This window comes from Streptomyces sp. NPDC094032, assembly GCF_040303965.1.
Lineage (GTDB): Bacteria > Actinomycetota > Actinomycetes > Streptomycetales > Streptomycetaceae > Streptomyces.
In genome coordinates this window covers 1-55,450 of record NZ_JBEOUE010000024.1, presented here as the reverse complement: position 1 = coordinate 55,450, position 55,450 = coordinate 1, and the positions used below count along the sequence as shown (strand labels likewise).

Below are 55,450 nucleotides of genomic sequence, written 5' to 3'. Positions count from 1 at the left end.
GGTGCGGCGGCGTCCGCGGCTACCGCCGTCCCCCCGCCCCGCTCCGCCCTCGGCGGCGCACTCACCTGCGACACCGTCACGACGGCGCTCGTGGCCCGGGACAAGTCGGCCGCGCTGCGCGAACTCGCTGACCTCCTGGGGCGTTCCGGGCGCGTCACCGACCCCCGGGCCCTGGTCCGTGCCGCCGAGCAACGCGAGGAGCTGAGCACCACGGCGCTCGGCGACGGCATCGCGATCCCGCACGCCAAGACCGACGCCGTAGCACGGCCCGTCGTGGGCTACGCCCGCAGCGAGACGGGCATCGACTGGGGCGCGCCCGACGACGTACCCGTCCGCGACCTGTTCATGATCGCCGTGCCGGAGCGGATGGCCGGGGACGAGCACCTGCGGCTGCTCGCCGCCCTCGCTCGCAAGCTGGCCGATCCCGGCTTCCGGTCCCGGCTGAGCGCCGCCACGACGGCCGACCGGACCCTGACCGTCCTGGAGGACGTGGCATGACCCCCTCCCCGTACCGCCCCACCACCACCACCGACAGCCCCCTCCCGACCACCCCCGCCCGGAGCGTCCCCATGACCAGCAACACCCCCGAGCTCACCTACGACCGCGAGCCCCGCTACCGTCCCGTGGGCGGCACGGTCGGCACCGGATGGGACGGCCTCGTCGCGTCGCTGCCGACCCGCGGTGTGACGGTCGCCGTCGACGGTCCCGCGGTCCTCGACTGGGACCTGCTCGCCAAGGAGGTCCTGCGGGCCCTCTCCGTACGGGGAGCGGCCGTCCGCGCGGTCGACGTACGCCGTCTGTACGCGCCGTGGGAGAAGATCGTGGAGCGCACCGCGTCCGGGCCCCTGGCCGACGACCCGTTCTACCTGCCCCTGGCCCGTAACCCGCTGTCCGACCTCTTCGACAGCGCCCTGGCCGTCGAGGGCGGCGGCGACTGCGTCACGCTCGTGTTCGGGCCCGGCGCCGCCGAGGCCCGGCACGACGTGCTCTGGTACGCCGACCTGCCCAAGCGCTACTCCGAGCGCGCCCACACCGAGCACCGGGGTGCGCTGCTCGGCCGGGCGGACGGGGTGGTGGGCCGCGACCTGAGGCGCCTGTTCTACGTCGACTGGCCGATGATCGACCGGCACCGGGACGCCCTCGCCCCGCGCGTGGACCGGTGGATCGACACGCAGTCGCCCGACGGCCCCGCCTGGCTGGACGGCGCCGTGCTCCGGCAGACCCTCCGGGACCTGGCCGGCGGTCCTGTGCGCACCCGCCCGTACTTCAACTCCACGCCGTGGGGCGGCACATGGGCCGAGCGCGAGCTGGGCTTCACGCCGCCCGCCGGCAACACGGCGCTCGGTTACGAGCTGATGGCGCCCGAGAGCGGAGTCCTCGTCGGCGAGGACGCCTCCGCCCAGGTCGAACTCCCCTTCCAGCTCCTGGCCGTGCTGCACCCCGAGCGGCTCCTCGGCGCCGACGTGCACCGCTGGTTCGGCACCTCCTTCCCCATCCGCTTCGACTACCTGGACACCGCGGACGGCGGGAACCTCTCCCTGCACTGCCACCCCAGGGACGCGTACATGCGGGAGCACTTCGGCTACCCGTACACCCAGCACGAGACCTACTACATGACCGCGGTGAGCGGCACGTCGCAGGTCTACCTCGGGCTGCGGGAGGACGCGGACCCCGCCGCGTTCCGCGCGGAGGTGGAGGCGTCCGCGCGGGGCGCGGAGATGGACGTGACCGCGCACGTCAACGCGTTCACCGCCGAGCGGGGCCAGCTCTTCATGATCCCGGCCGGGACGCCCCACGCGAGCGGCGCCGGCAACGTCGTCCTGGAGGTCAGCGCCACCCCGTACCTCTACTCCCTGCGCTTCTACGACTGGCAGCGCATGGACGCGGAGGGCAACCCCCGCCCCCTGGCCTACGAGCACGCGCTCGCCAACCTGGACACCGCCCGCACCGGCGCCGCGGTCGCCCGCGACCTGGTGCAGCGGCCGGCCGAGCTGCGTACCGGCGAGGGATGGCGCGAGGTGGTCGTGGGCGCGCTCCCGGAGATGTTCTACGAGGTGCGGCGGATGGAGCTCGACGCGGGCGCCGTCGCCGAGGACGACACGGCGGACACCTTCCACATCCTCAACGTGGTCGAGGGCGACGGCGTCCTCGTCGAGACCGCGCACGGCTCCCACCCGCTGGCCCGGTTCGAGACCCTGACCGTTCCGGCCGCGACCGGCGCCTACCGGCTGCGCGCCGTCGGCGACCAGCCGGTCAAGGTCGTCAAGTCGCTCGTCGTACGGGCTCCCGAGAGCCACCGCTGAGGGTGAGTGGCGGGGTGTGGGGCTCCGGGGAACGTTCCGGAGCCCCACACACGTATGCCAGGGGCAGTCCCTCAGCTACACGATCCGCGCGATGAGGTACGCCAAGGCCGCCGCGGCGCCGAGGCAGCCGAGGAGGAACAGGGCGCGCCACGGCAGGGCCCCTGAGCCCGCGCCCGCCGGAGCCGAGGCGTCCGGGAACGGCGGGGGCGGCACCGCATCCAGGGGTCCGGTCGGCGGACCGGTCGGCCGCCGGGTCTCCGAGTGGCGCGCGACGGGCCCTTCGTCGGTGTCCCCGCCCACCGACTCCTGCCCGGACCCCCGATACGGCTCGACGAGCGGGGCGATGGGCGGGCCCCAGTGCGGCGGGGCGCCTTCCGGGGACAGCCGCTCGTGGAGTCTCCCCTCGGCGGTGCGCCGCCAGACGCGGCCCGCGACATCGGTGAACTCCACGGCCAGCCTCGCGGGATCCAGGTCGACGCCGTCCGAGCCGGGGGCGAAGGCCGCGACCGCGCCGGAGACCAGCAGGCGGACACCGCCCGGTCGCAGCGGTTCGTCCTCCGCCAGAACGCGGACGTCGCCGACGGGCTGGCTGCTGCTGTTGCGCACGGTGACCCGGCGGCCGTCGCCTTCGACGGAGACCGAGATCCAGCTAGCCTGCCGGATCCGCTCGGCCCGCTCCTCCTGTTCCTCGCGCCGCCTGCGGTCCTGCTCCTCGCGCTCGTCGCGCTCCTGCTCCGCCCTCTCGGCGCGGTGGCCGTGCCGGTAGGCGACGAATCCGGTGGTCACCGACACGAGCAGGCCCAGCAGGGCGATCACGGTCCCGATCATGCGTCCACGATGCGGCCGACGGCTCCGCCGAACCGGGCGGCGGCACCGAACGTCCACCGGATTTCGGCGCCCCTGCATCCAACTGGAGCAGGTGCGCGGTGCGACCGGTGGAGAGGGACGGACATGGCGGGGGCGCCGTTGATGTTGGCGACGACCAGGGGGAAGGCGATGAAGGGCGCGCTGGCGCGTGCCGTACGCCAGGGGTCCTCCTCCGCCGACGTTATTTCGCCCAAGGGGAGCGGCGGTTGGGCGAGGGCCAGGGTGAGCCACACGTCGTACCGGGCGAGGAAACGGGCGACGGTACGAGCGAAGGACTGGAGAGTGGTGACGGCCGGCAGGTAGTCGCCGCCGGTGACACGTCGGCCGCGTTCCCAGGAGGCCCGGGTGTACGGCTCCAGTTCCTCGGGCCGTGGTGCGCGGCCGAGTTCACGGGTCCAGTAGGCGACGATCCACGCCACGGCCGCGCCGTACACCGTGCCGATGGCCGTACCGACCTCTTGGGTGAGGCCGGGCAGGTTTTCCTCGACGAGGTCGTGGCCGAGGTCTGCGCAGAGGCCGACGGAGTCGTGCAGGGCGGTCACGCAGGCGGGGTGGACGGGGTGGCCACCGCTGGTGCGCAGGCTGCTGGCGATTCGCAGGCGGCCGGGGTCCCGGTCGGTCTCGCCGAGGAAGGGGCCCGGCACGGGCGGGGCAGGGCGGGGCATGGGCGGAGCGGCACGCACGGGCGGGGCGGGGTACGGGCGGGGCGGGGTACGGGCGGGGCGGGGTACGGGTCGCCGGGCTCCGGGCTCCGGGCCCGAGACGGCGTCCAGCAGGGCGGCCGAGTCCCTGACCGTACGGGTGAGCGGAGCGCCACGTAGCGGCACAGGGGGCCTTCGGACTCCAGGGCGGTGTCGCCCGCCCGCGCTGCCGCCGCCATCTCGTCGGCCAGGGCGAGCCGCAGGGGTGCGGTGCCCGGCGCCCATTGGACGTCGTGCCGCGCGAACAGCGCCGTCGCTACGACGCGGGGGTCGTCGGTCGCTTCCTGGGCGAGTGCCAGGGCGCGGCGGACGTCCTGCTCCGGGCCGTCCGCCGGCTCCCGGGCGAGCGCGGCGAGCACCTCGGCCCGCAGGGCACGCCCCAGACCGGCGCGCGCTCCAGCCGCTCGACGACCTCGCGCCCGGAGTCGCCGGTGCCGACGCCGGCCCGGTGCGGTCCCAGGGCCGCGGCAGCCAGGAGGTCCGGCGCGTCCTAGGCCTCGTCGGCGACCTCGGCGAACCCTCGCGCGGCCGGTTCCCGCAGCCCGGCGCACAGCTCGGCCCCGGCCGGCGCGGCGCGCAGCCGCAGCCGCCCGGGGCCGTTCGGGTCGCCGAGCCGTACCGCCTGCCGCCAGCACCGTACGGCCTCCTCATAGGCCAGTCGCCCCCTCGCCTCCTCGGCCGCCCGCACCGCGTACTCGACCGCCGGCCTCCTCGGGCCGAAGGGCAGCGCCTGCGCGTGGTGCCGGGCCAGTTCGGCGGGGTGGGCGGTGGCCTCCAGGGCCTGGGCGACCGCGAGATGGGTGCGGGCGCGGCGGGCCGGGTCGAGGCCGGCGACCAGTTCCTCGCGGAAGAGGTGTGCGCGAACCGGTAGGCGTCCGGCCCGTCGCGGGCTCCAGCAGGCCCGAGACCTTGATGACGGGCACGTCCGCGACGCCGCCGAGCGCGGCCGTCGCGAAGCTACGGCCGAGCACCGCAGCGGTGCGCAGCAGGTGGGCCGTGGGGTCGGGCAGCCGCGCCAGCCGCCGGGACACCGTCTGACCGACCGCGACCGGAACGGCCCCGCTGTCGCCACCGGCGGCGCGCAGCCGGGCGATCTGCTGGACGAAGAAGGGGTTGCCTCCGCTGGGGGCCGCCTCGAAGCGGTGCAGGAGTTCGGCCACGTCGTCCGGGGTCAGGCCGCCCAGGACGAACGTCTCGGCGTCCCGCAGCGTGCGCAGAGGGTGCGCGTTGGCCAGATCGACGTCACGGTACGTGCTCACCAGCAGGGGCTCGTACGCGGCGGCCGAGGTGGCCGAGCAGGAGCACCGAGGCGGCATCCGCCCACTGGAGGTCGTCCAGCACGGCGACCAGTGGCCGACCTCCCCGCAGCAGCGCGTCCGCGACCTGATCGAACAGGGCGAGGCGGGTGTCCTCCCCGTCGCGCGCGGCGCCCGCCGCCTCCGGCCACGTGCCGCCCGTGCCGCCCTCGCCGCCCTCGCCGAGCGGCTCCGCGCTCCCGGTCACGCCCGGACGACCTGCTGCCAGGGCCACAGGCCGGGCGCGATGGCCCCCGCCCTCGCAACCCACGCAGCCGAAACGCCGTGGCTCCGCGCGTACCGTACGACCTCGGCGGAGAGCCCGGCCTTCCCGATGCCGGGCTCTCCGGCGAGCAGCACCTTGCCACCGCGCCCGGCTACGACCGCGTCGACCGCGCGGCCCTGCCGACGAACGACGACCCGACGGGCGAACCCACAAGGGCATGGTCCTCCCAGCGGGTACGCGAGGTACGTCGGGCGGGCGGGGACCGTGACGCCTAGCCGACGTCCTACGCGAGGCGCGGCCAGGCCGCCTCCCGCAGCAGGCGCAGGCCGTTGAGGCCCACGAGGACGGTGGAGCCTTCGTGTCCGGCGACGCCGAGGGGCAGGGGGAGGGTGCCGATCAGGTCCCAGGCGACGAGGACGGTGAGGAAGGTCCCGGCGATGGCGAGGTTCTGGATCACCAGGCGGCGGGCGGTACGGGAGAGCTGGACGACGGCGGGGATGGTGGCGAGTTCGTCGCGGACGACGATGGCGTCGGCGGTCTGGAGTGCGAGGTCGGAGCCCGCCTTGCCGAGGGCGATGCCGCAGTGGGCGGCGGCGAGCGCGGGGGCGTCGTTGACGCCGTCGCCGACGACCAGCACGCGCAGGCCTGCCGCCTCCCACTCCTTGACGGCGGCGACCTTGTCCTGGGGCAGGAGCCCGGCGCGTACGTCGGTGATGCCAACCTCGGCGGCCAGGTGCCGTGCGGCGCGTTCGTTGTCGCCGGTCAGGAGGACGGGGGTGCGGCCGGTCAGCCCGGTGAGCGCGGCGACCATCGCCCGCGCGTCGGGCCGGAGCCGGTCGGCGATCCCCAGCACACCCACGAAGGCGCCGTCCCGCAGGACGGCCACGGCGGTGCGTCCGGCGTCCTCAAGTTCGGCGACCACGGCGTGGTGCGGCCCATGCGCGGAGGCGGAGGCGGCGGCGGCCGGCAGCCTGGCGGGAGAGCCGATCTGGACGATGCGGCCGTCGACGGTGGCGGTGACGCCTTCGCCGGGGACCGAGGAGAAGTCCACGGCGTCCGACAGGCGCAGGCCGCGCTCGCGGGCGGCGGCGACGACCGCGCGGGCCAGGGGGTGTTCGCTGGGGTGCTCGGCGGAGGCGGCCAGGACGAGGAGGGCAGCTTCGTCCAGGGCGGCGCCGGGCAGAGGGCGGATGTCGGTGACGCGCGGGGTGCCTTCCGTCAAGGTGCCGGTCTTGTCCAGGGCGACGGCGTCGATCTGGCCGAGGCGTTCCATGACGACGGCGGACTTGGCCAGGACGCCGCGCCGGCCGGCGTTGGCGATGGCGGACAGCAGGGGCGGCATGGTGGAGAGCACCACCGCGCACGGCGACGCGACGATCATGAACGTCATCGCGCGAAGCAGCGCCGACCGCAGGTCGTCGCCGAACGCGAGCGGGATGCCGAAAACGGCGAGGGTCGCGAGGACCATGCCGATGGAGTACCGCTGCTCGATCTTCTCGATGAAGAGCTGTGTGGGCGCCTTGGTCCCGGAGGCCTCCTCGACCATCCTCACGATCCGCGCGATCACGGAGTCCGCCGGGTCCCGCTCCACTCGTACGCGCAAGGCGCCGGTGCCGTTCAGGGTGCCGGCGAACACCTCGTCGCCCGACCGCTTGGCCACGGGCAGGGGTTCGCCGGTGATGGTGGCCTGGTCGACATCGCTGGTGCCACCGGTCACCCGTCCGTCGGCGCCCACCCGCTCTCCGGGGCGTACCAGGACGGTGTCTCCGACGGCGAGGGTCCGGGCGTCGACCGTCTCCTCCGTACCGTCGGGGAGGAGCCGGGTCGCGGTGGCCGGTGCGAGGTCGAGAAGTCCCCGTACGGAATCGGCGGTACGGGCGGTGGCGAGCGCTTCGAGGGCGCCGGAGGTGGCGAAGATGACGATCAGCAGCGCGCCGTCGAGGACCTGACCGATCGCGGCGGCGCCGAGCGCCGCGACGACCATGAGCAGGTCCACGTCCAAGGTCCGGTCCTTGAGCGCCTTCAGGCCCTCCCATCCCGGTTCCCAGCCGCCGGTGACGTACGTGGCGGCGAACAGCGGCCCCCAGAGCCACGCCGGCGCACCGAGCAGGTGGAGGGGCAGGGCAAGGACGAACAGCACCAGGGCGGCGAGCGCCCAGCGCGCTTCCGGGACCGCCAGCAGCCGCGTCCGCCGCCGGGACGCGGCCGGCCGGGACTCGGATCCGGACAGGGCGGCGTCCAGGGGCGGCGCGGACCGCTGACCCAACAAAGAAGACACGACAAATCAACCCTTCAAGGGCGGCTGGAGCGACGCCGTCACCATACAGGAACACATGAAGAGCTCTTCATATGTCATCCGTATGATGGGGCCATGGGCCACAGAACGGACAACCGCAGCAACGCCACCACCCGCGAACGCCTCGACTCCGTGGGCGCCTCCGACGTCGCCGCCACCCTCCAAGCCCTGGCGACCCCCTCGCGACTGCACATCCTGGCCCGCCTCCAGGAAGGCCCCTGCTCCGTCGGCGACCTGGCCGAAGCCGTCGGCATGGAAGCCTCCGCCTGCTCCCACCAGCTCCGCCTGCTCCGCAACCTCGGCCTGGTCACCGGCGAACGACGCGGCCGCTCGATCATCTACGCCCTCTACGACAACCACGTAGCCGAACTACTCGACCAGGCCCTCTACCACGTCGAACACCTACGCCTAGGCGTCCGCGACACCCCCACGGAACACCTGACCACCGCCACCACCGCCTGAAACCAAGCCGACGAGAGCCCTCGTCCGGGCAAAGTCAGCCCCGCCACGCCCGGACCTCTCGCAGCCATCTTGCTCCGGACGCGCCTTGGAAAGGCCGAGGACGGCCGCTCGCCAGGAAAACCCTGACTCAAGGCCCGGACGAGGCGCCGACTGCCCTCACCCGGCAGTCCGGGCACCTTCCAGACCTCTTCGCAACGAACAGACGCCGATAGACCGTCACCTCGCGCCGAGAGATGCCACAGAGCGTCGCCTCATCCGCCAGGGCGTGCTCCAAGGCTGAGCCGCCTGCTTCCAGGCATGCCGCGAAGTTCGTCGGAGCAAGTCCGAACGCGATTCTGAAGGACCGAGGGCGGTGACCAAGCTGCGGCATGGCCACCACCCTCGCACGTGACCCGATGCAGTTCGAGCGGCTGCTGAAGGTGGAGCGGGAACAGGGCGGCAACGGTCCCGGTGGCGGCCGGCCGTGGTGTGCTCGCCGGCGACGGTCTGCCGGGTGATCCAGCGGCTCCAGCCGCTGCTGGCGATCGAGCCGGCAGCACGTCCGGCGGACGCGGTGGAGCGGTTGTGGATCGTGGACGGAACCCTGATCCCGGTCCGCGACCGGAAGATCGAAGTGTCCTCACGTAACTACCGCTTCTCGGCGAACGTGCAGGTCATCATCGACGCCGACACCAAACTGGTGATCGCCGCGGCCCGACCGGTGCCCGGCAACACCGCCGACGCGAAAGCCTGGCGCGACTCCGGCCTGGCCACCGCATGCGAGGGCGTGACCGTGCGGGCCGACCCGGCCGAGCCCTCCTACCAGGCCAGGAAGAGGACAACGCCGAACACCGCCGCGTCAGAGCCCGCGTCGAGCACGCCTACGCCCGCATGAAGCACTACAAGACCCTCCGCGACTGCCGCCAGCGCGGCACCGGCCCTCGCCGTCCGGCTCCGCACGTGACGGCCAGGATCAGTCGTCGCTCGATGCGGAGCATCTGCGCGGCAGTACTCCCGGATGCGGGCATCGGGTGCGGCGGGCTCCTCGTCCCTGTCGGAGGCTCACTCCGCCGGTGCCACGTCCGCCCACAGTGCGACGGCGTCCGGCGAGAGCGGTTGTGCCATCGGCGCCTCTGCTGGTGCGGTGCCGTCCCACCACACGCCCTCGCCGGGAGACAGTACGCGTCCCTCGGTGCCCGTGCGCCAGCGTCCTTGTTGTACGTAGAGGAGGCCGGAGTGCCCGGTGCGGGGTACGACCGGGGCGGAGGCTCGGGCCACTCGGGCCGTCCAACGGTCCCTGCGCGTCATGATGTTGAGCACCCAGCAAGGGCCGCCGGGCAGCTCGGCGGTCAGGTTCAGGTCGCCCGAGAACGCGAACGGCTCCCCCACTCGTGTCAGCAGGCGGTCGAACTGCCCGGGGCAGGTCAGGCGTACGCCGTCGCCCGTCAGGAGCGTGAGGGTGCGGTCGACGCCCGGGAACGGTGAGAAGGGACCGTCCGCGTCGATGTCGGCGACGCTCGCGCGCCAGCGGAACTCCTCGGTGGCCGACGGCCGCGCCACGATCTCCCTCGTCGCACCGCCGCCGTTGCGCCATCGGCCTGGCCTCAGGGCTTCGACATCGAAGTGGACGGGGTCACTGTGGTCCATCGGCCGGCTCCTGAGTGGGCTGCGGTACGGGTGCGGATCGATCGCCCGTGCAGTTTAGGCGGGGTCCTTCAGGGCTCCCGCAGGCCCTTGGTCGTCCCGTCCGTCTCGGCGCCCGTCAGTCGCGCTCCGGACAGCCGCGCGCCGCGCAGGTCCGCGCCCCGCAGATCCGCGTCGCTGAAGTCGACGCCGCGCAGGTCGGCGTCGCGCAGATCCGCGCCACGGAACGAGGTCCCGGTCAGTTTGACGTCCGCGTCGGCGAAATCGGAGCCGACTCTGCTGAGAATCGCGCCGCTCAGGTCCGCGCCGGCGAGATCGGCTCGCGTGAGGTCGGCGCCGGCCAGGTAGGCCCCGTGCAGCCTCACACCGCGCACGTCGGCGCCCGTCAGCCTCGCGTCCCACAGAATCGCGTCGGTGAGGTCGGCGTTCTTCGTGCTCCCCGTGCTGCCGTCGGCCGAGCTGAGGGTCGCGTCCGTCAGGTCGGCGCCGGTCAGGCTGGCCGCCCTGAGCTCCGCGCCGACGAAGACCGTACGTGTCAGCTTCGCGTGGTTCAGGACCGATTCGGTCAGGTCCGACTCGATCACCTGCGCGTCGGTCAGATTCGCCTCCTCCAGGAACGCGCCGTGGAAATCGCTCCCGGACAGGTTCCCGTCCGACAGGTCGGAGCCCGACAGGTTCACGCGGCGGAAGTTGCGCCTGGCCGCGGGGCTTTCCGCGAAGACCGGTACGGCGTCGTACTCAAGACCCCGGAGGCCCACCTCCTTCAGATCCGCGGGGAAGGGCGCGGGCTCGGTCGGGCGGTTGGCCAGCACGGTCAGGGCGGCGGCGACATCGGCCGGCGGGACGGGCGCCTTGGCCAAGGGCACCGGATTCCGCGTACGAAGGGGCGCCTTGTCCTGGATGTACGCGGACAGGACGGAGGTGACCGCAGGATCGTCACGCGGCGAGTCCTGCACGATGCGGCCGAGGGCATAGATGCCGCCGAGACGGACGTGCAGCGACGGCGACCCCAGATTGTCGACCGCCGTGTTGAACCGGTCGGTGATCTGCCCGGTCTGCGCGATGGTCAGCTCCTTCGACGCCTGGCCCACCTCCATCCACGTGAACAGCACCGCCGCCAGCGCCGCCATGCCCGGCAGCGCCGAGGCGGCCAGGGCCCACCCCTGATAGCCGTTCCCGCGCTTGCCCGCACCGGCGACACCATGACCCGCCGTACCCGCGCCCGCGCCCGTACCCGTACCCGTACCCGCGTCCTCCCCCGCCTCCGCCTCCGCCCGCGGCTCCGCGCCTTTGTCCGAGGCCGCCCGACGCCGTCGCGCGAGGGTACGCAGGCGGCCCAGATCCCATTTCCTCTGCACGTAGACATGCCACACCACGCCATGCCACCCCGCGCGCGGTGCTCCGGCACTCGGCCGAACTCTGCCGGAGTGTGACGTCCCGGGTCACCCGTCCAGGCCACTCCCCGTCGGGCGGTGGGACCGGTTTCGGCAGGTCCGAGATTGTCCGGCCGGCCTGTTTCACCGGTTCGGGCAATTCCCTAGCGTCGTCCCGGCCTTGGCACGGACGAACGGGGGATGTCATGGGGCGTCGGGAGCGACCACTCGATCCGACCGCGGGGGCCGCAGCGCGATTCGCCTACGCTTTACGGAAGTTACGGCAAGAGGCCGGCGGCCTCACCTACCGGGCCATGGCGGCCCGGGCCCACTACTCGACAGCCACCCTCGCCCAGGCCGCCGCCGGAGACCGGCTGCCCTCGCTGTCGGTGGTGACGGCGTACGTGCTGGCGTGCGGCGGGGACCCCGAGGAGTGGGAGCGGCGCTGGCACGAGGCACTCCGCGAGACGCGGGAGGAGGCCAGGGCCGACGACGCGGACGCCGAGCCGCCGTATCTCGGCCTCGCCCGGTTCGGTACGGGAGACGAGGAGCGGTTCTTCGGACGTGACCGGCTCGTGGCCCGGCTGGCGGAGCTCGTACGGGAACGACGGCTGGTGGTCCTGACCGGGCCGTCCGGGAGTGGGAAGTCGTCCCTGCTACGGGCGGGGCTCATCCCACGGCTGCGGCGGAGGGCGGCGGGGCCGACCGCATCGGCAGGAGCGGCGGGGGTAGCGGGGCCGACCCCGTCGGCCACGACGGCCGCGACCCCCGCCACAGCCGGACCGGTCGCCCCGCAAGCCACCGTCCGGATCCTCACCCCCGGCCCGCGCCCCGCCGACACCCACGGACACATCCGCGACGCCGGCCCCGGGACGGTGGTCGTGGTCGACCAGTTCGAGGAGGTCTTCACCCTCTGCTCCGATCCGGCCGCCCGGAACCGGTTCATCGATCTGCTCCTGGACGCCGCCGAACCCGTCCGGGGCGTACGGGTCGTCCTCGCCGTCCGTGCCGACTTCTACGGCCATCTCGCCCGGCACCGGCGCCTCTCGGAGGCCGTACGGGAGGCCACCCTGCTGGTCTCCCCCATGGACGAGGCCGAACTGCGCGAGGCGGTCGTCCGGCCCGCCGCGCTCGACGGGCTGGTCGTGGAGCGGACGCTCACCGCCCGGATCGTGCGCGAGGTCGCGGAGGAGCCGGGCGGTCTGCCGCTGCTGTCCCACGCGCTCCTGGAGACCTGGCGCAGGCGCCGGGGCCGGGTGCTGACCGAGGCCGCGTACGACGCGGCCGGCGGCATCCACGGGGCGGTCGCCCACACCGCGGAGGAGGTGTTCGCGCGCCTCACCCCCGCGCAGGCGGCGACCGCCCGCCGCATCCTGCTGCGCCTTGTCACCCCGGGCGAGGGCGCCCCGGACACCCGTCGGCCGACGACGCGGGCCGAGATCACGTCCTCGTCCGCCGACGGCGGCGACCGCGACGGCGACGGCGACGAGACGGCGCTCGTCCTCGAACGGCTCGCCCGGGCCCGCCTGATCACGCTCGACGACGACACCGTGGATCTGGCCCACGAGGCCGTCCTGGCCGCCTGGCCCCGCCTCCGCGGCTGGCTCGACGAGGACCGCGAACGGCTTCGCACGCTGCGCCGGCTCACCGAGGCGGCCGACGCCTGGGAGGCGCTCGGGCGGGACCCGGGCGCCCTGTACCGGGGCGTACGGCTGGCCGACGCCGAGCAGCAGCTGGGCGGCGGCGCCGGTCTGACCCCGTCGGAGGGCGCCTTCCTCACCGTGTCGGCGGCCGCGCGCCGCCGCGATCGACGGGCGCGGCGCGCCCGGGCGGGCGTCGGGTCGGTGCTGCTCGTCCTGAGCCTCATCGCCTCGCTCATCGCCTGGCAGCAGAACCGCGCGGCGGACCGCCGCCATGTCGAGGCCGAGGCCCGGCGCATCGCGGGCGTCGCGTCCAGCCTCCGGGCGAGCGATCCTCGGCAGGCGATGCGGGTCGGTCTCGCCGCCTGGCGGGTCGCCGACCTGCCCGAGACACGTTCGGCCCTGTTGGGCGCCATGGTGCAGCGGGAGCAGGACGTCTTCACCGACCCCGACGGCGACGCCGGGACCATGCGCCGTCTCAGCGGCGACGGGCGCACCCTGATCAGCGTCGGCGCCGAGCAGGTCACCTGGTGGGACGTCGCGGGCCGCCGCTGCACGGGCGGCGCGCCGGGCCTGGGAAGGGCGGCAGGCGACGTGGCCTTCCCGCAGGCGGGCGCGCGCTGGTTGCCCGAGTTCGGCGCCGACGGCCGGGTCGGGGTCCGGGACCTGGACAGCGGAAGCCTCCTGAGCACACCCATCGTGGCGGGGGCGGGCGTGGAGATGGGGGCCGGCGGGCGGAGCCTGCTCGCGTACGACACCACCCTCGACGGCTTTCGCGTAAGGCTGTGGGATCTGAAGGCGCTGCGGCCTCTGCTGGAGCTGACGGTCGGGGAGAGCACGGGACGCGGCCCGTCACGCGTCCCATCCAGCGCCCCCTCGCACGCCCCGTCGACCGACCGCACGAGCACCCCACCCTCCGCTCCCCCGAACACTCCTCCGAGCACCCCACCGGCCAACCCTCCGACCAACCCGCCAGCCAACCCGCCGACCAACCCTCCGAACGACGCGGCACCTTCCGAAACCCTCCAGTGGCAGCACCTCACCGCGCTGCGCAACCAGCAAGCGAAGGACCGCCGCCAGTCCTCCCTCTCCGCCGGCACCGCGCTCGCCGACGCCGTCGTCAGCCCGGACGACCGTCATGTGGCCCTCTGTGTGCCCGGCGAGCGGCTTCAGCTGTGGGACGTGGGGCGGCGGCGCCGGGTCTCCGCGCCGTGGCTGCCGGAGGTCACGCTTCGGCAGTGTTTCCAGGAGCGTGTCGCGTTCTCGGCCGACGGCCGCTATCTGGGCCTGATCGGGGACACGGGTCACCGCGCCTGGGAGCTGGCCTCCGGCAGGGAGCTGCCGCGAGTCGAGCACCCGGGTCTGGAGACCGCCGAACTCGCCCCGGGCGGTGCCTTCCTGGCCGCCTCGGACGGGCGGGATCTCCTGGTGTGGCGGCTGGGTGCTCCGCTGCCCGTCTTCCGGCACCGGCTGGTCGGCGAGGTCGTCAAGGACCTGCGGCTCGACACGCGCGCCGGTGTGGTCCGCTACCTCGGCGGCCCCGAGGGCTCATGGGGTCCCACGGTCCACACGCTCGCCCTGGGCGAGGCGCTCGCAGGCCGGTGGGAGGACGCCACGGCCGTCGCGGCGGCGTTCACGGCGGACGGCGGCGCGCTCGCCACCGCGCGGGGAGAGGGGGACCAGGTCCGCTTCCGCCTCCTCGACCCGCGCACCGGGAAGCCGCTGGCGGAGCCCGGCACCGTCGCCTGCCGGCTGCCCGAGGTCTGGCCGATGGCGGAGGAGTGCGGCGTCACCTTGGCCTTCGACGCGACGGGGCGGCGTCTCGCGTACGGGGCGGGGCTGGCGCAGCCGCCGCGGCTCAGCGTCTACGACGTACGGCAGCGTCGGGTCCGCTCGCTGCTCGGTGGGCGCGAACTGGGCCCCGAGCCCTGGGCGTACGTCGCGTTCGGCGCCGACGGCGAGTCCCTGCTCGTGTCCAGCCCGCCGGGCCCGGACGCCGCCCCCGCCCGCGTACGGGATCCGCGGCGCGGGTGGACGAGGACCACTCTGACCGACGGCTTCGGGCGGGTGGCGCTGCACCCGGACGGCAGTGTGCTGGTGACGGCGCGGGGGCAGGCCTACCGCATGCCCGGGGGCACGCTCCTGCCGAGCACCCGGAGCCCGGGCAAGGCCACCGCGCTGGCCTTCAGTCCGGACGGCGCGCTCCTGGCCGTGGGGGACGCCTCCGGGCGGGTCGCCCTCTGGGACGGGCGGCTCGGCCGACGCCTGGGTGTGCTGCCGGGCGAGGAGAGGAATCCGTACGAGTTCGTCTCCGCCCTCGCCTTCTCCGCCGACGGCCGCGTGCTCGCCGTGGCGGGGGACGAGGGGACGCTCCAGCTCTGGGACACCTCGTCCCACCAGCGGATCGGCGCGCCCCTGCCCACGCCCGGGGACAGGATCCTGGCGTTGGCCTTCGATCCCGACGGCGCCGTGCTGCGCACGGCGGGCGACCGTACGCCGCCCCAGGCACATCCCCTCGCCCCGGAGCGGATGGCCGAGGCCGTCTGCCGCCGGGTCGGCGGGGCGGGGCTTTCGCGCGCGGAGTGGCGGGCGTTGCTGCCCGGCGTTCCGTACGTCGACTCATGCGGGGCCGGGTCTCCGGCTTCGGCTTCGGATCCGGCTTCGGATCCGGCTCCGGCTCCGGCTCCCGCTCCGGTCACGCGTCCCAGGTGACCGGGAGGCTCTTCACTCCGTAGATGTCCGCCGTCTCCGGGCGCAGGGCGACCTCTTCGGCCGGTACGGCGAGGCGCAGGGTGGGGAAGCGGCGCAGCAGCGCGGAGAACGCGACGCGCATCTCGACGCGGGCCAGTTGGGCGCCCAGGCACAGGTGGACGCCGTGGCCGAAGGCCAGGTGGCCGCCGGAGTTCCTGCGCAGGTCGAGGACGTGGGGGTCGGCGTAGCGCTCGGGGTCGCGGTTGGCGGTGTGGTAGGAGAGGACGACCGTGGTCCCGGCCTCGATGGTCTGGCCGCCCAGCTCGACGTCGACCAGCGCCGTACGCATGAACGTCTTGGCGACGCTCAGGTACCGCAGCAGTTCCTCCACGGCGCCGTCGACGAGCGACGGGTCGGCGCGCAGGGCGGCGAGTTGGGCCGGGTTCTCCAGGAGGGCGAAGGTGCCGAGGGAGAGCATGTTCGCCGTGGTGTCGAACCCGGCGGCCAGCAGGATCAGGCTGATCCCCTTCAGCTCCTCGTCGCTGAGGTCGCTGTCGGTGAGCTCGCTGAGGACGTCGTCGGTGGGCTGTGCGCGCTTGGCGGCCACGAGTGCGGCCAGGTACTCCTGGGTCGCGGTGTAGGCGGCGATCAGTTCCTCGTCGCTCGTCCCTCCGCTCATGAACGTGTCGATCTGCTCCTGGAAGGAGGCGCGGTCCTCGTAGGGCACGCCCAGCAGCTCGCAGATGATGATGGTGGGGATGGGCTTGGCGAACGCGGTCACCAGGTCGGCCGGCGGGCCGGTGCGCTCCATGGCGTCGAGGCAGTCGGTGGTGATCTGCTCGATGCGCTCGGTGAGCAGCCGCATCCGCCGTGCGGTGAACCTGCCGACCAGGGGCTTGCGGTAGCGGCTGTGCTGCGGGTCGTCCATGAGGAGGAACTCGCCGGGCGGCGCCGGGGGAAGCTGGAAGTCGATCACGTTCATGAGCTCCTTGCGGGCGCTGAAGCGCGGGTCCGCGAGGACCGACCTGACCAGGTCGTGTCCGGTGATCATCCAGCCGGGCTTGCCGCCGGGGTGGGTGTAGCGGCTGATGGGGCCGTGCCGGCGGGCCTCGGTGAGCTCCGCGGGCGGGTCGAACGGACAGCCGGCCGGACGCTCCGTAGGGAGCGATGCGACGGTGTGGAGGGACTCGCTCATGACCATTCCTCATCTCACGACATCACGATCACGTGTTTGACACTTCTCGAACGCTACGTTGCGTTCAGAAATCGGTCAATCGACTGAGGAAGTAATCACAGGTCAATGGCGCCAAATTGATGCAATGACGCTGCGTTCGAATGCAACACAGCGTTGCAATGAGGAGCCGCGAAGGCAATACTGAGCGGATGCCAGGAGGACGGTTGACCCAGCAGGAACGTCATCGGATCGCGGCCGGGCTGGCCGGCGGGCTCTCGTACGCCGAGATCGCCAGGAGGCTCGGCCGGCCGACGTCGACGATCAGCCGGGAGGTCACGCGCAACGGGGGCCCGGGCGGCTACCGGCCGCAGCAGGCCCACGAGGTGACGACGCAACGGGCACGGCGCAGCACGCCGGCGCTCCCGTACGCGGGCGGTGCGGAGGGAGCCGCCGACACGGCCCTCGACCCTCACAAGGAGATCCACGAGGAGATCCACGAGGAGATCATCGAACTGGCCGTCAGGTCGGGGATGCCGAGGATGACGGCCCGCGTCCACGTGGACCTGCTGATGTCCGACGACGGCAGACGCACGGCGGCCGAGCTCACCCGCAGACTGCGGGTCAGCCCGGCCTCCGTATCCGTCGCCGTCAACTTCCTCGTCCAGCACGGATACGCGCGCCGCGAGCGCGATCCGCGACAACGGCACGACGTGTACGTGATCGACGACGACGCCTGGTACCACTCGATCCTGATCAGCTCACGGCAGACGCTCGAAGTGGCGCAGGCCGCGATCACGGCGGCGGAGACCCTCGGGCACGACCGGCCGGCGGGGCAGCGGCTGGCCCGCGGGGGCACCTTCCTCCAGCAGGTCGTCCGGGACATGATGGAGTCGGCCGACCGCTGGCGCGCCCTGCTCTCCTGACCGTGCGGGGCCCCCGCCGCGTCAGCCCTGGTCCACCCGGGACAGCGCGTCGGCGATCAGGCGGGTGGCGAACTCCCGGTCGTCGGCGATGCGGTTGATGTGCTCCGCGAGGAGGAAGGCGGTGGCCTCCAGCGGGTTCATCTCGTCGCTGGTCCACTCCCCGTACTGCTTGCGCCAGAGGCTGGGGCTCAGGCCGGTGCCGGCCGCGACGACGAGTCCGGCCATGGTCGGGATCGCCTCGGCGCGCACGCTCTTGGGCATCGAGCGCATCGCGGTCACGACGCCGGGCACCACGTACTCGATGACGTCCTTGCCGTGCTCCTCGTGCGCCTGCCGCAGCCACTTCATGAACATGAAGATGACCGTGCAGGTGCCGTCCAACAGCTCGTGCACCTCGGTCGGCCCCAACGACGCGGTGAACTGCTGGATCAGCCGCCGCTGTTCGGGATCAGGTTGAGTCCTCTCCGCATAGACCGACTTGAGCCGGGAGTCGATCACCATCAGCGCCCCGCCCACATCACCGGCGGGAGCGTACTTGGGGTCGCAGGGCGATGACACAGGATCCTCCTCCGTGACCGCGATCGGCAGCGCGGCCTTGAGCGCACCGTAGAGCGACGAGCGGGCGCCGACCCGCCGATTCCTCGAAGACCACCCGTAAGGGGACCCTCGCCCTTCACCAGGCCCCTGCCCCCTACACCCACCGGTAGTTGTCGTCCGTGACGGCCGGGAGGGCGGCGTCGGTGACGGGGGTACGGGGGCCGAGCCGGGCCAGGTGGGGGCCCAGGGGCGGAAAGATCGGCAGGTCGCGGGTGTCCTGGTGGGCGATCCACTCGATGTGACCGGTCTCGTGGCTGCCGTCGGGCTGTTCGTCGCGCTCCTCGGTGGCCAGGGTGGAACGGACTTCCGGGGTGACACGAAGCCGGTGGATGAGGTGCAGCTTGCGCGGGGGTGGGGTCGGACCGGGGCGGCTGACCCGCTGGTCGACCATCCAGAGCAGTTCGCCGCCGTCGGCATGGGAGATGTCCAGTCCGAGTTCCTCCCACAACTCGCGGGCGAGAGCGGCCCTGAGGTCCTCGCCGGGTTCGACGTTGCCGCCGATGGGCGTGTAGTGCACGGAGTCGGGGCGGTCACGGCGCAGGAGGGCGACGTCGTCGCCGCAGTAGACCAGGGCCGCCACACGGATCTTCAGCGTGCTGAAGGGCTGGGATTGCCACGGGGTGTTCGTCATGGGGCGAGTATCCCCAGGCGGCCCTCACCCCCTAATTCGATTGCCGCCGTCCGGCTCGGTCCGATAGGAATCGGGCATGCTTCGAGGGGACAGAATCGGGCTGCGGGCCCGGCACGAGGAAGACATTCCGATCCTGCGGACCGAGCTCTTCGACGACGTCGTCAATGCCTCGCGGACCGAGATCGGGCCGTGGCGGCCGCTGGCGCCGGACACGAAGGACCCGCGGCTCGTCGTGGACGACACGCACGAGCGGACCGTCGCGTTCTCCGTGGTGGAGCTGGACGGCGGCACGCTCGTCGGGAGCGCGGAGCTCTGGGGCATCGACACCCACAACCGGAACGCGCACCTCGGCGTCGCGTTGCGCCCCTCGTACCGCGGCAAGGGGTACGGGTCCGACGTGGTCGACGTGCTCTGCCATTACGGGTTCGTCGTGCGGGGTCTGCGGCGGCTGCAGATCGAGACGCTGGCGGACAACGCCCCGATGCTCCGCGTCGCCGAGCGCGGCGGCTTCGTCCGTGAGGGCGTGCTGCGCTCCTCGGCCTGGGTGATGGGCGAGTTCCTGGACGAGGTGCTGCTCGGGCTGCTCGTCCAGGAGTGGCGGCAGGGCCCGACGGCGCTCAGCCGCTGAACGACCCGTGCCGTCCCGCCCCCGACGCGAAGCGGGCGGCGCCCGAGAGGGTCTCGCCCGCCGACAGGGGCACCATGCCGTGCCGCAGCTCCGCCGCCAGTGCCTCCGGCTCGGGCAGCCCGTGCTGTTCCCGTACCGAGAGCCGGTCGTGGCGGAGGCAGAGCTGGGGGAACCCGGCGATCTCCAGGGCGAGTTCCTCCGCCGCCGCGCGGGACCGGCCCGGGGGTACGAGGCGGTTGGCGAGCCCGATCTCGTACGCCTCCGAGGCCCGTACCGGCCGGCCGGTCAGGATCAGGTCCATGGCGCGGCTCTCGCCGATCAGCCTCGGCAGCCGGACCGTGCCGCCGTCGATGAGCGGGACCCCCCATCGGCGGCAGAAGACGCCGAGGACCGCGTCCTCCTCGACCACCCGGAGGTCGCACCAGAGGGCGAGTTCGAGCCCGCCGGCCACGGCGTGGCCCGCGACGGCCGCGATGACGGGCTTGGACAGCTCCATCCGGGTCGGGCCCATCGGGCCGTCGCCGTCGGGCGCCACCCGGTTCCCCCGGTCCGTGCCGATGGCCTTGAGGTCGGCGCCCGCGCAGAACGTTCCGTCCTCGCCCCACAGCACGGCCACCGAGGCCTCGTCGTCCGCTTCGAACGCGCGGAAGGCGTCGGCGAGTTGGCGGGCGGTGGGTCCGTCCACGGCGTTGCGGGCGGCGGGCCGGGACAGCACGACGGTCGTCACCGGGCCGTTCCGCTCGACCCGTACGGCAGGGGCGGAAGAGGCGTCCGGGGCGGTGGCGTTCGGGTCTGCGGGTGTCGCCGGGGTATCGGTCATGGCGGCATTCTCACGTGGCGGCCGGGCGTCGGCCAGTTCCGGCGCCGGAACCCTGTCCGCCGCACGCCTCTCCTGCCATCCTGTGCGACGTCCAGCGGCGCAGAACCCTCTGCGCACTACCGGGGAGGGCTCATGAACAGACGAAGGACGACGGCATTCGCGGTGGCGGCCACCGCCGCCGCCGGGCTCCTGCTCGCTCCCGCGCCCACGGCGTCCGCTCAGGCCACGTCCTGCTACGGAAGCGCCAGGGCCATCAACAGCACCGACGACAACGGGCATTGGCCCGGCGGCAGCTACACGTACACCACGTCCAACTGCAACGACATCAACGTCAAGCTGACCACGGAGGACGGCGTCAGGACCTGCTTCGCCCCGTCCAGCGGCGGCTACTACTGCAACGAATGGCGTCCGGTGCCCGCCAACACCTGGACGGTGGCCGCCTCCGACGTCAAGGACGGCACCAAGTTCTGGCTGCTGTTCGACAGCACCGGCGTCCGCGGGCTCGCCGCCTACTGACACGGGTCCGCGCAGGGCCGGTCGCGCCGCCGCGCGGCCGGCCCTGCGCGGGATCAGGCGGGCGTCGCGGCCGGTGCCGCGTGGTCCGGCATGTCGAGGACGGTGTCCGCCGCGGCGGTGACGACCGGGTCGTGGGTGGCGACGACGGTGACGCAGCCGTACTGACGGGTGGTGCGGGCGATCAGGGTGGTGAGGTCCTCCGCGCGGGTGCGGTCGACGGCGGCGGTGGGTTCGTCGACGAGGAGGAGCTCCGGTTCGAGCAGGAGGGCGCGGGCGAGGGCGACGCGCTGGCGCTCGCCGCCGGAGAGCTGGTCGGGGCGGTGCGCCAGGCGGTGCGCGAGGCCCACTTCGGTGAGGAGTTCGCGGGTTCTGGCGCGGAGCGTGCGGGGCGGGAGGCCCGCGAGGGAGGCCGCGGCGAGGAGCTGCTCCTCGGCGGTGAGTCCGGCGAGCAGGTTGCCGCTCTGGAACATGTAGCCGACGCGTTCGCGGCGGGCCCGCGCGCGTTCCCGGTCGGTGAGGGCGGCGAGGTCGGTGCCGTTCAGGAGGACCTGGCCGCGGTCCGGGCGCAGCAGGGCGCCCGCGACGGCGAGGAGGGTGGACTTGCCGGAGCCGGAGGGCCCGACGAGCGCGGTGAGGACGCCGGGCCCGAAGGACGTGGTGACGCCGCTCAGGGCGGTGGTGCGGGAGTCGCCCCGGCCCAGGGTGACGGTGATGTCGTGGAGGTGGAGACTCATCGGGCGGCTCCCAGCATGGTCATCGGGTCGACGGTGGTCACGCGTCGCAGGGTGAGGGCGGAGCCCGCGAGGCCGACCAGGGCCACGGCGGCCATGGTGGTGGCGAGGGTGCTCGCGGGGAGGCTGAAGGGCACCTGTTCGCCGACGAGCAGGCCGACGGCGGAGGCGAGGACCGCGCCGGCCGCGGTGCCGGTGGCGACGACCACGGCGGCCTGGCCGAGGGTGTGGCCGAGCAGGCGGCGCCGGGAGGCGCCCATGGCCCGCAGCAGGGCGAGTTCGGGGGTGCGCTGGACGGTCCACACGGCGAAGAAGGCGCCGACGACGAGCGGGGCGATGAGGAAGAGGAAGGTCTGGATCGAGGTCATGGTCAGGCGTTCGCCCTCGTAGCCGGGGGCCGCCGCGAAGGCCTTCTCCAGCGGGACGGTCGCGGTGTCGTGGCGGCGGTCGGCCGCGGCGAGCGTCGTGCCGTCCGCGTCCTCGGAGAGCCGGAGGGCCATCGCGCTGTACTGGCGCGGGAGGTCGGCGGGGGCCGCCTGTGCGCCGGGGGCCGTGAAGCGGATCCGGCGCCAGGTGTCCGTCGTGACGTACGCGACGGGGACGTGCCCGTACGAGGAGCGGCCCGTCGCGCCGACCACGGTCAGGCGGATCCCGAGGCGGTCGACGACGAGGGTGTCGCCGATCCGTACGCCTTCGGTGACGAGCTGGCGGGAGACGACGACGCCGAGGGGTTCGGCCGGGTCCAGGGGTGTGCCGTCGTCGGCGCCCGGGTCGGTGAAGGCGCCGGGTTCGACGCCGAACGCGGCGAGGTCGACCTCGGCGCCCCGGTTCGTGGTGCCCCGGGTGATCGAGACGCCGAGCGGGGTGGCCTCGGCGGCCTTCTCCTTCCGCCAGCCGTCGGCGGCGGGGGCGTCGATCAGCCCGCGGGCGAACTGGTCGGAGTCCGAGCCGGCCGCGAAGGCGATGTGGGTGGCGGGGAGTCTGCGCAGGGCCGAGACGGTGTCGTCGCCCAGGCCGGTGGTGAAGCCGGACACGATGCCGACGAGCGCGGCGACGAGTACGACCACGCTGCCCATGAGCAGGAAGCGGCCCCGGGCCGCTTTCAGTTCCAACAGGGCGAGGAACACGGGTTCCCTCCAGAAGTCCGGGATGAAGATAGGGACAAGGCGTCCCTAAGATAGATGATGGCGACGGTGCGTCCCTAAGGTGGGGGGTGAGCGAGCGAGGAGCGAGGGCGGCCGGACACATAGCCTCGGCCGTAAATCGGTTGATCTTCCCGCCGGGCGACGGTGCACTGTGCCGGGGCACCGCGGTCCGTGGCGCCCAGGGCCTGCCCCGCAGGCGTCCCGGAGAGGCAGCAGCAGCGATGCGCATCCGTCCCACGACCGCCCAGGACCACGAGGTCTTCGTCGACACCCTCCACGCCGCGTTCGGGCGCTTCCCGGAAACCCCGGCCGAGGACGGCGGCGGGGTCTGGTGGGCCGCGCTGGACATGGACCGGTGCCTGCTCGCCCTGGCGGCGGACGGACGCCCGGTCGGCACCGCCGGCACGTACGCCTTCGAACTCACGCTGCCCGGCGGGGCCCTCGCCCCCGCCGCCGGGGTGACCGCCGTCGGCGTGCTTCCCTCGCATCGGCGCCGGGGCGTGCTCAGCGCGATGATGCGGCATCAGCTCACCGAGCTGCGCGCCCGAGGGGAGTTCCTCTCCGTGCTGCTGGCCTCGGAGGCCACGATCTACGGCCGGTTCGGCTACGGCCCCGCGACGTACACACGACGGCTGACGGTGGCGCGCCACCGGGCGGCCTTCGCCCCGCGGCGGGCGGGCGTGGCGGCGGAGGACACCGGCTCGGTCGAGGTCCTGCGCCGTGCCGAGTGCGGGGACGTCCTTGAGGCCGTCTACGACCGCTACCGGCGCGCGCAGCCCGGCGCGCTGTCCCGTCCGCCCCGCTGGTGGGCCCTGGGCGCGGGGCAGCCGCCGATCTCCCGGACGCCGCGTTACGTCGCCGTCCACCGGGACGCGGCCGGTGTCCCCGACGGGTACGCGAGCTACTCGATCGGCGAGGCGAACACCCTGACGGTCGACGAGACCATCGCCGACGACGACGCCGTCTTCACGGCGCTGGCCCGGTTCGTGCTCGGCCACGACCTGGTCGACCAGGTCGTCTTCAAGCACCTCCCGGACGAGCACCCGCTGCGATGGCGGCTCGCGGACTTCCGCGCGGGCCGGCTCAGCGAGGAGACCGACTGGCTGTGGGTCCGGCTCCTGGACGTCCCCCGCGCGCTGACCGCGCGCGGCTGGTCCGCCGACGGCGAGCTCGTCCTCGACGTCACCGACCCGTTCCTCGGCGAGCACGGCCGCCACCTGCTGACCGTGCGCGACGGCAGGGCCGACTGCGTCCCGACGGACCGCGAGCCCGACCTGTCCCTGGACGTGGACGACCTGGGCGCGATCTACCTCGGCGGCACCACCCCGAGCACCCTCGTCCGCGCCGGACGCATCCGGTCCCACCACGCGGACGCACCCGCCCGCGCCGACACCCTCTTCCACTCCGACCGGGCGCCACACTGCCTGCACTGGTTCTGACCCGGCACAGCCTCGGCCGTCCGGGCCGCTGGGCCGCTGCTCCGGCACCTCCACGACGAGAACAGGATCCGCCGCCCCGCCACGTCCCCGGCGAGCGCCACCGTCGCGGGCCGCTCGTCGGAGGTGACGGTGACAGGCCTAGACTGGCCCCGTGCCCAAGATCGACGCTGCCACGGTCGCCGACCACCGCGCCCAGCAGCGTGCCGCCCTGCTCGACGCCGCGCGGGAGCTGCTCGCCGAGGGGGACGCGTCGCGGGTGACGTTCGCGGCCGTGGCCCGTCGTACGGGGCTGGCCCGGAACAGCGTCTACAAGTACTTCCCGGACCGGCAGCACCTGCTGACCGAGGTGGTGCGGGAGGCGGCGCCGCGCTGGACCGAGCGGATCCATGCCGCGCTCGCCGCCGCGGGCGACTCCCCCCAGGAACGGGTCGCCGCCTATGTGACCGCCCAGTTGGAGATGGTCCGCGACGGCGAGCACCGTATCGCCCGTGCCACCGCCGACGACCAGGAGGCCGCCGCCCTGCGCGCGGGCGCGGACGAGGCGCACCGGGCGCTCCTCGACCCGCTCGTCGCGGCCCTGCGGGACCTCGGCGACGACGCGCCCCTGATGACCGCGCGCCTCCTCCAGGGGTTCGTCAACGCGGCGACGACCGCTCTGGAGGCCGGCGCCGACTACGACGCCGTCGCCGACCGGGCCGTACGACTCGCCGTCGCGGCGCTCGGCGGAGTCGCCGCGACGTGAGGGCGGCCCGCTCGCCTGTCGCGTCGGGCCGCCCTTCCGCTAGCGCGCCAGGAATTCCTGCCGCAGCGCGTCGAGGATGTGCGCCGCCTCGTCGAGGCCCGCGTCGCGGCAGCGGGCCGCGGCGGTCGTGAGGCGGGTGATGGCGTCGTTGAGCCGCTCCAGGCCGTTGCCCTCGATCAGGGCGGCGACGCGGACGGCCTCGGCGCGCGGCATCTCACCGCGCTCCCCGCCCTGTTCGTGGGAGGCGATGGCGGCTTCCGCCTCGGTCAGGGCCTCCGGGAAGCGCTGCGCCCCGGTGAGGACGAGGGCGCGGCGGTAGTGGACGGCGCCCTTCTCGTACCAGCCGGGGAAGTCCCCGTCCGCCTCCGCCAGGGTGGCGGCGATGACGGCGTCGGCCTGGGCCAGGTGGTCCAGGGCCGCCTCGACGCCCTCGGACTCCCTGGCGATCATCGTCAGGCGGGCGAACTCCCGCATCATGTCGGTGATCAGGGGCGGGTTCGGCGCCTCGGCGTGCGCCGTCAGGGCCCGCTGGTACGCCGTGGCCGCCTGGTCCCAGCGGTCGGCCATGGCCAGGGTGGTGGCGGCTTCCGCGGCGACCAGCGTGTGGAGGTGCCGGTCCTCCTCCCACGCCGCCACGAGGTCCGCAAGGCGCAGGAACTCCGTGGCCGCGGCCAGGTACTCCTCCAGCTCCCGCAGCCCGCGCGCCAGGTTGAGGCGCGCCTGTGCGAGGGCGCGGTCGTCGAGGTCGGACGCCGTCCCGTCGGACAGGACGGATTCGAGCACGGCGACGGCGTCGGCCTGCCGGCCGCTTTCCGTGAGGACGTCGGCGAGCTGGAGCCGGGTCTCGGTGGCCTGGGTGTGCTCGTTCTCCTGGTCGTAGCGCGCGGCGGCCTCGGACAGGTGGCGCACGGCGCCCGTGGAGTCGCCGAGGTGGGAGACGGCGTGCCCGAGCAGGGCGTACGTGGGGGCCAGCGGGAAGGTGGTGTCGTCGTGTCGTACGGCGTCGGCGATGGCCTGGTGCAGCAGCTCCACCGCTTCGGCCGGCTCGCCCTTGGCCATGAGGAACTGGGCGAGCAGGGCCCGCGGACGCGAGCCGCGCCAGGGGCGCCCGGAGGTCTCGATGTCCTCCAGGGCCGCCCGCAGTTCCGACTCGGCCCGGGCGAGATCGCCGCGTCGGCCGTACAGGTCCGCGAAGTACTGGCGCGCGTTGGCCCGCTGGTGGAGGACGGACAGGCGCTCCGCCTCCGCCACGAGGGCCTGGGCGCGCTCCTCGAACCGCTCCAGGGCGGCGTCGGGCGGCTCCGGCAGTCGGCGCGCGGCGTCGCAGTAGGCGCCGAACGCGCTGGCGTTCAGCACGATGAGGTACTCACGGGCACGCTGCTCGCCCACGTCTGCCCCGGAGGCCGTCTCCCCCGCGCCGGGCGTCTCGCCGGAGAGCGGAGCCTCGGTCATGAGGCGTTCCGCGTCGCGCAGGAACCCGTCGAGGCGGGCCCGTACCGCGTCCCTGTTCGCCTCGGCCTCCTCGGGGCCGGTCCCCCACGCCACGGCGCGTGCCCGGGCGGACAGCGCGTGCCAGGGCATGCCGACGCGCTCGAACAGCTCGGCGGCCCGCTCCATCTCCGCGACGGCCTCGTCGTTGTGGTCGGCCGTGCCGAGCTGGGAGGCCTTCTGATCGGCGAGCTCCGCGCGCAGCAGGTCCTCCGGGCCGAGCCGGTCGTCGTGCGTGGCGCTGCCGTCGGCGAGTCGCTCCTCGACAGCGGTCCACAGCCGGTCCGCGGTGGGGTGGCCTTCGCGCTCCAGGCGGCGCGCCTCGCCCACGAGGGCGAGGAAGTCCTCCGGAAGCGCCGCGACGACGGCCTTGGGGGCCGGGGTGGTCGCCACCGGGCCACGGGCGGCGGGCGCCCGCAGGCCCAGCGGCAGCGGCTCGTCGACCGGGGGCCGCTGGGCGAGGCGCCGGGCGCGCAGGCCGCCGACGGCCGTGGTGCCGTTGCGCCCGTCGAAGGCCGACGCCAGCGCGCCGGCCTCGGAGCGGACGTGGCCGAGGAGTTCGCCCGCCGTCCAGTTCCGGCCGGGCGGTCCGGCCACCGGGGTCCCGGCGTGACCGTCCTCGACCAGCGGGGCGAGCAGCATCTCCACACCGGTGAGGAAGCCGAGGTGGGCGAGCGGGGCGCCGGTCGCCTCGAACAGGGGGCGGTTCTCGGCGAGGATCTCCAGGCCGCGGCCCTCGTTGCGCGACAGGGCGCAGAACTCCAGGTGGAGGCCGACCTCCTCCTGCATGCCGGTGTTGCCGCGGACCTTCCGGTATCCGGTGAGGTGATGCGAGCGGGCCTCGTCGGCGCGGCCCTCGCGCAGCATCGGGAGCAGGGCGCGGGCCTGGCTCGCCTGCGGTTCGTCGCTGCACTCCTGCGCACCGGCGAGGACGGGCGCCCAGGTGTCGAGGGCGCTCTCGTCGTCGCCCTCCAGCACCTGGTGCCAGGCGAAGTGCCGGGTCTCGCAGGCCTCGCAGTCGCTCAGCTCCGTACGGCTCCGGGTCGCCCACAGGTCGTACGCGTCGGCGACGCCGGTGCCGGTGTGTTCGGCCACGTGGTAGCGCATGGCCGCCACCGGCTGCATGCCGTGCTCGGCCGCCTCGTAGCGGGAGCGCATCCGGTCGATCCAGCCGTGCACGGTGGCCAGCGGCACCTCGGGGACCTGGAGGAGGGAGGTGGTCACCCACTTGAAGCGCCAGAAGACCTGGTGGGCCTCCCACTGGCTGAAGGACTCGGGCGCGGTGTCCCACAGCTGGAGCAGCCGGGCGAAGGCGACGGGCGACTTGCGGTGTTCGCCGGTGTACTCGTACGCCGTCATCAGCTCCAGGAGGGCGGTGACGAGCACGTCGGGCTTGTCGAACGGCTCGGCGGCCTCGACGAGCTCCTCCGCGGTGACGGTGCGGTGGAGCCCGTGGGGGCGGTCGTGGTTCTCGCGCAGCGCTTCGAGCACGGCCTCGGGCGTGTCCAGCATCTAGATCTCCTTCCGGGGCTCGGTGCCGGGGGCGTCCGTGCCGGGGTGGTGCATGGCGTGGGTGAGCAGCCCGATGAACGCCCGGTTGAGCAGGGCGCTCTCGCTCGCCTTCAGGGGGCGGCGGCTGAGCAGCAGGGCCTGGCCGTAGAGGGCCTCGGCGGTGGTGACGGCGAGGCCGCGCTCGGCGATCGTGATCGCCTGCCGGACCAGCGGGTTGAGGTGGTTCAGGACGAGCTGCGCGCGGGGCGTCTCGTGGCGCAGGGAGCCGAGGATGTCGGCCCACAGTCCGTCGCTCTCGGCCGCGAGGTTCGAGCGGGTCCGCTCGTGGCGGGCCTCGCGGTTGTCGAGGAGCAGCGCGGGGGCGGTGACGGGCTGGAAGTCGCGCAGGACGACGTCGCAGTCGTGGACACCGACGGTCTCCCGGGCGACGGCGAGGAAGGCCGCCGCGCGCAGTTCGGCGGTCGGGTCCACGGCGTCGAGGTGGGCGGTGACCGTGGCCGGGTCGAGGTCGGTGACCGTCGTGCCGGGCCGGATCTCGGGCAGCCGGTGCACCAGGTCGCGGTCGTAGGTGTAGCCGCCGTTGACGACGCCCAGGCCTGCGGCCGAGGCGATCGGGGCGACCTGGCGGAACTCCTCGACGCTCCGGGTGACCAGGAGGGTCGGGTGGGTCCGCGCGAACTCCTCCAGGGTGACGTTGCCGTCGGTGGTCTCGAACGGCAGCCACGGCAGCACGATGCGGAGCAGCTCGTCGTCGTAACGGGCGAGGGCCTTGACGGCGAGGTGGTGGGTGTCGATGAACCGGTGCAGCAGGGCCGGGTCGCTGGCGGCGAGCCCGGTGAGCCAGTCACGGATCCGGTCGCCGAGGGCGTCGCGTACGGCGGACAGCGTGCCGTCCTCGTACAGCGCTTCCCGGGAGGCGGTGGGCCGCAGGCTGGTGGTGTCGACGACGCAGCGGACGAAGAACGCCCAGTCCGGCAGCAGTTCGGGCGCCTGGTCGGTGAGCAGCATGCCCTTGAGGTGGACGCGGTGGCCGGCGCGCTCGGCCGGGCTCACGGCGGTGGGCAGGACGTAGGCGACACCGCGCAGGCCCGCCGCCGGGAGGTCGAGATCGATGGTGTCGAGCGGGGTGAAGCCGAAGAGGGTGCGGCCGTACTCGGCGAGCGCTTCGCGGCGGGCCAGCGGGGAGCGGTGGGTACGGTCCCACGGCGGCGTCTCGTTGACCCGGTGGGCCTCGCCGCGCGGTCCGACGACGGTGACCTCGTGCCGCAGCAGCCCGCCGTAGTGCCGGGCCAGGTCGACGACGCGTTCGGGGCTCGTCCACTCCGCGTTGTCGGCGCGCGGGACGAGCCGCACGGTGGTGCCGGGCTCGGGCACGGCGGAGGCGGGCAGCGTGCGGATGGTGTAGCGGCCGTCGGAGTGGCCGCGCCATTCGACGGCGGGCGCGGACGGGTCGGCCGCGGACCTGGTGTGCACCGTGATCTCGTCGGCGACGACGAAACAGGCGAGCAGGCCGATGCCGAACTGCCCGATGAACTCCCCGCGCGCGGCGTCGAGCCCGGCCCCGTCGAGGGCGCCGTCGGGGGTCCGCTTGGAGCTGCGCCCGATGGTGGCGAGGAATCTGTGGACATCGGCCTCGGTCAGGCCGACGCCGGTGTCCGTGACGGTCAGGGTGTCGCCGGTGCGCACGGTGATGGTGCCGGGCGCGGCGGGGTCGAGCGCCTGCCGGGCGGTGATGGCGTCGACGGCGTTCTGGAGCAGCTCGCGCAGGTAGACGCGGGGGCTGGAGTAGAGGTGGTGGGAGAGCAGGTCGACCAGGCCGCGCAGGTCGACCTGGAAGGTGTGTGCGGTCTCGGAACCGGAACCGGAAGGGGACAACGCTCGAAGTCCTTCGCTGGGCGCGCCCGCGCGGGAGGGCGGGGCGGGCGGGAGGGCGGGAGAGTAGGCGGGGGTACGGGGCGGGGCCGGGGCCCGGGAGATGGGCGGCGTACGGTCACGGTCGCGTCGGTCTCGTCGGTCGCTCGGGCGCGGGGCCGCGGTGGGGGCCGGTCGGGTCGGCCGAGTCGCCGGCCCGGTCGGCCCGGTCGGTCAGGTCGGTCGGTCGGCACCGGAACGGCTTGCGCGGCACCGGGCCGGTCGGGTCGCTCGGCGCCGATCGGCCGCTGGGCCGCTCGCCCATTGGGCCACCGCGTCACAGGCCGAAGCCACGGACAAGTGGTCCAGAAGCGGCGCCGGCCCGGCCCGGCGGACGGGCGGTGCTCGGCCGGAGGTCAGCGCCCGGCTACGGAACGCATCTTCCGGTAGGCCGCGGCCGGGTCGTCGCCGTCGAGGTAGTACCAGGGCGACTCGGTGACCCGCCCGTCGGCCGCCTCGAAGCACTCGCGTGCTCCGTTACGTTCCCCTGCCAGCGAGAAGGCCATGGCGAAGGTGTTGACCAGCTGGAGCCAGCCCCGCCCGCGCTGGAAGTCCGGGTGCCGGTACGAGTGGTCGGCGGCCTCCCGCAGGGACGCGGCCACCTCGGGCCGGCGTATGTAGGCGGCGTCCGCCCCGCTGTCGAGGGCGAGCCAGTGCTCGATGTGCGCGTACGGGACAAGCTGCCCGAGCAGCGTGCCGCCGGGCGCCCCGAGAGCCGCCGTCCGCGCGAAGGCGTGCATCTCGTCGTGCGATCCGCTCCACTTGGCGCACACCTGCTGCAACTGCTGCTGGTGGGCGCCCAGGTGGTGCGGGGCGCGCCGCACCGTCGCCTCGAAGCGGCGGCGCGCGGTGGCCGGCCCGACTTCGAGCCCGCGGCCGGTGATCTGGAGGCCGTACCAGGGCGAGGACCAGCCGGGCTCGCGCTCGGCGACCTCGTACAGCCACTGCTCGGCCGTGCGCAGCCGCGCGTGGAACACGTCGAACTGCTCGCGGGACACGTGCTTGGCCAGGGCGTCGGTCCGGGCCTCCCAGCCCCAGCTGATGTGCCGGATGCCCGCCACGAGCAGCGGCAGCGGGGCGTCCGGCTCCGCTTCGAGCACGGGCGCGATCCACCGCTCCACCCCCGCGGTGTCACCGACGGCCCACAGGAGCTCCGTCCGGTCCTCGCTCTCGGGCCGGGCCTCCAGCACGGCACGCACCGCCGCCCAGTCCCCGGCCTCGGCGGCATCGCGTACCCGCTGGACATCGGGGTCACCGGAGTCCCGCTGCACCTTCACACCGGGCCGGCCGGCCCATTTCCCCAGCGTGAGCCCCCAGTCACGGAGCAACGCCATGTCCCCACCCCTTGCCATGATCGAACGGGCAGGTCATCGATCACCCGCCCGGTGGAGTAGTGACTATCACGGGCGTCCGACAATCGCACATCAGTATCCACAGCCCAGTGGCCAGGCTTCGATGTCCCGGTAGCGGATCGGCCCCGGTCCGCGCCCGAAGTTGCTGCCGACCAGGTGGAGACGGTCGGTGTGCCAGGCGCGGCCCTGGAAACCCGCGAGGGCGGCGGCCGTCTCGACCACGCTCGACGGGTCGTCGCGGCGGGCCCGGGCGAGGGTCAGGTGGGGGCGCAGGGGGCGCCCCTCGTAGGGGATGCCGCACTCCCTCACCACGGCGCGCACGTCCCCCGCCAGTCGGTGCAGCCCCTCCAGGTCGCCGTCGATGCCGCTCCACAGGACCCGCTCGTCGAAGTGGCCGCCGCCGCGCAGGGCGAGCCGCAGCGGGCCGCGGGCCGCCGCGAGTTCCGCGAGCGGGCGCCGCAGGGGCGGTACGGCCGTGACGGGGAGCTCCCCGAGGAAGGCGAGGGTGATGTGCCAGTCCTCGATGCGGTTCCAGCGCATGCGGGGGTACGCCTCGTAGGCGGGCAGCAGCTCCCGCTCCAGCTGGTCCTTCGCGTCGTCGGGCGGGGCGAGCGCGATGAACACGCGGACGGTCGCCTCAGGGGTCTCTTCGTTCACAGGGACTTCGTACCTCGCCGGGGCCGCCCCCGTCATTCTTACTTGACCCACAGGTACAGAATAGTGCTACCTTCGCCCCATGGGCAGACCGAAGCAGTTCGATCCGGACGTGGCGGTGGAGCGCGCGATGGGCGTGTTCTGGCGCAAGGGGTACGCGGGGACGACGCCGCAGGATCTCGTGGACGAGATCGGCATCGGCAAGGGCAGTCTGTACAACGCCTTCGGCAGCAAGCACGCCCTGTTCGAGCGGGCGCTCGCCCGCTACCGCGACTCGCAGGCCGCGTGGCTGGAGGCGCTGCTCGACCACCCCGGCTCCGCGAAGGACCGGCTGCGCGGCGCGCTGGAGGCCCTGGTGGAGCTCGACCTGGGCGACGAGGACCGGCGCGGCTGCATGGCGGTCAACACCGCCGCCGAGTCGGCCCCTTCGGACGCCGGGACGACCGAGACAGTCCGTGGGATGTTCGCCCGTACCGAGGGCGCGTTCCGGGCGACGGTCGAGGCCGGGCAGCGGGCCGGCGAGATCGACGCCGGGCGGGACGCGGCCGCCGTGGCCTCCTGGCTGCTCGCCACGGTCATCGGCATGCGGGTCCTGGCGAAGACCGCCGAGGACGACACCCAGCTCAGACGGGTCGTCGACGCGGCACTGGCGTCCATCTAGGACCCGCCCCGCGCCACACATCCGGCGCCGCTTCCCGCGGCGCCTTCCTTTCGGCCTACTTCTGTACCCGTAAGTCAAATACTCGTATCTGTGGGGAGAAACGCATGGACCTCCATCTCACCGGGAAGACCGCCGTCGTCACCGGAGCCGGCCGGGGTGTCGGCCTCGCCATCACGCGGCAGCTCGTTGCCGAAGGGGTACGCGTGGTGGGCGCGGCCCGCACGGTCACGGCGGAGTTCAAGGAGACGGGCGCGTATCCCGTCGCGGCCGACCTCAGCACTCCGGAGGGGGCGGAGGCGCTGGGCGAGCAGGCCCTCGCACACCTCGGCGGGGTGGACATCCTGGTCAACAACCTCGGCGGCGGAGACGCGTTCACCCTCCAGGGCTTCCTCGGGACCGACGACCGGCGGTGGGCGCGCTGCTTCGAGGTCAATCTGTTCGGCTCCGTACGGGTCACCCGGCACCTCCTCCCGAGCATCCTGGAGCGCCGTGGCACGGTGCTGAACATCTCTTCCATGAGCGCCCGCCTGCCCGGCACCGGTCCGATCGAGTACGCCGCCGCGAAGGCGGGCCTCAACGCATTCGGCAAGGCGCTCGCCGAGGAGTTCGGCCCGCAGGGCGTGCGCGTCAACACCGTCACGCCCGGCCCGACCCGTACCGGCATGTGGGAGGACGAGGACGGCTTCGGCGCCCGCCTCGCCGAGGCCCAGGGGCTCGGGCACCGGGAGTTCCTGGCCGGAGTGCCCGCGGCGATGGGCATGACCACGGGGCGCATGGTCGAGCCGGAGGAGGTCGCGGCGGTCGTCGCCTTCCTCGCCTCGGACCGCGCGGCCAGCGTGACCGGCGCCGACTACGTGGTCGAGGGCGGAGGCATCAAGACGGTGTGACGCGCTGTGCGCCCGCGCTCCCGACCGCCAGCGTCACACAGAGGGCGGCCAGCGGGAGTTCCGCGAGTGCGGCCATGGCGACGGCCGTGGCCAGTTCGGGGCCGGGGGCGGCGGTCGCGAGGTCGATGCAGGCGTCGGCGAGGAGGAGGGTGGCGGCCGCGCCCGCCGGGGCCCGGTGGCGCGGGTCACCGGTCAGGAGGCGGGCGCCGGCGGTCAGGAGTGCCGCCGCCTCCAGCGCGTCGAGGGCGACCCACGCCGCCGCTTCGGCGGGCGGCAGGGTACCGGCCAGGTAGCCGAGCCAGGGCAGCAGGACCAGGCCCGCGCCGAGCAGGACCCGGCCGTGGCGGCGACGCGAACGGGCGGCGCGCGGCGGGGCCCCGGCGGCGCGGCGGCGGTCGGTCGCGGTGGCGGTGGCGGTGGCGGGCTGGGCGGCGATGAGGGCCATGGCAGGTGCCTTTCGGGGAGTCACGGACCCGGCGGTCCGGGCTCGTGCTCCACACTCCTCGGCGGCCCCGCCCAGGTCAGTAGCACCGCTGTCCGACTTGGGGTGGCACTGGCTATACCCCCCGAGCGGGCACCAGGCGTATACCGGGCGGCGTGCGGCGGCACGTACGGTTGGATCATGAAGGTCCCGCCCCGGACGCGGCGCGCGCTGACCCGCGTGACCCGAGACACGTCCTTCCTCGCCCTGGGGATACCGTTCCATCTCCTCATGGGCTTCCTGCTGTTCGTGGCCGCCGGCCTCGTGTGGGAGATCGTGAACGGCGGCGACGCCGAGGCGCCGCTGATCCTGGGGGCCGTCGTCGTGCTCGCGGTGCTCGCCGTGCCCGCGCTGACCGTGGCCCAGATCTGGCGCTTCCGGCGGCTGCTCGGCATCGACATCCCCCGCCCGGGGTGGCGGCGACCGCTGCGGCAGACCGGCTACCACTGCTTCACCGGCCTCCTCCTCGGCGCGCTCGAAGTGCTGGTGCTGGGGCTGCTGGTGGCCGGGGTGGCCGCCGCCACGGTGTACGTGTGGATCTGGGCGGTGCCCTGGGAGTGGCGGATCGAGCACCGCGGCTACAGCACCCAGGCGCTCTACGTCACGCTGGCCGGACTCGGCGCCCTCGCCCCCGTACCCGCCCTCTCCTCGGCGCTCGTGCGGATGGAGACCCACCTCGGGCCCCGGCTGCTCGGCCCCGACACCAGCGAGGACCTGGCGCGGCGGGTCGCCGACCTCACCGAGAGCCGCGCCGGGGCCGTGGACGCGGCGGACGCCGAACGGCGCCGGATCGAGCGGGACCTGCACGACGGCGCCCAGCAGCGGCTGGTGTCGCTCGCGCTCAACCTGGGGATCGCCAAGGCGACGCTGAAGGACCTGCCGCCCGAGGCGCGGGCCGTGATCGAGGCGGCCCACCAGGAGGCGAAGGACGCGATCGAGGAGCTCAACGACCTGGTGCGCGGGCTGCATCCGGCGGTGCTCGACGAACGGGGCCTCGACGCGGCCCTGTCCGGACTCGCGGCCCGCGCACCGCTGCCGGTGCGGCTGCGCGTCGAACTGCCGCCCCACGAGCCGTCGGCGGCCTCCGCCGTCGAGGCCGTCGCCTACTTCGTGGTCTCCGAGGCGCTGACCAACTGCGCCAAGCACGCGCGGGAGGCGACCAGGGCGGAGGTGACCGTCACCCGTCTTGGCGGGATACTGCGGGTGGTGATCGCCGACGACGGTGTGGGCGGCGCCGATCCGTCCAGGGGCAGCGGACTGCGGGGGCTCGCGCAGCGCGTGCGGTCCGTGGACGGGACTTTCCGGATGAGCAGCCCCGTAGGGGGACCGACCCAGATGAGCGTGGAGTTGCCGTGCCCGACGTGAGGCGTGCCGTGATCGCCGAGGACTCCGTGCTGCTGCGGATCGGCCTGGTCAAGGTGGTGGAGATGGCCGGCTTCGAGGTGGCGGCCGAGGCGGGGGACGCGCGGGGGCTGCTGGCCGCCGTCGAGGAGCACCGGCCCGACCTCGCCGTCGTGGACGTCCGGATGCCGCCCGGCTTCACCGACGAGGGGGTGCGCGCCGCCCTGTCCATCCGGCGGGACCGGCCGGAGACCGCCGTCCTGCTGCTCTCCCAGTACGTGGAGGAGCGCTACGCGGCCGAACTGCTCGCGACCAACACGAGCGGGGTCGGCTACCTCCTGAAGCAACGGGTCGCGGACGTGGAGGAGTTCGTGGACGCGCTGCGCCGGGTCGCCGACGGCGGCACCGCGCTCGACCCGCAGGTCGTGGCGCAGTTGCTGGTACGCAGGGCCAGCGACCCGCTGGACCGCCTGACGGCCCGCGAGCGCGACGTCCTCGCGCTGATGGCCGAGGGCCGCTCCAACGCGGGCATCGCGACCCAGCTCGTCGTCAGCGAGAGCGCCGTCGCCAAGCACATCAACAGCATCCTGGCCAAACTGGACCTCCCCCGGGCGGACGCCGACCACCGCCGCGTACTGGCCGTGCTGCGCTTCCTGGGAGTGGCGGCGGCCTGACCACCGTCACAAACAGGTCAAGTCTCCCCCTGCCACGCCCTCCTCACGCCACGATCTGAGGTCCGATACGGCGGCCTGACGCACCCGGGGGACGACATGACGACAACTCCACCGACCGAACCGAACGGCTCGACTCCGGCACAGACACCGACACCGACACCGACACCGGCACCGGCACCGGTGACGTCGCCGGTGGCACCACCGGAGACGGTTCCGGCACCCGCCCCCGCCTGGCCCGACGCCCTCGCGGACGACGCCGCGTCCGTGATCGCCCCCCATGTGGTGGGGCTTCGCGGACCCAGGCGCGTCATGGTCGTCGCCCTGACCCTCGCGTGCGGGCTCGTGGCGGGCGCGGCGGGCTGGTGGGTGGGGCACTCGCTCGACAACGTGAGCGCGGTCGACACCGCTCGGCACGAGGACGACGGGCAGCGGGCCGTCGACCGCGCGAGGCAGCCCGTCGAGGTCAGCACCGCCTACGTGGCTCAGGGCGACTACGACCCCGCCACGTTCCCCGGGGAGTGGCAGATCGTCCTGGACAAGCCTCTGTCGGCGGAGACCCAACGGGCGTTGACCGCGATCAGGCTCGGTTACGGCGACGACGGCGGGGCGTCCCGGAAGGTGTGGGAGCTGCTCCGCCCGCTGGGCGGCCGGGTGCTCGCGTATCAGCCGGCGATGTCGAAGACGCCCCCGCACTTCACCACCGGTGGGACCGTCACCTCCATCCGGCTGGGCCTGGAGAGTCTGAAGAGCGCCCCCGTGAACATCGACGACATCAGCGCCGACGCCGTCACCTGCGTCCCCGCCGACGCCGCGGTCGTGGTGAGCTACCCTCCGGCCGGCGATTCACCGGTGAAGAACCTCGCGCTGGACCTCTCCGGGCGCAGCAAGGTCCTGCTGGTCGAGGACGAGGAGGGCGGCAGGCAGGGCACGCCCTACTTCCAGGGCGCGTCGGTCGCCCTCGGACAGAACCAGACCGGCTCCAACCTGCGGATCGACGCCATCACGCAGCACGAGACCTGCACGTTCACGCTGAAGGCGTCCTACCGCGTCGCGGGCGAGGCGCCCCCGAGCGCTCCGCTGGAGATCCTGGACAAGGGCGTGCCGTTCAAGGCGGAGGGCCGTCCCGCGCATCCCGTGCAGCATTTCGAACTCTCGTGGAGCCTGCCGAGCAACGGGCGCAAGTCGGGCTGGACCTGCGCCGGCTCGGTGGAACCGGGTATCTGCGAGGTCGCGCCGTGGCTGTGAACGGGCACACAGGCCCGATTCAGGCGCCCGTCGTGCGGCTCCCCGGGTCGTCCAGGCTGCTCGCGAGGGCCCAGATCACGAACACGTCGATCGCCATCACGAGGATCGACCAGAACGGCGCGTACGGCAGGAAGAGGAACTGGGCGAGCAGGCTCAGGGAGGCGAGGAGCAGACCCGCGAAGCGGGCCCAGGTCGCGCCCTTCAGGAGGCCGGCGCCGGTGAGGGCGACGAGCGCGCCGAGGACGATGTGGATCCAGCCCCAGCTGGTGAGGCTGAGTTCGAACACGTACGAGCCGATCCGGGTGTACACGTCGTTCTCGGCGACGGCGGCGATGCCCTCCAGCACCCCGAGGATGCCGCTGCACAGCATCAGCACCGCCGCGAACACGACCCCGCCGGCCACCCAGCCGCCGGTGCCCCGGCCGCCCCGGGGTCGCCCTGACGGCTGTGCTGTCTGCTGACTCATGCCGGTGTTCCCTTCTGGTGTTCCTACCCCGTGCGCTCCCCCGCCGTACGGGCGGAGCACGCTGCTTCGAGCCTCCTCGGGCCGCCGCCCCGCAACCACATGGAATCCGCCGATCGGGTGATGGTGTGTCACCACGCCGTGGGGCGCTCGGGGTGACCAGCGTCCCCCGGATGTACGTAGTCGGCATCCGGGGGTCCGATGGTCAGGCCGCCGCCTTCACCGCGGTCACGCCAGGGCGAGAAAGAGCTTCTCCAGCTCCTCCTCCGACATGGGCGGGGCGTCGGCGTCGCTCTCGGCGAGGCACTGCCGCATCCCGCTCGCCACGATCTTGAACCCGGCCCGGTCGAGGGCCCGGGAGACGGCGGCGAGCTGGGTCACCACGTCCTTGCAGTCACGGCCGGCCTCGATCATCGCGATGACGGCGGCGAGCTGCCCCTGGGCGCGGCGCAGCCGGTTCAGCACGGGGCGCACGGCCCCTTCTTCCACCTGCACGGAGATCCTCCTCCACTCTCACCCCCCATCTATCAGGATACCCCTAGGGGTATTAATTCACCCTAGCCGCTGCTTTTCGCCCGCAAGCGGACGGCTGTCGCGGCGAGCAGACCCGCGCCCAGGACGGCCCAGGTCGCCGGGTGCACCCACAGCCCGGTACCGAGCTGCTGACTGAGGACGAAGACGCCCATCACCACGACGAACCAGCCGAAGGCCCTGCGCAGCACGGGCTGCGGTATGCGGCCCGCGAGCCGCCCGCCGACGACACTGCCCGCCACCGCCACGGCGGTCACCATCAGGGCGAGGCCCCAGTCGATCCGCACGTCCGCGAGGTGTCCGGCGAGACCGGCGAACGAGTTCATCGCGATGACCAGCAACGAGGTGCCGACGGCTATGCCCATGGGCAGGCCGCCCAGGAGCACGAGCGCCGGGACCACGAGGAACCCGCCGCCCGAGCCGACCAGGCCCGTGACCCCGCCGACGACCAGGCCCTCGACCGCGACGCGCTTGAGGGGCAGCTCCCGGTGCGGCGGCTTCGGATCGTCGGCGCGCCGCGACTTGCGGAGCATCGCGACCGCCGTTGCGAGCATCATCAGGGCGAACGCGATGAGGAGCGCCGTACCGGGCACGAACGCGGCGATCCGTCCGCCGCCGTAGGCGCCCGCCATGCTGAAGGCGCCGAACAGGAGGCCGGTCCGCCAGCGCACCCGCCGGGCGCGCGCGTGGGGCACGAGCGCGGCGAGGCTGGTGACGCCCACGACGAAGAGGGAGGTGGCGATGGCCTCCTTCGGATCCAGCCCCGCCAGGTAGACGAGGATGGGCACGGTCAGGATCGAGCCGCCGCCGCCTAGGACGCCGAGGGTGACCCCGACGAGCAGGGACGCCGCGACGACGAGCGCGATCACGGGGTGTTCCGCAGTTCCGCGATGACGGTGCGGATGTCGGTGCGCGGCCCCCGGTTGTAGGGCAGCTTGGAGAGCAGGACGCCCATGGCGCAGGTGTTGCTGAGGGCCGCGTAGGTCAGACCGGCGCCGACGGCGGTGCCGATCAGGTGCGCGCCGGGCACGAACACGCCGACGAGGCCGGTGACCAGCACGAGGGAGCCGGCGACGAGCCGGACCTGGCGCTCCATGTCCCACCGCTCGGCGCCCCGGTTGGCGGGGGCCCCGGCCGCCTCCCAGGCGTTCATGCCGCCTTCGAGGACCCGGAGGTTGGGCAGACCCGCCTCCGCGAGGGCCTTCTCGGCCTGGGTGGCGCGGGCGCCGGAGCGACAGACGAGCACGACCTCCTCGTCCAGGTGGGACAGCAGCTCGGCGCGGTGCTCGCGCAGGGTGGCGAGGGGCACGTTGTACGAGCCCGGGATGTGCACGTTGCGGAACTCGCCGGGCGTCCGCACATCGAGCAGGCGTGGCGCGCGCCCTTCGCGGACGAGCGCGTGGAGGACGGCGGGGGTGATCGACGAGGACGTCTCGGTCATACGTGGCTCCTGTGGAGAGGGGTGAGGGATACAGAAACGAATACCCTAGGGGGTATTTTCGGGCGCGTACGGGGCCCCAGGGCCCCGGATCGCGCGCAGTACGGTGCCGCCGTCAGGCCTCGGCGGACTCCGCCGACAGGGCCCAGGCCGCGTAGCCCCCGAGGATGTCGGAGACGTCGGTGAAGCCGCGCTGGCGCAGAAGGCTCGCCGCGATCGACGACCGGTGGCCGCCCGCGCAGTGCAGGACCAGGGGCCGGTCGGCGGGCAGCTCGTCCGTGCGCGCGGGAAGCTCGCTCAGCGGGATGTGCAGGGCGCCGTCGATGAAGCCGTTGGCTCCGCGCTCCCCGCAGGTGCGCACGTCGACGACGAGCGGGGGCGTGTCCCCGGCCAGGGCGGTGCGCAGACGGGCGGCGGTCAGGCGGCTCGCGGGCGCGACCTCGTCGGCGAGCGCCGCCAGGGCGTCCTCCGGGTTGCGCAGGTAGCCGACGACCCGGTCGAAGCCGATGCGGGCGAGGCGGGTGACGACCTCCTCCTCGCGGTTCTCCGGCGCCATGACGATCAGCTCGTCGGCCGGGTCGAGGACGGTACCGGCCTGCTCGGCGAAGCGGCCCTCGGCCGGCACGTTGACCGCGCCGCGCAGGTGCCCGTTGCCGAAGTCCTGCGGGGAGCGGGCGTCGACCACGACCGCGCCCGAACGCCACAGCTCGGCGAACTCGTCCGTGGACAGCGGGCGCGGCGCCGCCGTCGCGTCGTACAGGACGCGGTCCTTGCGGTTCAGTTCGGCGTCGTACGCGAAGTAGCCGGGCGCGGCGGCCTGTCCGGCGGTGACGAGCGCGACGAACTCCTCGCGCTCCATCGGGGCGCAGGCGTAGTTGGTGGCACGCTGCTCGCCGATGGTGGACTGCTTCTCCGTGGAGAGGTTCTTGCCACAGGCGGAGCCGGCGCCGTGGGCGGGGAAGACCCGCACGGCGTCGGGGAGGCCCATCAGCTTGTTCTGGACGCTGTCGTGGAGCATGGCGCCGAGCTCCTCGGCGGTCACGCCGACCGAGGCGAGCAGGTCGGGGCGGCCGACGTCGCCGATGAACAGCGCGTCGCCGGTGAGCACGCCGTACGGCACGGTGTCGGTGGCATGCTCGTACACGAGGACGCTGATCGACTCGGGGGTGTGGCCGGGCGTCTCCAGGATCTCCAGGGTGACGTCGCCGAGCGCGATGCGCTCGCCTTCGGCCAGCTTGCGGATGGGGTACTCGGTCTCGGCCCGGCTGCCGTAGCCGATCCACGCGCCGGTGCTGTCGGCCATCTCCAGGTGGCCGGCGACGAAGTCGGCGTGGAAGTGGGTGTTGATCACGCCGACGACGGTGAAGCCGTGCGCGGCGGCGTCGGCGAGGTACTCGGAGACGTCACGTCGGGGGTCGACGACGACGGCCTGTCCGGTCGCCTCGTCGGCGATCATGTACGACGCCTGGGAGAGGCAGTCGAGGTAGTACTGGGCGAAGAACACGACGATTCCTCCATCGGGGACCTGGCTGAGTTCAATACCCCCCTGGGTATCGATGCATCGACCGTAGACAGGTCACCTGGCGTAAGTCAAATACCCCCCTAGGTATCCTGAGTCACACCCGAAAAATACCCATGGGGGTATTGTGGCCAGCCGAAACACTCACAGGACGGTGCATCGAGATGACCCAACGGACAGAGCCGACCGAGCCCGCGCCCACGCGTGACCCGATACCCCCACCGGTATCCGGCACGGTGCGGCTTGGGCTGCGGGAGAACCGGGCGCAGTTCGTCCTGCTCGTCGTCGTCACCATGACGGTCGGCGCGCTCGTGGGCCTGGAGCGGACCACGGTCCCGCTGATCGGCACCGAGGTGTTCGGGCTCACCAGCAACCTGGCGGTGTTCTCGTTCATCGTGGCCTTCGGCCTGACCAAGGCCCTCACCAACCTCGCCGCGGGCGCCCTCACGGCCCGCTTCCGGCGCAGGCAGCTGCTGCTCGCGGGCTGGCTGGCTGGCGTGCCGGTGCCCTTCGTCCTGGCGTGGGCGCCGTCCTGGTGGTGGATCGTCGCAGCGAACGTGCTCCTCGGCGTCAACCAGGGGCTGACGTGGTCGATGACGGTGAACATGAAGATCGACCTCGTGGGCCCGGCCCGCCGGGGCCTGGCCACCGGTCTGAACGAGGCCGCCGGCTATGTCTCCGTCGGCGCGTCGGCCCTGCTCACCGGCTATCTGGCCACGCAGTACGGGCTCCGCCCGGCCCCCGAGCTCATCGGCGTCGTCTTCGTCGCGGCGGGGCTCGGACTCTCCCTCCTGGCCAAGGACACGGCCGCCCATCTGGCCCTCGAACTCGCCCGGCACCCCTCGCCGTCAGGAGCGGGGACGGCCGGGACGGCAGGGACGGCGGGGACGGCGGCACCGGTGAACGTCACCTTCGCGGGCGCCTTCGCCCGCACCTCCTGGCGGGACCGCTCCCTGCGCGGCGCCAGCCAGGCGGGCCTGGTGAACAACCTCAACGACGGCCTGACCTGGGGCGTCTTCCCGCTGCTCTTCGCCCACCACGGGCTCGGCATCGCCGCGATCGGCCTCATCAAGGGGCTCTACCCGCTCCTGTGGGGCTTCGGCCAGATCCCCGCCGGCCACCTGGCCGACCGGATCGGCCGCAAACCCCTGATCGTCTCCGGCATGCTGGTCCAGGCCGGCGGCCTCCTCACCGCGCTCGCCCTCCTCGACCGCCCCCTGCTCGCCGGACTCCTCTCCGCCGTGGGCCTGGGCATCGGCACCGCGCTGGTCTACCCCGCGCTCATCGCCGCCGTCTCCGACCGGGCCCACCCCTCCTGGCGGGCGAACGCGCTCGGCACGTACCGCTTCTGGCGCGACATCGGCTACGCGGCGGGCGCCCTCCTCGCGGGCGTGCTCGCCGACGCGATCGGCCTGGACGCGACGGTCCTGGCGGCCGCCGTCCTGACGGCGGCCTCCGGTCTGCTCGCGGCCCGCTGGATGACCGATCAGGAGCGGTAGGCGACCAGCGCCATCATCCCGGCCTCGCCGTGGTACGCGTTGTGGCAGTGGAGCATCCACTGGCCGGGGTTGTCGGCGTCGAAGTCCACGGCCAGCTTCTTTCCGGGCAGGACGATGGCGGTGTCCTTGCGCGGGCCCGCCTCGCCGAGCTGGTAGGTGTGCCCGTGCAGGTGCATGGGGTGCCACATGTCGGTGTCGTTGACGAACTCCAGCCGCACGCGGCGGCCCTCCTCGATCAGCAGGGGGTTCGCCGTCGGATCGTTCATGTCGAAGCGCTTGCCGTTCAGGGACCAGTCGTACGCCGCCATGCCACCCCCCATGGCGATCCGGTGCACGATGTCGGGCTTCGCCGTCCTCAGGCGTACGGAGTCGGCGGCGCGCAGGCTCTCGGCCGTCAGGAGCCTGCCGTCCAGCTCCTTCGGACGCACCCCCGAAGCCGGGGCGGCGCCGGCGCCGGTGCGGACCAGGGCCATGCCGGTGGCGCTCTTTCCCTCGGCGAGGGCGACGAGTGGGAAGACGCCGTCGCCGAGGGTGACCAGGACGTCGTACCGCTCCCCCATGCCGACGAGGAGCGCGTCGACCTCCTCGTGGCGCACGGGGAATCCGTCGGTGTGCGTGATCGTCATCCGGTGGCCGCCGAGGGCCACGCGGTACGCGGTGTCGCCGCCGGCGTTGACGATGCGCAGGCGCACCTTCTGGCCCGGCTTGCCGCGGTGGACGTCGGGGTCGGCGGGGACGCGGCCGTTGATGAGGTGGTGCGGGTAGGACACGTCACCGGCGTCGCCGCCGAGCAGGTCGCTGCGGGCGCCCATCAGCATGAACGACATCGGCGCGGCCGTGGACGGCATGTCACCCATGTCGTGGCCCGGCATGGCACTCCCGCTCGCCCCCGTACCGCCGCTCATGTCCATCCCGCCCATCCCGCCCATGCCCTTGGAGACCTCCGCGAAGGCCTGGTCCGGGGTGCCGGTGACACCGTCGAGCCAGTCGTCCAGGACGACGACCCACTCCGTGTCGTACGCCAGCGGCTCCTTCGGGTCCTCCACGATCAGCGGCGCGTACAGGCCCCGGTCGAGCTGGACCCCGACGTGCGGGTGGAAGAAGTACGTGCCCGGGTCGGGGGCTAGGAAGCGGTAGGTGAAGGTGGAGCCCGCGCGGACGGCGGCCTGGGTGGCGGGCGGCACGCCGTCCATGTCGCTGCGCAGGGCGATGCCGTGCCAGTGGATCGAGGTGGTGGTGCGGTCCGGCAGCTGGTTGGAGAGCTCGGCCACGAGGGTGTCGCCCGCGGAGATCCTGAGCTCCTTGCCGGGGGCGCGGCCGTCGAAGGCCCAGGTCCTCGCGGTGATCCCGGCGCCGAGGTCGACCTTGGCGGCGGCCGCCGTGAGGGTGTACCTGCGCTCCGCGCCGGTGCCGGCCCGGGCCTTCTCGGCCGCCGCGACCTCGGGTCCGGAGGGGCTGACGAGCGACGGGGCGCCGCTCTGGCCCGACCCGGAGCAGGCGGTGAGCACGCCGGCGCCCGCGGCGCCGAGCCCGGCGACCAGGAGGGAACGCCGGTCGAGGGGGGTCTTGCGGATCATGCGTGGGTCCTCGTCTCAGGAGGGGTGGACATGCGGAGGTACGTCGCGTGCGCGGCACCGGCGGGCGCCGCGGCGTGACGGCCTATATCCGCAGCTGAGACAGGATCGACAGATCGGGTGGCGGGCGGCAGGGCGCCGGGCCGGGCCCCGGCCGCCCGGCCGGCACGGCGAGATGACGGGCGGTCCCCCCTGCTGCCGTGACGGCCCTGGCGGTGACCGAGGGCGGGTCGACAACCGGGGCCGCGCAGTGCCCCATGCCGGGAGCGGGGCAGGCGCCCATGCCCGCCATCGCCTCCTGGGACGCGTACCCGTCTGAGACAACGACCGACTGCGGGTGCCCGGCCATCGCCATGCCGTGAGTCATGGCCCGGACAGGAGCAACGGCCGGGGCCGTCGCCGCCTCGTGGTGGACGAAGACGGCGAAGGCGGCGAGCAGCAAGGCGAGGACGCCGAACGCCCGGCGTGCGCCACGAAGTCCGCGCGCTCCGATCAGGACCACCCTCCCCACCCCCCTCAGTCGATCGTCTCATCAGCCGGGAACCATGTCGGCCCCCTCCTTCGTCAGCTAATTAACTTAGCCGACGAAGGCCGGAGGTCCACCATGCACCACAGCCGACGCGCGCACCGGCGACTCGCCGCGGCCGCGTTCGCCACCACCGCGCTGCTGACGGCGGGGGCCTGCGCCGCACCGGCGGCCGGCCCCGCCGGGCAGCCGAAGGCCCCGTCGGACTCCGCGTCCCCGGGCACGACGTCACTCCCGGACTCCGCGGCGGAACCCGTCGCCCTCTCCCCGCTCGCGGGCCGGGCGGGCGGCGCCGACGAGAGCGTCATACCCGGCGAGCCGCTGACCGTCACGGCCCCGGCGGGACGGCTGGAGTCCGTCTCCGTCACCGGTGCCGACGGCAAGCGGCTGGACGGGCGGACGTCGCCCGACGGCACGGCCTGGGTGTCCTCGCACGGTACGGGGTACGGCGCCAGGTACACCGTCAGCGCCCGCGTGAACGGCGCCGACGGCAGCGCGCGTACGGTGACACGCTCGTTCACCACGCTGCGCAAGAGCGAGATCTTCGTCGGCACGTACAACGTGAACCAGGGCTCGACCGTCGGCGTCGCCCTTCCCGTGTCGGTGGTGTTCAACAAGCCGATCCACGACCGGGCCGCGATCGAGCGCAAGTTGAGCGTCACGGCCTCCCCCGCCGTCGAGGGCTCGTGGAGCTGGATGAAGGACCGCGACGGCAAGGACCGCGTGGACTACCGGCCGAAGGAGTACTGGAAGCCGGGGACCAAGGTCACGTTCCGCATGGATCTGGTCGGTGTGCGCGACGGCGCGCTCGTCGGCACGCAGAAGCGCGAGATCGGCTTCACCGTCGGGAAGGCGGTGACCAGCACGGTCGACGTCGTCCGCAAGACCATGACGGTCTCCGAGAACGGGCGGCCGCTGCGCACGCTCAAGGTCTCGACGGGCAAGAAGACCTTCGAGACGTGGAACGGCACCATGGTCGTCCTCAGCAAGGTCCCGACCATCCGGATGAACTCGGCGACCGTCGGCATCTTCGGCCAGGAGGCGTACGACCTGGGCGCGGTCAAGTGGGACGTGCAGCTGACCCCGTCCGGGACCTACGCGCACGCCGCGCCCTGGAACGAGGGCAAGTTCGGGCGGGTGAACGCGAGTCACGGCTGCATCGGCATGAGCGACGCCGACGCCAAGTGGTTCTACGACCGGGTGGACTTCGGCGATCCCGTCACCGTCGTCAACTCCGTCGACACGGTGGCCGTGAACAACGGCTACGGCGCCTGGAACGTGGACTGGGCGACTTGGCGCAAGGGCAGCGCGCTCGACTGACGGCCGCCGTCCGCGCCGCCTCCCCGATGCGGACGCTTGCCACTTGTCAGCTAAGTTGCTTAGCATTCGAACGCTCCTCCGGCCGCCTGCCGGGCCCGTGCCCCGGTCCCGGCCGGGGGAGCCCTCCCCGAGGAACAAGGAGCTGGCCCATCGTGGCGTCCCACCGTCGTCCCAAGCCCTCACGCCCCCGCTACGCGGGCGTGCTCACGACGACCGCGGCGGCTGCCGTGGCCCTCTCCGCGCAGACGGCGTGGGCCGACCCCGCGCCCGACCCCAGAAAGAAGGGGGTCCAGGCGGAGATCGACCGGCTCTACGAGGCGGCCACGCAGGCGACGGAGAAGTTCAACGGCGCCAAGGAGAAGGCCGACGCGCTCCAGAAGCAGGTGGACTCCCTCCAGGACGCCACCGCCCGCAAGCAGGGCGAGCTCAACAGGCTGCGCGACAAGGTCGGTTCGCTCGCCGCCGCGCAGTACCGGGGCGGCGGCCTCGACCCGTCGATGCAGCTGATGCTCACCGCCGACCCCGACACCTTCCTGGAGCGCGCGAGCATCCAGCAGCGGATCGGCGAGCGGGACGTCAACGCCCTCCAGCTCTTCGAGGCGCAGCGCCGGGAGCTCCAGCAGCAGCGCACCGAGGCCGCGCGGAAGCTGGCCGAGCTGGAGGAGACCCGCGGTGAGCAGCGCCGTAAGAAGGCGGAGGTGCAGGGCAAGCTGGCGAAGGCGCAGAAGCTGATGAACAGCCTCAGTGCCAAGGAGCGGGCCGCGATCACCCAGAAGGAGGACCGCGCCAACCGGGCGAGCGCCCGGGTGGACCTGGGCAACGAGAAGAGCGCCTCCTCGCGCGCCGCCGCCGCGTTCGAGGCCGCCAAGAGCCGGGTCGGGCTGCCGTACGTGTGGGGGGCGAGCGGTCCGGGTTCGTTCGACTGCTCGGGTCTGACGTCGTGGGCCTTCCGGCAGGCGAACGTGAACATTCCCCGTACGTCGCAGGCGCAGGCGAACGTGGGGACGCGGATCAACTCGCTGGGCGACCTGCGGCCCGGTGACCTCATCATCATGCGGACCGACCTGAGCCATGTGGGCTTCTACGCGGGCAACGGGCAGATCCTGCACGCCCCCAAGCCCGGGGCCCAGGTGCGCTACGAGTCGATCGCGCGCAGCGGCATGCCGTTCATGTGGGGCGTCCGGATCTGACCGCGCGCCCCGCTGGTCAGAAGGGGCCGCAGCCGAGGAGCAGCGGGAAGAGCGGGGCGCCCGCCGCCGCGAGGGCGACGCCGAGCCGGGTCGCGCCGTGCGGCCTCGGCTGCGGGGTGAGGACCCGGCGCAGCCGGATCAGTGCGCCCCGGCCGCCCATCCCGAGGGCCGGGCGGGGCACGCGCCCGGCCGCCACCTCGCACAGGGCCGTCGCGAGGGCGTCCCGCGAGTGCTGCCGCAGGGCGCGGTCGTCGGCGGCCATCTCCAGGAGGAGCAGCGCCTGTTCCTGCCCGTGCCGGGCGAGCGGCAGCCTCGGGAAGGCGCGGGCGAAGGCGCGCAGCAGCATCTGGATCAGGTGGTGGCGGCCGTCGATGTGCGCGCGCTCGTGCGCGAGGGCGGCGCGCAGTTGCTCGTCGTCCAGGGCGTCGAGGGCGCCGCGTGTGACGACGACCCGGGCCGGCCGGGCCGGGAGGCAGTACACGGCGGCGACGGGGTGTTCGACGATCGTCGCCCCGTACACCGTCGAGGACCGGCCGATCATCCGGAGCGCGTCGAGCTGACGGCGCCGCTCGGCCCGTGCCGTCCAGGCGGTGCGGAGCAGCCAGAGCACGGGGAGGAGGACGACTCCGGCCGGGGCGAGGAGCGCGGCGGTGTCGCCGAGGCCGCCCGGGGCCGCCGCGCCGACGGGGGTGCCGGGGGCGAGTCCGCAGGCGCTGAGCAGCCCGATCAGACCGTCGTGGACGTGCTGTTCCGTCATCACGAGGTGGTAGACGGCGAGCGCGGCCGTGACGACGAAGGTCACCATGAGCAGCAGCCAGACGGCGACGGCCAGGACGGGTGCGCGGTGCGGCCAGCGGGCGCGGGCCAGGGCGTGGGGGGCGGCGGCGCCGACGAGCAGGGCGTAGCCCGCGAGCACGGCGGCCGTGATCACGACTCGCCCCGGCGCTTGGCGGCGCGCAGGGCGGCGCGCAGGGCCTCCACCTCGCTCGGTGAGATCTGCTCGACGAAGCTGGCCATCACGCCGGCCGTGTCGGGGCTGCCCTCCAGGGCGTCCTGCATCCGGGCGGCGGTGTACTGCTGCCGGGTGCAGGTGGGCTGGTAGAGCCAGGCCCGGCCGTCCTTCTCGCGGGTCAGCATGCCCTTGCCGTAGAGGATGTCGGCGACGGTCTTGACGGTGCTGTACGCGAGGGGCCGCTGCCTGTTCAGGTCGTTGAGCACCTCGCGCGCGGTGGCGGGGCGGCCCCAGGACCACAGGCGGTCCATGATCTCCGCCTCCAGCTCGCCCAACTGACGCACGCCCGCTCCCTTCGCCACCGGCGGCCGCACCGTCGGCCCGCGGTGCCCCCCATCGTAGCGGCGGCACCGCCCCCCGCCGGTCTAGGAGCGGCGCCGGTACTCGCGGGCGCTCCTGGGGTGCCGGGAGCAGGTCCACACGCCGTGCGGGCAGTAGTCCGCCAGGGACTCGTAGAGCGGTCGCTGCGCACGGAACCAGTCGAGCATCCCCTTGACGTACGCGGGGTCGTCGCCGTTGCGGAACAGGCCCCACTCCGGGTACGAGACGCGCTTGCGGTGCTGCTTGGCGAAGGTGACCTGGTGCCGCAGTCCGTACGGTTCGTCGACCTGGCGGCGGAAGGAGGTGCCGCGCGGCTGGTCGTAGGCGTCCATGCCGATGACGTCCACGTAGCCGTCGCCGGGGTAGCAGCGGGTCCAGGCGATGGCGTCGCGCCCGCGGCTGGGGGCGAAGTCGAAGCGGAAGCGCTGGCCGGGGACGGTGCGCATGACCGTGACGATGCGGCGCCAGTAGGTCCGCCAGTGGGCGGGGGCGGGGTGGCAGCGGTGGGTGTAGGTGATCCCGTTCATCTCCCAGCCGAGCACCAGCACGCTGTCGCCGAGCCGCTGCCGTACGAGGCGCTGGGCGAGGACCTTGAAGTGGGCGTCGTAGCGCCCGCTCGCGCCGGCCTTGAGCAGCGCGGCGACCCGCCGGTCGGGCAGCCCGGCCTCGCTGCGGTCCAGCATCGGCACGTTCAGGACCAGGACCCGGCCGGGGCGCGCGGCGCGCCAGGCCGCCCACGGGCGCAGGAACTCCTCGGGGCCCTCGATGCTGACCCAGTCGTCCCCCGGGAGATATGTGCGCCCCGCCTGGAGCGTCCCGTGCCCCCGCCATGTCTCGAACCGCCGCAGCCGGGCGACGCCCTCGGCGCCCGAGCCGAGGAACACCCCGTGCATCGTGGCGGCGGGGGGCGGCGGCTTGGCGTCGCCGCCCCTGTCCGGCGCGGGCAGCACGACCGACCCGAGGAGCAGTGCGCCCACCATCGCCGGGACCATGCCGCCGCGCATCCGCCGCACCAACGGCACTCCCTCAGGGCATCCGTCCGTCTCGGTCTGACCGATGATCAGCGTATGCGCGGGGCGGCCCGTGCGCATGTGCGGAGCCGGTCCCGGCTACGCGCCGGACTCCCCCGCGGCGGTCCGGAGCACGCGCCGGAGCCAGCGGGTGCGGGCCTCGCGGGCGTCCTGGCTGAGGGCCGCCCAGGAGGCGACCGTGTCGAAGCCGTGGAAGGCGCCCGGCCATACGTGCAGTTCGGCCGCTCCGCCGGACCGCCAGATCGCGTCGGCGTAGGCCACGCACTCGTCCCTGAACGTCTCGGCGGAGCCGACCTCGACGTACGCCGGCGGCAGCCCGGACAGGTCGGTCGCCCGTGCGGGCGCGGCGTAGGGCGGGAGGTCCCGGGTGCCGTGGCGGTCGCCGAGCAGGGCCTGCCACGCCGTCGCGTTGGAGGTACGGTCCCAGGTGTCGACGCCGGCCATCTGGTGGCTGGAGAAGGTGTCGCCGCGGTCGTCGAGCATGGGGCTCAGGAGGAGTTGCCCGATCGGGGCGGGTCCGCCGCGGTCGCGGGTGAGCAGGGCGAGCGCCGCGGTGAGTCCGCCGCCGGCGCTCTTGCCGCCGAGGACGATCCGCTCCGGGTCGATGCCCAGCCCGGCGGCGTTCCCGGCGGCCCAGACGAGGCCCGCGTAGCAGTCCTCCAGGGGTCCCGGGTAGCGGGTGCGGGGTGCGAGCCGGTACTCGACCGAGATGACGGCGAGCTCCAGCGTGGTCGCCCATGTGCGGAGCAGGTGGGGGACGACGGACCAGGCGTTGCCCATGATCATGCCGCCGCCGTGCAGGTAGTACAGGAGGGGCAGCGGGCCGGCGGCCCCGGCCGGGCGCGCGCTCACCAGCGTGACCTCCGGGCCGCCGGGCGCACCCGGCACGGACAGCTCCTCGACGTCGAAGCGCCCGTCGGCCCGGAGCTCCAGGACGGTGGGCCGGGGCCGCGTCGCCGCGTCCCGCTCCTGCCGGGCCACGAGGTTCTCCGGGGTGTACGGCTCCCGCACCGCCTCCCCCAGGGCGGCCAGCGCCCCGCGCAGTTCGGGGTCGAAGGGGGGCGGGACCGCCGAGCCCGTCACCGCCCGGCCGCCCTCAGGGTCAGGGCCGCCGCCGTGCCCGCCACGACGCCCCAGGTCAGGGCGGCTGGTACGCCGTTGCCGAGGCTGCCGGAGGCGTACAGCAGTCCGTACGCCATGGTCTGGGTGTCCAGGGCGATCCGCAGCACCTGGCTCACCAGCAGCCCGAGTACGGTCGCGCTCACGGCTCCGGCCGCCATCGCCGGGACGGTGACGCGGGTGAGCAGTCCGGGCAGCAGCCGCAGGGCCCACCACACGAGGACGAGCACCAGCAGGTCGACGGACCGGTGGAGGAGCCAGTCCCCGAGCGGCGTGCCGGCGGGGCTCGACCAGGCGCCGAGCAGCAGCCACTGGCGCAGCAGGTCGCCGGGTTCGTCGAGCGGTCCGCCGGGGGACGGCACCGTCTGGAGGGCGGCGGCGACCTTCTCGTACGAGAGGAGCAGCAGCGACAGCGCGATCACCGCGGTGCCCGCGGTGGCGGCGAGGCGGGCGGGGCGGGCCGGGACGGGGGTGCGCGGGAGGGGGCCGGCGCCCTTGGCGGTGACGCGCGCGACGAGCGTGGTCACGACGGCCGCGACGAGGCCGGTGACCAGGAGCAGTTGCCGGCCTGCGGAGATGCCGCTCGCGAGCTGCGGCAGGAAGCGGTAGCTGCCGTGGCCCATCGAGGCGATCAGCCATGGTGTGGAGACGGCCACCGCGAGGGTTCCGGCCACGATGGCCCAGGCCCAGAGCGCGAGCAGCGTGGCGGGCATCCGGTCGTGCACCGGCGGGAGTCGGCGGACCAGGAGCAGGGCGCCCGGCACGAAGAGGGCGGGGACCGCGAAGAAGCGGATCTGGAGGGCGGTGGTGTAGAGCGAGAGGTAGCGGGCGCCGTCGGCGACGGCCGCGTCGCCGGACGTCTCGGCGCCGAGGAGGAGCACGGCCGGCGGGTCGTACGCCCAGGGGGCGAGCCACCGTTCGAGTTCGGCGGCCGTCCGACCGCCGAGGACGCTGCCGCTGCCCGGCAGCCGGAGCGCGTCGGTGCTCGCGCCCGCCCACCACAGCAGTGCCGTGAGCAGGATTCCCCCGAGCAGTGCCGGTATCGCCGCGCGCCGGTATGTCATGCGCTGTCCCCCGTCGTCGTGGCGCTCTCGCGAGGCGCCCGGTCAGTGGAGGGTACGGGGCGCCGGGCGCGCGCGGGCCACGGCTGTGCCGACCCGGCCCGTGCCGCGCACTTTCCGAATTGCTAATCTGGGAAATTCGCGATGTCGTCATATCGACGTCAGGGCGCGAGGATGGAGCCATGGCGATGAGAGCGCGACGGACACGGTGCACGGCGCAGGCGCGGCGGGGGTGGCGCGGGTGAGTGCGCCGCTGTACCAGCTGAAGGCCGAGTTCTTCAAGACGCTGGGGCACCCGGTCCGCATCCGCGTGCTGGAGCTGCTCAGCGAGCGGGAGCACGCGGTCGCCGAGATGCTGCCCGAGGTCGGCGTCGAGCCCGCGCACCTCTCGCAGCAGCTCGCGGTCCTGCGCCGCGCCAATCTGGTGGTCGCCCGGCGCGACGGGGCCACCGTGCACTACTCGCTGGTGGATCCGGAAGTCGCGGACCTCCTCGCGGTCGCCCGGTCGATCCTCTCCGGGGTGCTGGCCGGTCAGGCCGAACTCCTCGCCGATCTGCGGGCCGCGGGCACGACTCCCCGCGACTGACACCTCCGGACGCGACGGCCCTCCCTCCTTGCGGAGGGACCTGCGGCCGCACTATCTTGCATTGCATGGTTCCTGGTAACGCAAAGAACGCGGCGGGAGGCCGGGTCCCCAGCCAGCTCCGCAAGGGAGTGCTGGAGTACTGCGTCCTCGCACTGCTCAGGGACGGACCGAGGTACGGCGTCGAGCTGCTCGCCGAGCTCTCGGCGGTCAGTGTCATGACCACGAGCCAGGGCACGATCTACCCGCTCCTGTCGAGGCTGCGCCGCGAAGGGCTCGTCGACACCGAGCTGCGCGAGTCCCCCAGCGGGCCGCCGCGCCGCTACTACACGCTGACCACCGTCGGCCGCTCGGCCCTCACCGAGTTCACCCAGGCATGGCCGTCCTTCCGGGACGCCGTCGACCACTTTCTCAACGACCCACAGGGGGAGACCACATGAACGCCATCGACCACCCGCTGGTGACCGCCTATCTCGACACCGTCGCCCGCGAATCCGCCGCACTGCCCGCCGAGCGCCGGGCCGAGCTGCTCGCCGACCTCCGCGAGCACATCGAGGTCAGCGGCGCCGAGGCGGACGACCAGGTCCGCGAGGTCCTGGCCGGCCTGGGCGACCCCCGGACCGTGGCCGCCGCCGCCCTCGCCGAGGAGCCCGCGGGCGGGGCGGCGGTCCGCCCCGCGCGCACCCGGCTCACGGTGGTGCTGCTCGGAGTGGCCGGAATCCTGGCGCTGTTCAACGCGTTCGTGGGGACGGCGGCCATGCTCGTCGGCCTGGCGCTGCTCTGGGGCTCGCCCCGGTGGGACAACCGCCAGAAGGCGATCGGGACGGCCACCTGCGCCCTCGTCCCGTTCGTCGTGGTCCTCGCCATCTTCGCACTGGCCGGTTCCCGACTCGGCCCGACGGAGCTGCTGGTGGTCGCCACCCTCTCGCTGGTCGTGCCGGTCGTCGGCGCCACGAGGCTGCACCGGGCGGCGCGGCGCTGAACCGGCGGGGTCTGCGGGGGCGGCGGCCACGCCGAAGGCACATCGAGGACGCGCCGCTCCGGCACCATTCAGGCCAGGACGACGCAGAAGGGATGCCCCGCCGGATCGGTGAGCACCCGCCATCGCTCCTCGTTCGGCTGCCGCTCCGGCTTTCCCGCACCCAGCGCCAGCAGCCGCGCCTCGGCCTCCTCCAGATCGGCGACGTCGAAGCAGATGTGGAGTTGCTGCGGGACGACCTGGTCGGGCCAGGTCGGGGCGCGGTAGGCGTCGACCCGCTGGAAACCGAGCATCGGCCCGCCCTCCGGGAGCAGACTCGCGAACTCGGCGTCCGACCTCGGATGGACCCCGAGTCCGGTGACCTCGTGGTAGAAGGCCGCCAGGGCCAGCGGGTCGGGGCAGTCGAGGGTGATCGCGCTCAGCTTCATGAGCGGGGACATGGCGCCTCCGGGGCGGTCGGTGGTTGCTCTACCGCCCACCCTAGGCAGGAGGGCGGAAGCCCGGCCCCCAGGGGTAGTTGACCGGTTCGGCGATGCGTCGGATTCCGGAAGGCCCGGGGGCGATTTGCCGCCATCGCACCACGAAAGGGAGTTTCGGCGGTACTGTGTTCTCAGGCCCGGCCCCGTACCTCCCCCGTGTACGAGGCCGGGCTCTTCTCATGCCCCGGCCCGCGACCGCCGAATGGACTCCCCTCTTCCGGTGGATTGGCCGAACTGTGCGTAGACCAGATAGGTGCCTGAGGCATGTAGTGGAGACGGCAACCCACGTCAGAGCCACCGATTCGCCTTTGCGAGGCCCCCCATGACGGAAGCCGTTGCGTTCCCCCAGGACCGGACCTGCCCCTACCACCCGCCCACCGCCTACGACCCGCTGCGCGAGGAACTCCCGCTGTCGCGGGTGACGCTCTGGGACGGGCGCTCGGTGTGGGCCGTCACCGGGCATGCGACCGCCCGGGCGCTGCTCTCCGACCCGCGCCTTTCCACCGACTCCACCCGGCCGGATTTCCCCCTGCCGACCGAGCGGGCCGCGTCCCTGCGCAGGTCGCGGCGGGCCGCGCTGCTCGGCTGGGACGACCCCGAGCACAACGTCCAGCGCCGGATGCTGATCCCCGGCTTCACGCTCAAGCGGGCCGAGCGGCTGCGCCCGCGCATCCAGGCGACCGTGGACGGCCTCCTGGACGCGATGGAGGCGGCGGGCCCGCCGGCCGAGCTGGTGAGCGCGTTCGCGCTGCCGGTGCCCTCGATCGTGATCTGCGACCTGCTGGGAGTGCCGTACGAGGACCACGACTTCTTCGAGGCGCAGTCCCGGCGGCTGCTGCGCGGCCCGACCGGCGAGGACACCGAGGACGCGCTCGCCCAGTTGGAGGGCTACCTCGGCGATCTGATCGAGCGGAAGCGGGACGAGCCCGGCGAGGGGGTGCTCGACGATCTGGTGGCCCGGCAGCTCCAGGACGGCGGTCCCGACCGCCAGGAGCTGGTGCAGCTCGCCACGATCCTGCTGGTGGCGGGGCACGAGACGACCGCGAACATGATCTCCCTCGGTACGTACACGCTGCTGCGCCACCCGGAGCGGCTGGCCGAGCTCCGGGCCGACCCCGGGCTCGTACCGGCGGCCGTGGAGGAGCTGCTGCGGTTCCTGTCGATCGCGGACGGGCTGCTGCGGGTCGCGCGCGAGGACGTCGAGATCGGCGGCACGGTGATCCGCGCGGGTGAGGGGGTGGTGTTCTCCACCTCCGTCATCAACCGGGACGCCACCGCCTACGCCGACGCCGACACCCTCGACTGGGCCCGCCCCGCACGCCACCACCTGGCGTTCGGCTTCGGCATCCACCAGTGCCTGGGGCAGAACCTGGCCCGCGCGGAGATGGAGATCGCGCTCGGGTCGCTGCTGCGACGGCTGCCGGGGCTCCGGCTGGCCGCGCCCGCCGAGGAGATCCCCTTCAAGCCGGGGGACACGATCCAGGGGATGCTCGAACTCCCCGTCACCTGGTGAGAGGACCCGCACGGATGCGCATCTCGATCGACGGGAACATCTGCATCGGCGCCGGACAGTGCGCCCTGACCTCCCCGGGCTTCTTCACCCAGGACGACGACGGCTTCGGCACCGTCGTCCCCGGCCAGGAGGAGGGCACCGAAGGGCCTTTGGTCCGCGAGGCCGCCTCCTCCGGCGCCGCCGGACACCTCGCCGCCGCCAACACCCGCGCCAACGCCCGGCGGCTCGCCTCCGCGCTCACCCCGATCGTCCTCGCGATGGCC

55 protein-coding genes and 1 pseudogene (1 of these 56 cut by a window edge) are annotated in these 55,450 nt (G+C 73.6%); 25 read left to right on the top strand and 31 right to left on the bottom strand.

The window, feature by feature from the left end:
- Together ABTZ54_RS27980 and ABTZ54_RS27975 are read left to right on the top strand one after the other, a co-directional pair.
- Positions 1-498 carry the final stretch of a fructose-specific PTS transporter subunit EIIC gene (locus ABTZ54_RS27980; protein ID WP_351668273.1) on the top strand. 1,578 nt of this gene lie to the left of the window's left edge, so only the last 498 of its 2,076 coding nucleotides appear in the window; the start codon falls outside the window, past its left edge; the stop codon is at positions 496-498.
- A gap of 71 nt (positions 499-569) precedes the next feature.
- Positions 570-2,303, top strand: coding sequence for a class I mannose-6-phosphate isomerase (locus tag ABTZ54_RS27975; RefSeq protein WP_502997329.1), 1,734 nt, complete (start codon positions 570-572; stop codon positions 2,301-2,303).
- A 75-nt stretch (positions 2,304-2,378) separates the two neighbouring features.
- Here the strand turns inward: ABTZ54_RS27975 and ABTZ54_RS27970 are convergent, their stop codons facing one another.
- Positions 2,379-3,131 (bottom strand): hypothetical protein, encoded by a 753-nt coding sequence (locus ABTZ54_RS27970; protein ID WP_351668269.1) that lies wholly within the window; start codon positions 3,129-3,131, stop codon positions 2,379-2,381.
- Positions 3,128-4,096 (bottom strand): amidase family protein, encoded by a 969-nt coding sequence (locus tag ABTZ54_RS27965; protein ID WP_351668265.1) that lies wholly within the window; start codon positions 4,094-4,096, stop codon positions 3,128-3,130. Before ABTZ54_RS27965 ends, ABTZ54_RS27970 begins: the two co-directional genes overlap by 4 nt.
- 8 nt (positions 4,097-4,104) lie before the next feature.
- Here ABTZ54_RS27965 and ABTZ54_RS27960 point away from each other — a divergent pair, with 8 nt between their 5' ends.
- Complete coding sequence (locus ABTZ54_RS27960) at positions 4,105-4,365, top strand: hypothetical protein (RefSeq protein ID WP_351668263.1); 261 nt, start codon at positions 4,105-4,107, stop codon at positions 4,363-4,365.
- Here the strand turns inward: ABTZ54_RS27960 and ABTZ54_RS27955 are convergent.
- Positions 4,362-4,559, bottom strand: coding sequence for a hypothetical protein (locus tag ABTZ54_RS27955; protein ID WP_351668261.1), 198 nt, complete (start codon positions 4,557-4,559; stop codon positions 4,362-4,364). The genes ABTZ54_RS27960 and ABTZ54_RS27955 overlap by 4 nt on opposite strands.
- Before the next feature lie 48 nt (positions 4,560-4,607).
- Between ABTZ54_RS27955 and ABTZ54_RS27950 the strand changes: the two genes are divergently transcribed.
- Complete coding sequence (locus ABTZ54_RS27950; protein ID WP_351668259.1) at positions 4,608-4,742, top strand: hypothetical protein; 135 nt, start codon at positions 4,608-4,610, stop codon at positions 4,740-4,742.
- 371 nt (positions 4,743-5,113) lie between these two features.
- Here ABTZ54_RS27950 and ABTZ54_RS27945 read toward each other — a convergent pair whose 3' ends face one another.
- A complete protein-coding gene (locus ABTZ54_RS27945) occupies positions 5,114-5,374 on the bottom strand; it encodes an ATP-binding protein (protein WP_351668257.1) in 261 nt (86 codons plus the stop codon).
- 301 nt (positions 5,375-5,675) lie between these two features.
- Complete coding sequence (locus tag ABTZ54_RS27940) at positions 5,676-7,661, bottom strand: heavy metal translocating P-type ATPase (protein ID WP_502997328.1); 1,986 nt, start codon at positions 7,659-7,661, stop codon at positions 5,676-5,678.
- 102 nt (positions 7,662-7,763) lie between these two features.
- Between ABTZ54_RS27940 and ABTZ54_RS27935 the strand changes: the two genes are divergently transcribed.
- Together ABTZ54_RS27935 and ABTZ54_RS27930 are read left to right on the top strand one after the other, a co-directional pair.
- Positions 7,764-8,150, top strand: a complete 387-nt coding sequence (locus tag ABTZ54_RS27935; RefSeq protein ID WP_351668255.1) for an ArsR/SmtB family transcription factor — start codon at positions 7,764-7,766, stop codon at positions 8,148-8,150.
- Between the two features lie 398 nt (positions 8,151-8,548).
- Positions 8,549-9,068: pseudogene (locus ABTZ54_RS27930) on the top strand (transposase family protein); the annotation flags it as partial.
- Between the two features lie 123 nt (positions 9,069-9,191).
- Here the strand turns inward: ABTZ54_RS27930 and ABTZ54_RS27925 are convergent.
- Both ABTZ54_RS27925 and ABTZ54_RS27920 read right to left on the bottom strand, forming a co-directional pair.
- Positions 9,192-9,776, bottom strand: coding sequence for a HutD/Ves family protein (locus ABTZ54_RS27925; RefSeq protein WP_351668253.1), 585 nt, complete (start codon positions 9,774-9,776; stop codon positions 9,192-9,194).
- A gap of 68 nt (positions 9,777-9,844) precedes the next feature.
- A complete protein-coding gene (locus ABTZ54_RS27920) occupies positions 9,845-11,131 on the bottom strand; it encodes a pentapeptide repeat-containing protein (RefSeq protein ID WP_351668251.1) in 1,287 nt (428 codons plus the stop codon).
- A 329-nt stretch (positions 11,132-11,460) separates the two neighbouring features.
- Between ABTZ54_RS27920 and ABTZ54_RS27915 the strand changes: the two genes are divergently transcribed.
- Positions 11,461-15,498 carry an nSTAND1 domain-containing NTPase gene (locus ABTZ54_RS27915; RefSeq protein WP_351668249.1) on the top strand — a complete coding sequence of 1,346 codons (4,038 nt, stop codon included), beginning with the start codon at positions 11,461-11,463 and terminating at the stop codon, positions 15,496-15,498.
- Here ABTZ54_RS27915 and ABTZ54_RS27910 read toward each other — a convergent pair.
- The gene (locus ABTZ54_RS27910) at positions 15,482-16,672 is read right to left on the bottom strand and encodes a cytochrome P450 (RefSeq protein WP_351668247.1); all 1,191 of its coding nucleotides are present in this window, start codon (positions 16,670-16,672) and stop codon (positions 15,482-15,484) included. The genes ABTZ54_RS27915 and ABTZ54_RS27910 overlap by 17 nt on opposite strands.
- A 203-nt stretch (positions 16,673-16,875) precedes the next feature.
- On the opposite strand from ABTZ54_RS27910, the gene ABTZ54_RS27905 reads away from it, so the two are divergent.
- Positions 16,876-17,574, top strand: coding sequence for a GbsR/MarR family transcriptional regulator (locus tag ABTZ54_RS27905; RefSeq protein ID WP_351668245.1), 699 nt, complete (start codon positions 16,876-16,878; stop codon positions 17,572-17,574).
- A 21-nt stretch (positions 17,575-17,595) separates the two neighbouring features.
- Here the strand turns inward: ABTZ54_RS27905 and ABTZ54_RS27900 are convergent, their stop codons facing one another.
- On the bottom strand, positions 17,596-18,132 hold the full coding sequence (locus ABTZ54_RS27900; RefSeq protein WP_351668243.1) for a hypothetical protein: 537 nt from the start codon (positions 18,130-18,132) through the stop codon (positions 17,596-17,598).
- A gap of 133 nt (positions 18,133-18,265) precedes the next feature.
- Positions 18,266-18,802, bottom strand: a complete 537-nt coding sequence (locus ABTZ54_RS27895; RefSeq protein ID WP_351668241.1) for an NUDIX hydrolase — start codon at positions 18,800-18,802, stop codon at positions 18,266-18,268.
- A gap of 76 nt (positions 18,803-18,878) precedes the next feature.
- Here ABTZ54_RS27895 and ABTZ54_RS27890 point away from each other — a divergent pair, with 76 nt between their 5' ends.
- Positions 18,879-19,430, top strand: coding sequence for a GNAT family N-acetyltransferase (locus tag ABTZ54_RS27890; protein ID WP_351668239.1), 552 nt, complete (start codon positions 18,879-18,881; stop codon positions 19,428-19,430).
- Here ABTZ54_RS27890 and ABTZ54_RS27885 read toward each other — a convergent pair.
- Entirely contained in the window at positions 19,420-20,250 is an 831-nt protein-coding gene (locus ABTZ54_RS27885; RefSeq protein ID WP_351668237.1) for a crotonase/enoyl-CoA hydratase family protein, read from the bottom strand. The two genes, ABTZ54_RS27890 and ABTZ54_RS27885, sit on opposite strands and share 11 nt — an antisense overlap.
- Positions 20,251-20,382: 132 nt before the next feature.
- Between ABTZ54_RS27885 and ABTZ54_RS27880 the strand changes: the two genes are divergently transcribed.
- Positions 20,383-20,766: a hypothetical protein gene (locus ABTZ54_RS27880; RefSeq protein WP_351668235.1), complete on the top strand. Its 384-nt coding sequence runs from the start codon at positions 20,383-20,385 to the stop codon at positions 20,764-20,766.
- Positions 20,767-20,819: 53 nt separating this feature from the next.
- Here the strand turns inward: ABTZ54_RS27880 and ABTZ54_RS27875 are convergent, their stop codons facing one another.
- Positions 20,820-21,500: an ABC transporter ATP-binding protein gene (locus ABTZ54_RS27875; protein ID WP_351668233.1), complete on the bottom strand. Its 681-nt coding sequence runs from the start codon at positions 21,498-21,500 to the stop codon at positions 20,820-20,822.
- Entirely contained in the window at positions 21,497-22,624 is a 1,128-nt protein-coding gene (locus ABTZ54_RS27870) for an ABC transporter permease (RefSeq protein WP_351668231.1), read from the bottom strand. Before ABTZ54_RS27870 ends, ABTZ54_RS27875 begins: the two co-directional genes overlap by 4 nt.
- A 239-nt stretch (positions 22,625-22,863) precedes the next feature.
- On the opposite strand from ABTZ54_RS27870, the gene ABTZ54_RS27865 reads away from it, so the two are divergent.
- Together ABTZ54_RS27865 and ABTZ54_RS27860 are read left to right on the top strand one after the other, a co-directional pair.
- On the top strand, positions 22,864-24,081 hold the full coding sequence (locus ABTZ54_RS27865; RefSeq protein ID WP_351668229.1) for a GNAT family N-acetyltransferase: 1,218 nt from the start codon (positions 22,864-22,866) through the stop codon (positions 24,079-24,081).
- A 151-nt stretch (positions 24,082-24,232) separates the two neighbouring features.
- Entirely contained in the window at positions 24,233-24,823 is a 591-nt protein-coding gene (locus ABTZ54_RS27860) for a TetR/AcrR family transcriptional regulator (protein WP_351668227.1), read from the top strand.
- A gap of 39 nt (positions 24,824-24,862) precedes the next feature.
- Here ABTZ54_RS27860 and ABTZ54_RS27855 read toward each other — a convergent pair whose 3' ends face one another.
- The 4 genes from ABTZ54_RS27855 to thpR all read right to left on the bottom strand — a co-directional run bounded on the left by ABTZ54_RS27855 (position 24,863) and on the right by thpR (position 31,779).
- Entirely contained in the window at positions 24,863-27,823 is a 2,961-nt protein-coding gene (locus tag ABTZ54_RS27855) for a tetratricopeptide repeat protein (protein WP_351668225.1), read from the bottom strand.
- Positions 27,824-29,698, bottom strand: coding sequence for an HSP90 family protein (locus tag ABTZ54_RS27850; RefSeq protein ID WP_351668223.1), 1,875 nt, complete (start codon positions 29,696-29,698; stop codon positions 27,824-27,826). It lies immediately after the preceding gene.
- A 392-nt stretch (positions 29,699-30,090) separates the two neighbouring features.
- Entirely contained in the window at positions 30,091-31,068 is a 978-nt protein-coding gene (locus ABTZ54_RS27845) for a hypothetical protein (RefSeq protein ID WP_351668221.1), read from the bottom strand.
- 90 nt (positions 31,069-31,158) lie between these two features.
- Entirely contained in the window at positions 31,159-31,779 is a 621-nt protein-coding gene (thpR, locus tag ABTZ54_RS27840; RefSeq protein ID WP_502997327.1) for an RNA 2',3'-cyclic phosphodiesterase, read from the bottom strand.
- 43 nt (positions 31,780-31,822) lie between these two features.
- Between thpR and ABTZ54_RS27835 the strand changes: the two genes are divergently transcribed.
- Both ABTZ54_RS27835 and ABTZ54_RS27830 read left to right on the top strand, forming a co-directional pair.
- Positions 31,823-32,401: a TetR/AcrR family transcriptional regulator gene (locus tag ABTZ54_RS27835; protein WP_351668217.1), complete on the top strand. Its 579-nt coding sequence runs from the start codon at positions 31,823-31,825 to the stop codon at positions 32,399-32,401.
- A gap of 104 nt (positions 32,402-32,505) precedes the next feature.
- Complete coding sequence (locus ABTZ54_RS27830; protein WP_351668215.1) at positions 32,506-33,288, top strand: oxidoreductase; 783 nt, start codon at positions 32,506-32,508, stop codon at positions 33,286-33,288.
- On the opposite strand, the gene ABTZ54_RS27825 is transcribed toward ABTZ54_RS27830, so the two are convergent.
- Complete coding sequence (locus ABTZ54_RS27825; RefSeq protein ID WP_351668213.1) at positions 33,275-33,733, bottom strand: hypothetical protein; 459 nt, start codon at positions 33,731-33,733, stop codon at positions 33,275-33,277. The genes ABTZ54_RS27830 and ABTZ54_RS27825 overlap by 14 nt on opposite strands.
- A gap of 177 nt (positions 33,734-33,910) precedes the next feature.
- Between ABTZ54_RS27825 and ABTZ54_RS27820 the strand changes: the two genes are divergently transcribed.
- The 3 genes from ABTZ54_RS27820 (at position 33,911) to ABTZ54_RS27810 (ending at position 37,029) form a co-directional block, all read left to right on the top strand.
- Positions 33,911-35,134 (top strand): sensor histidine kinase, encoded by a 1,224-nt coding sequence (locus ABTZ54_RS27820; RefSeq protein ID WP_351668211.1) that lies wholly within the window; start codon positions 33,911-33,913, stop codon positions 35,132-35,134.
- 8 nt (positions 35,135-35,142) lie between these two features.
- Positions 35,143-35,784, top strand: a complete 642-nt coding sequence (locus ABTZ54_RS27815; RefSeq protein WP_351668380.1) for a response regulator — start codon at positions 35,143-35,145, stop codon at positions 35,782-35,784.
- A 192-nt stretch (positions 35,785-35,976) separates the two neighbouring features.
- A complete protein-coding gene (locus ABTZ54_RS27810) occupies positions 35,977-37,029 on the top strand; it encodes a hypothetical protein (RefSeq protein ID WP_351668209.1) in 1,053 nt (350 codons plus the stop codon).
- Between the two features lie 19 nt (positions 37,030-37,048).
- Here the strand turns inward: ABTZ54_RS27810 and ABTZ54_RS27805 are convergent, their stop codons facing one another.
- The 5 genes from ABTZ54_RS27805 to ABTZ54_RS27785 form a co-directional block, all read right to left on the bottom strand.
- Positions 37,049-37,495: a DUF7144 family membrane protein gene (locus ABTZ54_RS27805; protein ID WP_351668207.1), complete on the bottom strand. Its 447-nt coding sequence runs from the start codon at positions 37,493-37,495 to the stop codon at positions 37,049-37,051.
- Positions 37,496-37,720: 225 nt separating this feature from the next.
- Positions 37,721-37,987 carry a metal-sensitive transcriptional regulator gene (locus ABTZ54_RS27800; protein WP_351668205.1) on the bottom strand — a complete coding sequence of 89 codons (267 nt, stop codon included), beginning with the start codon at positions 37,985-37,987 and terminating at the stop codon, positions 37,721-37,723.
- A 62-nt stretch (positions 37,988-38,049) separates the two neighbouring features.
- Positions 38,050-38,892 (bottom strand): sulfite exporter TauE/SafE family protein, encoded by an 843-nt coding sequence (locus tag ABTZ54_RS27795; protein ID WP_351668203.1) that lies wholly within the window; start codon positions 38,890-38,892, stop codon positions 38,050-38,052.
- On the bottom strand, positions 38,889-39,464 hold the full coding sequence (locus ABTZ54_RS27790) for a rhodanese-like domain-containing protein (protein ID WP_351668201.1): 576 nt from the start codon (positions 39,462-39,464) through the stop codon (positions 38,889-38,891). Before ABTZ54_RS27790 ends, ABTZ54_RS27795 begins: the two co-directional genes overlap by 4 nt.
- A gap of 112 nt (positions 39,465-39,576) precedes the next feature.
- Positions 39,577-40,965 carry a rhodanese-like domain-containing protein gene (locus tag ABTZ54_RS27785; protein WP_351668199.1) on the bottom strand — a complete coding sequence of 463 codons (1,389 nt, stop codon included), beginning with the start codon at positions 40,963-40,965 and terminating at the stop codon, positions 39,577-39,579.
- Between the two features lie 179 nt (positions 40,966-41,144).
- Between ABTZ54_RS27785 and ABTZ54_RS27780 the strand changes: the two genes are divergently transcribed.
- On the top strand, positions 41,145-42,479 hold the full coding sequence (locus tag ABTZ54_RS27780; RefSeq protein WP_351668197.1) for an MFS transporter: 1,335 nt from the start codon (positions 41,145-41,147) through the stop codon (positions 42,477-42,479).
- Here the strand turns inward: ABTZ54_RS27780 and ABTZ54_RS27775 are convergent.
- Positions 42,467-44,056 (bottom strand): multicopper oxidase family protein, encoded by a 1,590-nt coding sequence (locus tag ABTZ54_RS27775; RefSeq protein WP_351668195.1) that lies wholly within the window; start codon positions 44,054-44,056, stop codon positions 42,467-42,469. The genes ABTZ54_RS27780 and ABTZ54_RS27775 overlap by 13 nt on opposite strands.
- Before the next feature lie 82 nt (positions 44,057-44,138).
- Positions 44,139-44,555 (bottom strand): hypothetical protein, encoded by a 417-nt coding sequence (locus ABTZ54_RS27770; RefSeq protein ID WP_351668193.1) that lies wholly within the window; start codon positions 44,553-44,555, stop codon positions 44,139-44,141.
- Between the two features lie 102 nt (positions 44,556-44,657).
- Here ABTZ54_RS27770 and ABTZ54_RS27765 point away from each other — a divergent pair, with 102 nt between their 5' ends.
- On the top strand, positions 44,658-45,899 hold the full coding sequence (locus ABTZ54_RS27765; RefSeq protein ID WP_351668191.1) for a L,D-transpeptidase: 1,242 nt from the start codon (positions 44,658-44,660) through the stop codon (positions 45,897-45,899).
- 152 nt (positions 45,900-46,051) lie between these two features.
- A complete protein-coding gene (locus tag ABTZ54_RS27760) occupies positions 46,052-47,089 on the top strand; it encodes a C40 family peptidase (protein ID WP_351668189.1) in 1,038 nt (345 codons plus the stop codon).
- A 16-nt stretch (positions 47,090-47,105) separates the two neighbouring features.
- Here the strand turns inward: ABTZ54_RS27760 and ABTZ54_RS27755 are convergent, their stop codons facing one another.
- The 5 genes from ABTZ54_RS27755 to ABTZ54_RS27735 form a co-directional block, all read right to left on the bottom strand.
- The gene (locus ABTZ54_RS27755) at positions 47,106-48,020 is read right to left on the bottom strand and encodes a M56 family metallopeptidase (protein WP_351668187.1); all 915 of its coding nucleotides are present in this window, start codon (positions 48,018-48,020) and stop codon (positions 47,106-47,108) included.
- The gene (locus ABTZ54_RS27750; protein WP_351668185.1) at positions 48,017-48,385 is read right to left on the bottom strand and encodes a BlaI/MecI/CopY family transcriptional regulator; all 369 of its coding nucleotides are present in this window, start codon (positions 48,383-48,385) and stop codon (positions 48,017-48,019) included. The genes ABTZ54_RS27755 and ABTZ54_RS27750 overlap by 4 nt, the downstream gene beginning before the upstream one ends.
- Positions 48,386-48,466: 81 nt before the next feature.
- Entirely contained in the window at positions 48,467-49,426 is a 960-nt protein-coding gene (locus ABTZ54_RS27745) for a glycoside hydrolase family 26 protein (protein ID WP_351668378.1), read from the bottom strand.
- Between the two features lie 105 nt (positions 49,427-49,531).
- Positions 49,532-50,536: an alpha/beta hydrolase gene (locus ABTZ54_RS27740; RefSeq protein ID WP_351668183.1), complete on the bottom strand. Its 1,005-nt coding sequence runs from the start codon at positions 50,534-50,536 to the stop codon at positions 49,532-49,534.
- Positions 50,533-51,636, bottom strand: coding sequence for a hypothetical protein (locus tag ABTZ54_RS27735; RefSeq protein WP_351668181.1), 1,104 nt, complete (start codon positions 51,634-51,636; stop codon positions 50,533-50,535). Before ABTZ54_RS27735 ends, ABTZ54_RS27740 begins: the two co-directional genes overlap by 4 nt.
- Positions 51,637-51,874: 238 nt before the next feature.
- On the opposite strand from ABTZ54_RS27735, the gene ABTZ54_RS27730 reads away from it, so the two are divergent.
- The 3 genes from ABTZ54_RS27730 (at position 51,875) to ABTZ54_RS27720 (ending at position 53,198) form a co-directional block, all read left to right on the top strand.
- Positions 51,875-52,219 (top strand): ArsR/SmtB family transcription factor, encoded by a 345-nt coding sequence (locus ABTZ54_RS27730; RefSeq protein WP_351668179.1) that lies wholly within the window; start codon positions 51,875-51,877, stop codon positions 52,217-52,219.
- A gap of 65 nt (positions 52,220-52,284) precedes the next feature.
- Entirely contained in the window at positions 52,285-52,656 is a 372-nt protein-coding gene (locus ABTZ54_RS27725) for a PadR family transcriptional regulator (RefSeq protein ID WP_351668177.1), read from the top strand.
- Positions 52,653-53,198: an HAAS signaling domain-containing protein gene (locus ABTZ54_RS27720; protein ID WP_351668175.1), complete on the top strand. Its 546-nt coding sequence runs from the start codon at positions 52,653-52,655 to the stop codon at positions 53,196-53,198. The genes ABTZ54_RS27725 and ABTZ54_RS27720 overlap by 4 nt, the downstream gene beginning before the upstream one ends.
- Before the next feature lie 68 nt (positions 53,199-53,266).
- On the opposite strand, the gene ABTZ54_RS27715 is transcribed toward ABTZ54_RS27720, so the two are convergent.
- The gene (locus ABTZ54_RS27715; protein ID WP_351668173.1) at positions 53,267-53,635 is read right to left on the bottom strand and encodes a VOC family protein; all 369 of its coding nucleotides are present in this window, start codon (positions 53,633-53,635) and stop codon (positions 53,267-53,269) included.
- A gap of 361 nt (positions 53,636-53,996) precedes the next feature.
- Here ABTZ54_RS27715 and ABTZ54_RS27710 point away from each other — a divergent pair, with 361 nt between their 5' ends.
- Together ABTZ54_RS27710 and ABTZ54_RS35730 are read left to right on the top strand one after the other, a co-directional pair.
- Positions 53,997-55,187, top strand: a complete 1,191-nt coding sequence (locus tag ABTZ54_RS27710) for a cytochrome P450 (protein ID WP_351668171.1) — start codon at positions 53,997-53,999, stop codon at positions 55,185-55,187.
- Between the two features lie 14 nt (positions 55,188-55,201).
- The coding region (locus ABTZ54_RS35730; RefSeq protein WP_502997324.1) for a ferredoxin at positions 55,202-55,450 on the top strand (249 nt) is incomplete at its 3' end.

Coding starts and splice junctions, on each gene's coding strand:
- ABTZ54_RS27780 (WP_351668197.1), top strand. CDS start 41,145: ATGACCCAACGGACAGAGCCGACCGAGCCCGCGCCCACGCGTGACCCG.
- ABTZ54_RS27855 (WP_351668225.1), bottom strand. CDS start 27,823: ATGCTGGACACGCCCGAGGCCGTGCTCGAAGCGCTGCGCGAGAACCAC.
- ABTZ54_RS27775 (WP_351668195.1), bottom strand. CDS start 44,056: ATGATCCGCAAGACCCCCCTCGACCGGCGTTCCCTCCTGGTCGCCGGG.
- ABTZ54_RS27835 (WP_351668217.1), top strand. CDS start 31,823: ATGGGCAGACCGAAGCAGTTCGATCCGGACGTGGCGGTGGAGCGCGCG.
- ABTZ54_RS27915 (WP_351668249.1), top strand. CDS start 11,461: ATGGCGGCCCGGGCCCACTACTCGACAGCCACCCTCGCCCAGGCCGCC.
- ABTZ54_RS27790 (WP_351668201.1), bottom strand. CDS start 39,464: ATGACCGAGACGTCCTCGTCGATCACCCCCGCCGTCCTCCACGCGCTC.
- ABTZ54_RS27805 (WP_351668207.1), bottom strand. CDS start 37,495: ATGAGTCAGCAGACAGCACAGCCGTCAGGGCGACCCCGGGGCGGCCGG.
- ABTZ54_RS27925 (WP_351668253.1), bottom strand. CDS start 9,776: ATGGACCACAGTGACCCCGTCCACTTCGATGTCGAAGCCCTGAGGCCA.
- ABTZ54_RS27735 (WP_351668181.1), bottom strand. CDS start 51,636: ATGACATACCGGCGCGCGGCGATACCGGCACTGCTCGGGGGAATCCTG.
- ABTZ54_RS27830 (WP_351668215.1), top strand. CDS start 32,506: ATGGACCTCCATCTCACCGGGAAGACCGCCGTCGTCACCGGAGCCGGC.
- thpR (WP_502997327.1), bottom strand. CDS start 31,779: ATGACGGGGGCGGCCCCGGCGAGGTACGAAGTCCCTGTGAACGAAGAG.
- ABTZ54_RS27875 (WP_351668233.1), bottom strand. CDS start 21,500: ATGAGTCTCCACCTCCACGACATCACCGTCACCCTGGGCCGGGGCGAC.
- ABTZ54_RS27745 (WP_351668378.1), bottom strand. CDS start 49,426: ATGCGCGGCGGCATGGTCCCGGCGATGGTGGGCGCACTGCTCCTCGGG.
- ABTZ54_RS27975 (WP_502997329.1), top strand. CDS start 570: ATGACCAGCAACACCCCCGAGCTCACCTACGACCGCGAGCCCCGCTAC.
- ABTZ54_RS27720 (WP_351668175.1), top strand. CDS start 52,653: ATGAACGCCATCGACCACCCGCTGGTGACCGCCTATCTCGACACCGTC.
- ABTZ54_RS27715 (WP_351668173.1), bottom strand. CDS start 53,635: ATGTCCCCGCTCATGAAGCTGAGCGCGATCACCCTCGACTGCCCCGAC.
- ABTZ54_RS27880 (WP_351668235.1), top strand. CDS start 20,383: ATGAACAGACGAAGGACGACGGCATTCGCGGTGGCGGCCACCGCCGCC.
- ABTZ54_RS27895 (WP_351668241.1), bottom strand. CDS start 18,802: ATGACGAACACCCCGTGGCAATCCCAGCCCTTCAGCACGCTGAAGATC.
- ABTZ54_RS27910 (WP_351668247.1), bottom strand. CDS start 16,672: ATGAGCGAGTCCCTCCACACCGTCGCATCGCTCCCTACGGAGCGTCCG.
- ABTZ54_RS27845 (WP_351668221.1), bottom strand. CDS start 31,068: ATGGCGTTGCTCCGTGACTGGGGGCTCACGCTGGGGAAATGGGCCGGC.
- ABTZ54_RS27765 (WP_351668191.1), top strand. CDS start 44,658: ATGCACCACAGCCGACGCGCGCACCGGCGACTCGCCGCGGCCGCGTTC.
- ABTZ54_RS27820 (WP_351668211.1), top strand. CDS start 33,911: ATGAAGGTCCCGCCCCGGACGCGGCGCGCGCTGACCCGCGTGACCCGA.
- ABTZ54_RS27865 (WP_351668229.1), top strand. CDS start 22,864: ATGCGCATCCGTCCCACGACCGCCCAGGACCACGAGGTCTTCGTCGAC.
- ABTZ54_RS27710 (WP_351668171.1), top strand. CDS start 53,997: ATGACGGAAGCCGTTGCGTTCCCCCAGGACCGGACCTGCCCCTACCAC.
- ABTZ54_RS27725 (WP_351668177.1), top strand. CDS start 52,285: ATGGTTCCTGGTAACGCAAAGAACGCGGCGGGAGGCCGGGTCCCCAGC.
- ABTZ54_RS27885 (WP_351668237.1), bottom strand. CDS start 20,250: ATGACCGATACCCCGGCGACACCCGCAGACCCGAACGCCACCGCCCCG.
- ABTZ54_RS27970 (WP_351668269.1), bottom strand. CDS start 3,131: ATGATCGGGACCGTGATCGCCCTGCTGGGCCTGCTCGTGTCGGTGACC.
- ABTZ54_RS27965 (WP_351668265.1), bottom strand. CDS start 4,096: ATGGGCGCCGGGCACCGCACCCCTGCGGCTCGCCCTGGCCGACGAGAT.
- ABTZ54_RS27825 (WP_351668213.1), bottom strand. CDS start 33,733: ATGGCCCTCATCGCCGCCCAGCCCGCCACCGCCACCGCCACCGCGACC.
- ABTZ54_RS27935 (WP_351668255.1), top strand. CDS start 7,764: ATGGGCCACAGAACGGACAACCGCAGCAACGCCACCACCCGCGAACGC.
- ABTZ54_RS27890 (WP_351668239.1), top strand. CDS start 18,879: ATGCTTCGAGGGGACAGAATCGGGCTGCGGGCCCGGCACGAGGAAGAC.